Source organism: Oceanobacillus sp. FSL W8-0428, assembly GCF_038004405.1.
Taxonomy (GTDB): Bacteria; Bacillota; Bacilli; order Bacillales; family Amphibacillaceae; genus Oceanobacillus; species Oceanobacillus sojae.
The window spans coordinates 749,728-807,398 of record NZ_JBBORB010000001.1; the positions used below are offsets into that span (position 1 = coordinate 749,728).

The 57,671-nt window shown below is 37.8% G+C and carries 47 protein-coding genes and 2 pseudogenes (2 of these 49 only partly in view); 16 read left to right on the forward strand and 33 right to left on the reverse strand.

Translation table 11 applies throughout. The features are described from left to right. Both MKY30_RS03270 and MKY30_RS03275 read left to right on the forward strand, forming a co-directional pair. On the forward strand, nt 1-742 hold the 3' portion of the coding sequence (locus MKY30_RS03270) for an SGNH/GDSL hydrolase family protein (RefSeq protein ID WP_341082826.1). 161 nt of this gene lie to the left of the window's left edge; only the last 742 of its 903 coding nucleotides appear in the window; the start codon falls outside the window, past its left edge; it ends in the stop codon at nt 740-742. A gap of 17 nt (nt 743-759) precedes the next feature. Next, on the forward strand, nt 760-1,419 hold the full coding sequence (locus MKY30_RS03275; RefSeq protein ID WP_147212328.1) for a YpmS family protein: 660 nt from the start codon (nt 760-762) through the stop codon (nt 1,417-1,419). Between the two features lie 144 nt (nt 1,420-1,563). Here the strand turns inward: MKY30_RS03275 and MKY30_RS03280 are convergent, their stop codons facing one another. Both MKY30_RS03280 and MKY30_RS03285 read right to left on the reverse strand, forming a co-directional pair. Further along, nucleotides 1,564-2,142, reverse strand: a complete 579-nt coding sequence (locus tag MKY30_RS03280; RefSeq protein ID WP_186813722.1) for a hypothetical protein — start codon at nt 2,140-2,142, stop codon at nt 1,564-1,566. A 197-nt stretch (nt 2,143-2,339) separates the two neighbouring features. Next, entirely contained in the window at nt 2,340-2,822 is a 483-nt protein-coding gene (locus MKY30_RS03285) for a hypothetical protein (RefSeq protein WP_147212329.1), read from the reverse strand. A 272-nt stretch (nt 2,823-3,094) separates the two neighbouring features. Between MKY30_RS03285 and MKY30_RS03290 the strand changes: the two genes are divergently transcribed. Continuing rightward, on the forward strand, nt 3,095-4,720 hold the full coding sequence (locus MKY30_RS03290) for an ABC-F family ATP-binding cassette domain-containing protein (protein ID WP_147212330.1): 1,626 nt from the start codon (nt 3,095-3,097) through the stop codon (nt 4,718-4,720). 153 nt (nt 4,721-4,873) lie between these two features. Then, nucleotides 4,874-5,948 (forward strand): annotated as a pseudogene (locus MKY30_RS03295) (helix-turn-helix transcriptional regulator). Nucleotides 5,949-5,953: 5 nt separating this feature from the next. Here MKY30_RS03295 and MKY30_RS03300 read toward each other — a convergent pair. The 7 genes from MKY30_RS03300 to MKY30_RS03330 all read right to left on the reverse strand — a co-directional run bounded on the left by MKY30_RS03300 (nt 5,954) and on the right by MKY30_RS03330 (nt 13,748). Then, on the reverse strand, nt 5,954-6,475 hold the full coding sequence (locus MKY30_RS03300) for a hypothetical protein (RefSeq protein ID WP_339283362.1): 522 nt from the start codon (nt 6,473-6,475) through the stop codon (nt 5,954-5,956). 191 nt (nt 6,476-6,666) lie between these two features. Beyond that, a complete protein-coding gene (locus tag MKY30_RS03305; RefSeq protein ID WP_156985185.1) occupies nt 6,667-8,211 on the reverse strand; it encodes a hydantoinase/oxoprolinase N-terminal domain-containing protein in 1,545 nt (514 codons plus the stop codon). After that, nucleotides 8,208-9,299 carry a DUF917 domain-containing protein gene (locus MKY30_RS03310; protein ID WP_147212333.1) on the reverse strand — a complete coding sequence of 364 codons (1,092 nt, stop codon included), beginning with the start codon at nt 9,297-9,299 and terminating at the stop codon, nt 8,208-8,210. Before MKY30_RS03310 ends, MKY30_RS03305 begins: the two co-directional genes overlap by 4 nt. Before the next feature lie 8 nt (nt 9,300-9,307). Beyond that, on the reverse strand, nt 9,308-10,585 hold the full coding sequence (locus tag MKY30_RS03315; RefSeq protein WP_341082831.1) for a cytosine permease: 1,278 nt from the start codon (nt 10,583-10,585) through the stop codon (nt 9,308-9,310). Beyond that, the gene (locus MKY30_RS03320; protein WP_339283369.1) at nt 10,586-11,167 is read right to left on the reverse strand and encodes a TetR/AcrR family transcriptional regulator; all 582 of its coding nucleotides are present in this window, start codon (nt 11,165-11,167) and stop codon (nt 10,586-10,588) included. A 331-nt stretch (nt 11,168-11,498) separates the two neighbouring features. Next, on the reverse strand, nt 11,499-12,449 hold the full coding sequence (locus tag MKY30_RS03325; RefSeq protein ID WP_147212336.1) for an NAD-dependent epimerase/dehydratase family protein: 951 nt from the start codon (nt 12,447-12,449) through the stop codon (nt 11,499-11,501). 108 nt (nt 12,450-12,557) lie between these two features. After that, a complete protein-coding gene (locus tag MKY30_RS03330) occupies nt 12,558-13,748 on the reverse strand; it encodes a glycine C-acetyltransferase (protein ID WP_339283372.1) in 1,191 nt (396 codons plus the stop codon). 198 nt (nt 13,749-13,946) lie between these two features. Here MKY30_RS03330 and MKY30_RS03335 point away from each other — a divergent pair, with 198 nt between their 5' ends. Continuing rightward, nucleotides 13,947-14,084 (forward strand): hypothetical protein, encoded by a 138-nt coding sequence (locus tag MKY30_RS03335; protein ID WP_186813724.1) that lies wholly within the window; start codon nt 13,947-13,949, stop codon nt 14,082-14,084. 223 nt (nt 14,085-14,307) lie between these two features. Here MKY30_RS03335 and MKY30_RS03340 read toward each other — a convergent pair whose 3' ends face one another. Both MKY30_RS03340 and MKY30_RS03345 read right to left on the reverse strand, forming a co-directional pair. Next, entirely contained in the window at nt 14,308-15,141 is an 834-nt protein-coding gene (locus MKY30_RS03340) for a 3D domain-containing protein (RefSeq protein ID WP_339283374.1), read from the reverse strand. 256 nt (nt 15,142-15,397) lie between these two features. Continuing rightward, nucleotides 15,398-16,279 (reverse strand): DUF1002 domain-containing protein, encoded by an 882-nt coding sequence (locus MKY30_RS03345; protein WP_341082833.1) that lies wholly within the window; start codon nt 16,277-16,279, stop codon nt 15,398-15,400. 1,246 nt (nt 16,280-17,525) lie between these two features. Here MKY30_RS03345 and MKY30_RS03350 point away from each other — a divergent pair. Together MKY30_RS03350 and MKY30_RS03355 are read left to right on the forward strand one after the other, a co-directional pair. Further along, a complete protein-coding gene (locus tag MKY30_RS03350; protein WP_341085587.1) occupies nt 17,526-18,734 on the forward strand; it encodes an MFS transporter in 1,209 nt (402 codons plus the stop codon). A 76-nt stretch (nt 18,735-18,810) separates the two neighbouring features. Further along, a complete protein-coding gene (locus tag MKY30_RS03355; RefSeq protein ID WP_077602350.1) occupies nt 18,811-19,056 on the forward strand; it encodes a YuzB family protein in 246 nt (81 codons plus the stop codon). Nucleotides 19,057-19,099: 43 nt separating this feature from the next. Here MKY30_RS03355 and MKY30_RS03360 read toward each other — a convergent pair. The 8 genes and pseudogenes from MKY30_RS03360 to MKY30_RS03395 form a co-directional block, all read right to left on the reverse strand. After that, a pseudogene (locus tag MKY30_RS03360) lies at nt 19,100-20,256 on the reverse strand (iron-containing alcohol dehydrogenase). A gap of 11 nt (nt 20,257-20,267) precedes the next feature. After that, a complete protein-coding gene (locus MKY30_RS03365; protein ID WP_147212730.1) occupies nt 20,268-20,645 on the reverse strand; it encodes a RidA family protein in 378 nt (125 codons plus the stop codon). Nucleotides 20,646-20,820: 175 nt separating this feature from the next. Next, on the reverse strand, nt 20,821-21,477 hold the full coding sequence (locus MKY30_RS03370; protein WP_341082834.1) for a lysozyme family protein: 657 nt from the start codon (nt 21,475-21,477) through the stop codon (nt 20,821-20,823). After that, entirely contained in the window at nt 21,477-21,899 is a 423-nt protein-coding gene (locus MKY30_RS03375; protein WP_341082835.1) for a hypothetical protein, read from the reverse strand. The genes MKY30_RS03370 and MKY30_RS03375 overlap by 1 nt, the downstream gene beginning before the upstream one ends. 17 nt (nt 21,900-21,916) lie before the next feature. Further along, complete coding sequence (locus tag MKY30_RS03380) at nt 21,917-23,257, reverse strand: MATE family efflux transporter (protein WP_156985189.1); 1,341 nt, start codon at nt 23,255-23,257, stop codon at nt 21,917-21,919. A 122-nt stretch (nt 23,258-23,379) separates the two neighbouring features. Further along, nucleotides 23,380-25,374: a TRAP transporter permease gene (locus MKY30_RS03385; protein ID WP_341082836.1), complete on the reverse strand. Its 1,995-nt coding sequence runs from the start codon at nt 25,372-25,374 to the stop codon at nt 23,380-23,382. Next, nucleotides 25,367-25,909, reverse strand: coding sequence for a DUF1850 domain-containing protein (locus MKY30_RS03390; protein WP_156985191.1), 543 nt, complete (start codon nt 25,907-25,909; stop codon nt 25,367-25,369). The genes MKY30_RS03385 and MKY30_RS03390 overlap by 8 nt, the downstream gene beginning before the upstream one ends. Nucleotides 25,910-26,043: 134 nt before the next feature. Beyond that, entirely contained in the window at nt 26,044-27,042 is a 999-nt protein-coding gene (locus tag MKY30_RS03395; protein ID WP_156985192.1) for a TAXI family TRAP transporter solute-binding subunit, read from the reverse strand. 362 nt (nt 27,043-27,404) lie between these two features. On the opposite strand from MKY30_RS03395, the gene MKY30_RS03400 reads away from it, so the two are divergent. Together MKY30_RS03400 and MKY30_RS03405 are read left to right on the forward strand one after the other, a co-directional pair. Then, the gene (locus tag MKY30_RS03400; RefSeq protein WP_147212723.1) at nt 27,405-28,193 is read left to right on the forward strand and encodes a serine hydrolase; all 789 of its coding nucleotides are present in this window, start codon (nt 27,405-27,407) and stop codon (nt 28,191-28,193) included. 61 nt (nt 28,194-28,254) lie between these two features. After that, nucleotides 28,255-29,517, forward strand: coding sequence for a hypothetical protein (locus MKY30_RS03405; RefSeq protein WP_339283381.1), 1,263 nt, complete (start codon nt 28,255-28,257; stop codon nt 29,515-29,517). Nucleotides 29,518-29,586: 69 nt separating this feature from the next. Here the strand turns inward: MKY30_RS03405 and MKY30_RS03410 are convergent, their stop codons facing one another. The 3 genes from MKY30_RS03410 to MKY30_RS03420 all read right to left on the reverse strand — a co-directional run bounded on the left by MKY30_RS03410 (nt 29,587) and on the right by MKY30_RS03420 (nt 34,764). Beyond that, nucleotides 29,587-32,736, reverse strand: a complete 3,150-nt coding sequence (locus tag MKY30_RS03410; RefSeq protein ID WP_339283382.1) for a DEAD/DEAH box helicase — start codon at nt 32,734-32,736, stop codon at nt 29,587-29,589. A gap of 5 nt (nt 32,737-32,741) precedes the next feature. Beyond that, nucleotides 32,742-33,932: an MFS transporter gene (locus MKY30_RS03415; protein WP_147212720.1), complete on the reverse strand. Its 1,191-nt coding sequence runs from the start codon at nt 33,930-33,932 to the stop codon at nt 32,742-32,744. Nucleotides 33,933-34,263: 331 nt separating this feature from the next. Then, nucleotides 34,264-34,764 (reverse strand): DoxX family protein, encoded by a 501-nt coding sequence (locus tag MKY30_RS03420; protein WP_339283385.1) that lies wholly within the window; start codon nt 34,762-34,764, stop codon nt 34,264-34,266. Nucleotides 34,765-35,043: 279 nt separating this feature from the next. Here MKY30_RS03420 and MKY30_RS03425 point away from each other — a divergent pair, with 279 nt between their 5' ends. From MKY30_RS03425 to MKY30_RS03455, 7 genes are all read left to right on the forward strand, one after another. Then, nucleotides 35,044-35,361, forward strand: a complete 318-nt coding sequence (locus MKY30_RS03425; RefSeq protein WP_339283386.1) for a PadR family transcriptional regulator — start codon at nt 35,044-35,046, stop codon at nt 35,359-35,361. Next, nucleotides 35,358-36,092: a DUF2812 domain-containing protein gene (locus MKY30_RS03430; protein WP_339283387.1), complete on the forward strand. Its 735-nt coding sequence runs from the start codon at nt 35,358-35,360 to the stop codon at nt 36,090-36,092. The genes MKY30_RS03425 and MKY30_RS03430 overlap by 4 nt, the downstream gene beginning before the upstream one ends. Nucleotides 36,093-36,398: 306 nt before the next feature. Beyond that, entirely contained in the window at nt 36,399-37,325 is a 927-nt protein-coding gene (locus MKY30_RS03435) for an ABC transporter ATP-binding protein (protein WP_147212716.1), read from the forward strand. A gap of 1 nt (nt 37,326) precedes the next feature. Continuing rightward, a complete protein-coding gene (locus tag MKY30_RS03440) occupies nt 37,327-38,571 on the forward strand; it encodes an ABC transporter permease (protein ID WP_341082837.1) in 1,245 nt (414 codons plus the stop codon). 265 nt (nt 38,572-38,836) lie between these two features. Further along, nucleotides 38,837-39,379, forward strand: coding sequence for a flavodoxin family protein (locus MKY30_RS03445; RefSeq protein WP_147212714.1), 543 nt, complete (start codon nt 38,837-38,839; stop codon nt 39,377-39,379). Between the two features lie 249 nt (nt 39,380-39,628). Further along, on the forward strand, nt 39,629-40,768 hold the full coding sequence (locus MKY30_RS03450; protein ID WP_339283392.1) for an N-acetylmuramoyl-L-alanine amidase: 1,140 nt from the start codon (nt 39,629-39,631) through the stop codon (nt 40,766-40,768). A 162-nt stretch (nt 40,769-40,930) separates the two neighbouring features. Beyond that, nucleotides 40,931-42,193, forward strand: a complete 1,263-nt coding sequence (locus MKY30_RS03455) for a hypothetical protein (protein ID WP_339283393.1) — start codon at nt 40,931-40,933, stop codon at nt 42,191-42,193. A 151-nt stretch (nt 42,194-42,344) separates the two neighbouring features. Here MKY30_RS03455 and MKY30_RS03460 read toward each other — a convergent pair whose 3' ends face one another. The 11 genes from MKY30_RS03460 to MKY30_RS03510 all read right to left on the reverse strand — a co-directional run. Then, entirely contained in the window at nt 42,345-43,787 is a 1,443-nt protein-coding gene (locus MKY30_RS03460) for a family 1 glycosylhydrolase (protein WP_156985197.1), read from the reverse strand. Nucleotides 43,788-43,869: 82 nt separating this feature from the next. After that, nucleotides 43,870-44,766 (reverse strand): ROK family protein, encoded by an 897-nt coding sequence (locus MKY30_RS03465; RefSeq protein ID WP_147212710.1) that lies wholly within the window; start codon nt 44,764-44,766, stop codon nt 43,870-43,872. Nucleotides 44,767-44,890: 124 nt separating this feature from the next. Next, nucleotides 44,891-48,082, reverse strand: coding sequence for a hypothetical protein (locus MKY30_RS03470; protein WP_339283396.1), 3,192 nt, complete (start codon nt 48,080-48,082; stop codon nt 44,891-44,893). A gap of 53 nt (nt 48,083-48,135) precedes the next feature. Then, nucleotides 48,136-49,137: a LacI family DNA-binding transcriptional regulator gene (locus tag MKY30_RS03475; RefSeq protein ID WP_339283398.1), complete on the reverse strand. Its 1,002-nt coding sequence runs from the start codon at nt 49,135-49,137 to the stop codon at nt 48,136-48,138. 40 nt (nt 49,138-49,177) lie between these two features. Beyond that, a complete protein-coding gene (locus MKY30_RS03480) occupies nt 49,178-50,020 on the reverse strand; it encodes a carbohydrate ABC transporter permease (protein WP_077602376.1) in 843 nt (280 codons plus the stop codon). Next, entirely contained in the window at nt 50,017-50,964 is a 948-nt protein-coding gene (locus tag MKY30_RS03485; RefSeq protein WP_077602377.1) for a carbohydrate ABC transporter permease, read from the reverse strand. The genes MKY30_RS03480 and MKY30_RS03485 overlap by 4 nt, the downstream gene beginning before the upstream one ends. An 83-nt stretch (nt 50,965-51,047) precedes the next feature. Then, on the reverse strand, nt 51,048-52,334 hold the full coding sequence (locus tag MKY30_RS03490) for an ABC transporter substrate-binding protein (protein WP_339283401.1): 1,287 nt from the start codon (nt 52,332-52,334) through the stop codon (nt 51,048-51,050). A 389-nt stretch (nt 52,335-52,723) separates the two neighbouring features. After that, on the reverse strand, nt 52,724-53,314 hold the full coding sequence (locus MKY30_RS03495) for a YesL family protein (protein WP_339283402.1): 591 nt from the start codon (nt 53,312-53,314) through the stop codon (nt 52,724-52,726). 974 nt (nt 53,315-54,288) lie between these two features. Next, the gene (locus MKY30_RS03500; RefSeq protein ID WP_147211809.1) at nt 54,289-55,332 is read right to left on the reverse strand and encodes a ribonucleotide-diphosphate reductase subunit beta; all 1,044 of its coding nucleotides are present in this window, start codon (nt 55,330-55,332) and stop codon (nt 54,289-54,291) included. After that, on the reverse strand, nt 55,313-55,759 hold the full coding sequence (locus MKY30_RS03505; protein WP_147211808.1) for a flavodoxin: 447 nt from the start codon (nt 55,757-55,759) through the stop codon (nt 55,313-55,315). Before MKY30_RS03505 ends, MKY30_RS03500 begins: the two co-directional genes overlap by 20 nt. Continuing rightward, nucleotides 55,744-57,671, reverse strand: the 3' portion of a protein-coding gene (locus MKY30_RS03510; protein WP_341082838.1) for a ribonucleoside-diphosphate reductase subunit alpha. It continues 301 nt past the right edge of the window; 1,928 of the gene's 2,229 nt are visible here — the last part of the coding sequence; the start codon falls outside the window, past its right edge; the stop codon is at nt 55,744-55,746. The genes MKY30_RS03505 and MKY30_RS03510 overlap by 16 nt, the downstream gene beginning before the upstream one ends.

The following is a 57,671-nucleotide window of genomic DNA, read 5'->3' on the forward strand; positions in this document are numbered from 1 at the left end:
CGAAGAAGATACAGAAGACGACAGCGAGGAAGTTATGGGAAACGCAGACGAACAAGAAAATGAGGAAATAGCTGTCGATGAGCCTTTTGAAAATACATTCGGATTTGCTTCTGAGGAAAATGTGGATATCGTTGCTCTTGGTGATTCACTGACTCAGGGTGTAGGAGACGATACAAATCAGGGGGGCTATGTCGGGATATTAGACAGAACACTTCAGGCACTTGATACAAATGTCCATTTTGATAACTTTGGAAAACGTGGAAACCGCTCCGATCAGCTGCTCACCCGTCTGGAGGATGAGCCTGAATTAACGGATGCTTTAGAAGAAGCAGATATTATTATCATTACCATCGGTGCTAATGATATTATGCAAGTGTTAAAGGAAAATATTATGGACTTGGAGATCAGCTACTTTAACGAGGAACAGGCTTTCTACGAAGATCGTCTCAGCGAAATATTTGATAAGCTTCGTTCCATTAATGCGGATGCCTCTATTTATCTATTAGGTATTTTTAATCCTTTTACAAATTATTTTGAGGACATTCCAGAATTGGACCAGATTGTCGCTGATTGGAATACTATAGGAAGAGAGACAGTCAATCAATACGAAGGCAGCACCTTTGTACCAATTGATGATTTATTTGAAGACGAGACTGCAAATTTATTTTCAGACGATAATTTCCACCCTAATTATGATGGATATTATCTAATGGCTGAACGTATTCTGGAATATTTTAATTAAGTTGGGATGAAAACATAATGAGAGTAAAGAATAGACAAATAAAAATAAATAATAAATGGAAAGCCGGTTTTCTCGGTCTTCTTATCTTTAATGCAGCTATCTTACTCCTTTTGCTGGCGCTTATTTTTTGGCCAGTTTCTAAAAATGAGTTCCCGCAAAATTCTGTAATAGACGAGCAGGAAAGCTCTGAGTTTTACATTCAGACAACAAAGCAAAACTTAAATAATTTAATCAATGCTTATATTGAGAAATTACTTGAGGGGACGGATCACCATTACCGTATTTTTCTTGAGGATGATGTGCATCTGATGGGTGAATTGCCTGTCTTCTCTTCCACAGTTCCTCTTTCTGTCCGTTTTGAACCGATTGAGCAGACAAACGGTGATCTGGTTTTACAACTGAAGTCTATCTCTGTTGGACTTTTAGAACTGCCAAACAAAAAAATTATGGAATACATGGATAAATTTTTACCAATGCCTGAATGGGTAACGATAGACCCGGACAGCCAGGAAATTTATGTAGCTGTTACAGATATGAATTTACAGGGCAATTTCGATGTAGCTGTACAGCATATGGATCTAGAAGCAAATAATATTACCATGAAGCTGGTCGTCCCTTATGAAACACTAGGCATTCAGGATTTCTCGAGAGAAGCAATGCAAAATCTATTTGAATAGAGTAAAGAACAAAGCACGGAGCCTCAACTTAAGATGCTCCGTGCTTTGTAAAATAATATTTTAGCAGATTCAGTACTTCCTTATTACGGGAAAAGTAAAGGAAGTACAAATGCCCGGGTTCTTTAAGATTTTTTATCTCAACACCTATAAATTAGAAATATAAGATAATGATGGCTGCTCTGTTGAAGATAAAGAATCCTTATCTTGATAATGTAACAATGTTCCTTCATAAACAAGCTTCAAATCTGGAGCAGTTCGAATATCCTCCGGAGTTGTAAAGTAAGGGTCTTTTGTTAATGAAAGGCTCGTTACACCCTGTAAAATAGTTGCCACAAACTGTGAACAGAAAAAGGCTGTCTGACGTGTAATTTTTATTTTCATCATGACTCCAAATAACCCAATAAAATTATAACGATATTTATCTTTGTCAATCTCTATATTTTGAATAAAGGATTTAATATATTCATATTCATTTTCGGTCACTTTAAGCTCATAAATTTCACACATAGAGCTATTTAAGTATGGTGAAAAAATATCCTCTTTCACAAAGCCACCGATAAATGGATTATCAGGCTGTTTTCTCCCAAAGCTATAAACTTCTGTTAATTCTCTATCTAAAGCAATAGAAACATGGTTTAAAGGCTCCTGGGTATACAGATGAATCAATCGTGATAGATAGCTTCCTGTATCGGTAAACAGCAAATAAACCGTCTTGCTTTTCATCTACTTGTTCCCCCTCTTCGGACATACCCCTTTTTATTAATATATACAAAAGTATTTTAATATACAATAGCTGGTGCAAAAATTGATAAAAGTATACCTTATATGGTACACATTTCCTCTTAATAGATTTATTTCTATTTAAAAAAGGATATGAATAATGGTGATTCTTCTTATTCTGCTATACATTTATTTACGTATTAAATGACAAAAAGTTTCAATGGATTATCTAATTTGTCAATATTTTCATAGTTCATCTGCTTCATCAGATTTCTTTTCATTATTTTGAGCTGGCTGTCCATTTCATGATATATCTTTTTCATTGATTCCAGCTGATTAGATGCTTCCTCTGCTGTGATTTGCATTTTCTTCATGCGCTTTTTACAAGTCTTGTACGCTATTTGTGCAAAATGATATACCTCTTTTTCTGAATCCTGTTCAGCAGCCTTCATTTGCATAAATTGAACCTCTGCATTTTTCTGTGCATTTATATACTCCTGCCGGTATATTTTTTCCAGCTTATATTGCATATGCATTAACTTTCTCGTTTCTTCTTTTTCCTGTTCACTTTTTCTGATGTAATAAACTGCCGCAGCAAAACGCTTCCTTAGCTCGTTCTTATTTATCAGTATATGAAAATTATCTGAAATAGCACCCGTGTGTTGCAAAATTTTTGCACCCATTTGTACTCCTCCTCTTCTTAAGCTGTGGTGAAGAATATAAATAATGAAGCCCAACTTTCTTCCTCTTTAATTTTTAAGTTATTTTTATTTTAGCGGTTATCTTATCCATCCGTAATAACCCAGCGTCATATTTTCAACTAAGCCTTCAGGTCTATATCTTTATAGAGCTGGAAATTGAGATACTTTCATAGATATAGCGGTCTTATCTTGCATTGTTTCCGTAAATAACGTAAGCTTATTTTGATAATGATTTAATGGAGGCAATTAATAAAATGTTAACAGTAACTAATGTTAGTTTACGATATGGCGACAAGAAGCTTTTTGAAGATGTAAATTTAAAATTCACGCCTGGAAATTGCTACGGTGTTATTGGGGCAAATGGAGCCGGAAAATCAACTTTCCTGAAAATTCTTTCTGGTGAAATTGAACCGCAATCTGGGAATGTATCTCTGACACCGGGGCAGCGTCTGACTGTTTTAAAGCAAGATCACTATGCTTATGAAGAGCATCCCGTGCTGGAAACTGTATTAATGGGTCATGAGCGTTTATACAAAGTCAAACAGGAAAAAGATGCTATTTATATGAAAGCAGATTTCAGCGAAGAGGACGGCATCCGTGCCGCTGAGCTGGAAGGTGAATTTGCAGAAATGAACGGATGGGAAGCAGAATCTGATGCGGCCGTGCTTCTTAAAGGTCTTGGTGTAGAAGAATCTGTTCATGATTTAAAAATGGCTGAAATCCCTGAGGAACAAAAGGTAAAAGTACTACTTGCACAAGCCTTATTCGGGAATCCCGATATTCTTCTTCTCGATGAGCCTACAAATGGATTGGATATTCAAGCAATCCAATGGCTGGAAGAATTTCTTATTCAATTCGAAAATACTGTTATCGTAGTATCCCACGACCGTCACTTTTTAAATAAAGTATGTACGCAAATTGCGGATGTCGATTTCGGAAAAATTCAGCTCTATGTCGGGAACTATGATTTCTGGTATGAATCAAGCCAGCTTGCTTCCCGTATGGCACAAGAGTCTAATAAGAAAAAAGAAGAAAAAATCAACGAGCTGAAAGAATTTATCGCACGTTTCAGCGCGAATGCTTCGAAGTCCAAGCAGGCTACCTCCCGTAAAAAAATGCTGGATAATATTACATTGGACGATATTAAACCATCCTCCAGAAAATATCCATACATTGCCTTTACACCAGAGCGTGAAATTGGAAATGATTTATTACAGGTGAAGGACCTGTCTAAAACAATTAACGGGGTAAAAGTATTAGATAAAGTGAATTTTATTTTAAATCCAAATGATAAAGTGGCATTGGTCGGAAGAGATGACATTGCCAACACAACTTTGCTGCAAATTATTTCTGGTGAATTGGAGCCGGATGAAGGTTCCTATAAATGGGGTATTACAACATCCCAGTCTTATTTTCCAAAAGATAATTCTGAGTTCTTTGATGGATCTGATCTAACGCTGGTAGATTGGCTCCGCCAGTATTCTCCTGAGGATGAAACAGAAACATTCCTGCGTGGTTTCTTAGGAAGAATGCTATTTTCCGGAGAAGAAGCGAAGAAAAAAGCAAATGTACTCTCCGGGGGAGAAAAGGTCCGCTGTATGCTGTCTAAAATGATGCTTTCCAAATCAAATGTACTTATTTTAGATGAGCCTACGAACCACCTTGATCTTGAATCTATTCAAGCCTTAAATAATGGTCTTGTTAAATTCAAAGGATCCATTGTCTTTACATCACATGATCATGAATTTATCAACAGTATCGCTAACCGTATTATGGAAATTACTCCGAATGGTATTATCGATAAGGAAATGTCTTATGATGAATACGTTCAGGATAAAAAGCTGCAAAAGCAAGTGAAGGAAATGTATACAACTGCATAATGTTATGAAGGAAACAGAGACTTCGATAAATGAGATTGATTTATCGGGGTCTTTTTTTCTTAAAATTGGAGCAATCATTTCTAAGCATAAACACAAGAAATATCAAATAATAAAAATAAAAACCTCTTATACTTTAATCCAGGAGGGAGATAAATGAATGAAGATATCCAGCTTATGGTTGATTGGCTAGAATACCGTCTGCAGTCAGCTTTTTCATTAGATGAACTGGCTGACTATATAGGTTATTCCCCTTATTATTGTTCTTTTAAGTTCCATCAGACCACTGGAATCAGCATTAGACGCTATACACTTCTTAGAAGGTTATATTTATCTACGGAAGATTTGAAAACTAACAGAAGGATTATTGATATTGCTTTTGACTATTACTACTCTTCCCAAGAGGCATAAAGCCGGGCGTTTAAAGCTGTTTTCGGTATTACCCCGAGACAATATCAGCTCCATAAGCATCCTGTTCAATCATTTATTAAACTCACTACTGATAAAGATGGGGGATGGTACAGAATGAATATTTCCAGAAAATTAGAGATTGAAAAGTTACAAAATGAGAATCGTGAACTCTTTGATCATAATGTGCTTCATATCTTAAACTTCCAAATACTGTACGAGGAATTTAAAGAAAATAAATTAATGGGAGAAGCTGATTATGCTTTATTCAATGAGGCGATGTGTGTACATCCTGTTACAGAGAAGGTTTTTGATAAACACTTTATTCATACACGTGCTGCCAGACATGGAGAATCTACTGAAAACTATATACAAAAAGTGATTCATCCATTGGATTATCTTTTTAATAAAGAACATAAATATATCGTTTTATGGTTTGGTGAAGATATGTTTTGTCAAATGAATCTCCTTACCCTGCTTGCTTTTCTTAAACAGACCGAATACCAGGGAAATGTATTTTTAAATAGCTTCAGAGAGGATGAATTCAAAGTTCAGCAAACAAAGCTTGAATTAAGTGAATATACCTCTGCCTACAAAAGATGTATTTATTCATCACAGAAAGACCTCTGTAAAGCAGTTTCCAGTCATGTACCAGGCAATTAATCTTTATCTGGATATGTCAGATGAAGATAATGAAGTAGTAAAATATATTTCTAAACACACTGACCTGCCGACATCTGAATTACTCCAAAGGCTATTTATCCGCTTCCCAACAATCGGATATGGAGATACGCAATATCTGGAGCTGATTAACAAAATATAACGATATTATTCTAAAGACTCAGCAATATTAATTAACGACTCTTTGTCGTATTTACCGTTAGCTCTTAAATATAATATATATTCTAATTTCTCCTGCTTATAAACAAGTTCAATTATAGGGGAAGAAATCTCTGATTTTATTTTTTCTATATAAACATCTTCTCCGCTTTTTAATTTGTAGTTGCTTTCTACATCCCGCGGTGATTCCGGATTAACGATAAATTGAAAATTATCTTTTTTATATTTTCCTTTATAGTGGATATCTAAATTATTTTGTTCATCAATTTTGGCAAATTTATTTTTCACTTCAAAGGGCATTTCTTTAGGCAGCATTATCTTTGTATCAAATTTTTCTTCAAATATGTTTATAATTTTATTTATATCTTTTGAATATCCCATTGTCTTATAAACTTCTTCTTCAGTCATTGGTTTTTTAGATGTAAAGTCATCTTCTTCAGCCAAAGTATTAATCGCAAAACAACTGAAAGAAATAATTGTAACGGCAATGATTAATACTATCTTTTTCATTGTGCACCTCCCTTTTTTATATTGGACTAACTATTATATTTTATACAGGATGAATACTGTACCGATTTATTAGAATTTGACCTCTATTTTAAGATTATCTAAAAAGACCATAAGAACCCCATCTTAATAAATGGATTTCTTATGGTCCTGAAATCTTCTGAATCAATTAATCTCCCGGATTTGACGGTGTCTTATATTTTAAGAGGACCTGCTACCTTTACTTTAACAAGCAATGCTTGTCCCGGTAAATAAGCTAACGGGAAGTCTTCTAATTGAATAATTTGAATCTGATCCGGATCTGCACCTGCTGCAACAGCATTTTTCACTGCTTCCGCTTTCGCATTCTCCATAATGGTTTCATAGCTTTCATTCTCCAGTAAATAAATTCGTTCCACTGTACCGCTGATATCACCAAGAGCTGCTCCAATTGCGTTCGCTACACCGGCATGAGCAGGACGGATTACTTTACTGGCTCCTTTGAGAGCTTCCGGCATAAGTGCTGCTCCTCCGCCGACTAAAACTACAGTTGCATCTTCACTATTGGTTTTCATCCGGTCAATCGCTTCTTCTACAACATGTGTCATTATTTCATAAATATCTTCAATAGGGAGGTCTTTGAATGAATCAATATTTGCCTCTCCAAAACGGACCTGGCCCTTGGCAATTGCAATATCGGTTGCAGTTAATGTCTCTCCGCCAAACGATTTTGCTTCTTCCATGAGACGATAGCCTACACTATCCGGACCAACTTTCCAGCCTTCATCTTTTTGATGTATTCTCGTTCCTCCGCCAAACCCAACAGAATAAATATCAGGCATCCGATAATTAGTGCGTACTCCTCCTACTTCAACGGCCAGGGAAGTTTGACGTGGAAAACTGTTAGCCAGAACACCGATATCCGTTGTCGTCCCGCCAATATCAACAACAATCGCATTTGGTTCATTGGTTAAATGAGCTGCGCCCCGAATAGAATTGGTAGGGCCACAGGCAATGGTATAAATCGGGTATTTCTGTGCATATTCATTCGTCATCAGTGTTCCGTCATTTTGTCCAAGAAAGATTTTTGCCTGAATTCCCTCTTGCCCCAGGGCTTGCTGGAAGCCTTCTGATACGTGGCGAATAGTACTCATTAACGCTGCGTTCAAAATCGTTGCGTTTTCCCGTTCAATTAAACCGACAGAGCCAATTTCACTTGAAATGGAAATTGGAATTTCAGGCATTGCTTTGCTTAAATATTCAGCAACATATTTTTCTTGTTTATTTTGAACTGGAGAAAATACACTTGTAATAGCGATGGAATCTACTTCTCCTTTTAGTTTCTCCACCACATTCTGTAATTCATTTTCTTCTAAAGCAGCAATTGGTTCCCCATTATATTCATAGCCACCATGAATTAAAAACATCACCGGGTCCAGCTGATCAACTAGATCCTGCGGCCAATCTAATAATGGTGTAACTGCTGACCCTGACGGCAGGCAAATGCGGATAATACCGACACGATTCAATCCTTTTCTTTCAACAATAGCATTGGTACAATGTGTTGTCCCGAGTGTTGCCACATCTATTTTTTCAGCATCTAATTTTGATTCTTCCATCAGTTTATTTAAGGTTTGTTTAATACCGGAGAATATATCTTTTGTAGTAGTCGATTTAGTGCTTGCTAAAATTTCATTATCTGCACTAAGAATTACACCATCTGTATTTGTTCCACCTACATCGATTCCTAATCTGATCATTGGTCAGCCTCCTTTACCAGCGTTTCAAGCGGGACGTAATCATAGTCATACTTGAAGTATTTTGGTCCTGCTGTTTCAATGCCAATAGCTGTTCTCCATTTCTCATGAGCAGGAAAAGCAACAACTACAACGCGGGCGCCATATTTTAAACCTTCTGTGGTAATCGGCATTCCTGTTTCCTCATCCAGTACTGCGATTAAATCTGGTGTAATAGCTACAGGTTTCCCGTTTACCTCTGCCAGCAGATGTTCATTTTGGAAAAATAATTGGCAGGTACTTTCCTTATTCTCATCCGATCCTTCAAAAGTTGCCCTTCCACGTGTAAATCCACCTTGAATCTTCCGTTCAATTTGGATTGCTTTTCCTTTAAATAATTTATGTCCGTTCAGTTTCTCCAGCATTTGTACGATTGGATGAACTTTTGCTGTCCGTTCATTTGTCAATAGTGCACCAATCTGTTGTGCTAAGGTTAAGGTATCTGGAATAACACTCTCTTTGGCCTGTTTGCCACTGATTCCATAGTCACATACAATGGATGATCCTCCCATTACAATGGTAATCTGCCTTGATATTTTTTCACTCCAGATACCATCTGCTGGTTTAATAGAAACAACATTTGATTTTTCATCTCCCAGTGTAACCAGCTCCGGCTTTAACCCGTCTAAATGGAAGGTTACCATTTGTGCTTCTGGGAAAGCCCTTCCCATTGCATCCCCATCTAAAATAGGAATTCCTTTCATCGCCGCGACGGCAACGGGAATCAAGGAATTAACCCCGCCTATCTCAATAGGCATCACGACGTCGACTTTTTTGCCCACCGCCTCTTCATATGCTTCCAGTGGAGCTTTCAGCTGATCGAAGGAAGGAATTTTCTCGACTAACACACTTGGAGAACCCATTCCAGAAACAGGAAGAACAAAATGATCTTCCTCCAGCTCTTCTACTGTAATCATTTTTACTGGCCCATATTGTTTTATGGAAGATAAAGCCAGCATTTTTCCGATATAAGGATCTCCTCCGCCGCCAGTTCCTAACACAGCAGCTCCTGTTGCAATATGCTGAATATCTTCTTCATTTAACCATTTCATGCAATTTATCATCCTTTCTGTTCGTTAGCTTTCATAATTACAATAAATATAAGTTGGGCAATAAAGGCAACAATAAAGCTGTCCAGTGCCGGTATTGTCGTAAAATTGAACAGTTCCAGTCCTGTTGGTCCAGGAGAGGTCATCCAATTCACCGCAGCTCCTAAAAACCATGCAAGCAATGGCAGCAGCTTGAAATTTCTATCCTGTCCTACAGCTATTGTGAAGTATTTTTGCTTCCCGAAATAATAGGATGCTGTATAAACCCCTGCGATTGGCGTGATAAACATCGACATAATCGTTAAGAAGTTAATAAAATTATCATAAATTCCAAGTACTGCCAACAATGTTCCTAAAATTCCTGCGATTAATGTCAGCAGCCCTTTATTCACTTTGGTGAAAATGACCGCAAAGCTTAACCCTGATGAATAAGCATTGCTAGTATTGGTTGTCCATTGTGCCAAAATTAATACAAGTATTCCCGGAACTCCTAAGCCGACCATAATCATAATTGTTGTCAGGCTGTCTTCATCCATAATTCTTGATAGAATCATGGAAACAATAATCATAAAACTGTTCCCTACAAAGAAACCGATAAAAGAAGCTAAAATAGCATCCTTCTTTGTCTTTGCCCATCGTGAAATGTCCGGGGAAATAACCGCTCCAGTAATAAATACACTGATAGCTAACGAAATCGCCATCCCCATTGTAAAAATGTTCTCAACCGGGGCGCTTAATGCTTCTGTTCCATACTTATTAACTGCCAGTCCAATCGTTAGGAAAATGAGAATTAACAATAATGGCACTGCCCATGCACTCAGCTTTTCAATTGCTTTATATCCGTAAATAGCTGTCGAAGTCATTAATATTCCTCCAAGTGCAGCCAATAACGGTAAGGGCACATTTATATGAAATGAATGTTGAAATATCGCTGACGCATTCTCAGCAAAAAATCCTGTTTGTACGCCAAACCAGCCTAATAAAGCAACTGCCATAAAAAAGGATACAAACTTTGCACCGGAAACTCCGAAGGTAAATCTGGAAATCATCGAGGTAGAGAACCCGGTTGCAGTTCCTACATAAGCACAAAAAGCTGCCAGAACTCCGAGTATCCCCGAACCAATTAAAACAGAAATCAGCGCATCCCCAAATGCCATTCCGCTTCCTAATTCAACACCGAAAATAACGGCGGATAAATCAATTCCTACTGCTATCCACACTAACGAAATCGTAAACCAATGTTTTCTCTCTTCTTGTGGTACGGGCTCTCTCGCGAAATCGTTGTTCATTTATTTAACTTCCTCTCTCAATAAACATTCAATGATATTTATTGCATATTCAATTTGTCTTTCCAGTTCTTCTTTTTCATAAAGATTTATTTCCCAGAATATCCCATCCATTATAATGAGAAATTGTTTGGTTATCTTTATTATTTTTTCCTCGGATATATTTGGGTATTCTTTTTGCATTTGTTCTGTCAATATCTGCTCCATCCAGCTGTCAAAACGCTGCATATGATGGTGCAAGAATGGTTTAATCTCTGCAGGAGGTGAGTTAACTAATGAAATATAAGCATTTGTTTCGTTCTGTCTCTCACTATGATAAGCAACAGTTTTCCGAATAATAGTCTTATAAATATTTAGTATTGGCTGCTCAATAACTTCTCCCGCAATATTCCGAATATAATTAAAATGCGATTCCAGTATCCATTTGAATGCAGCTAAGAAAAGCTCTTCTTTATTTTTATAAAAAAAATAAATGGACGCCGGCTTGATATTTACTTCATCTGCAATCTTCTTCATAGTCGCGCCATGATAATTGTAGAGCGAATATTGATTAATAGCAGCTTTTAAAATCTTTTCTTTAGTCAAAAAACTCACCACCTAATGATTGTTAGGTTAGATTATAAATGATTAAATATACATTTTCAAGTATATTTTTTTGGGAGTTACATGTAGTTTTTCAGAATACAGCGCTTACTAAACTTGTTTATAACTCTTTTTAGTATATATTCTTTTATTACAGAATGTATAATTATACTCACACCCTTATATTTTTGCATTGTGAATCACTAGATAAAAATGGAAAAATCAGTTCGGAATTCTGTTCATTATAAAAACACCTCCCAAATGTTGAGAGGTGCTGTAAAATATTTATATATAAGTCCGGTTTTCCTTAAAAAGCTCGAATGATTTTATCCTTTCAAGCACTATCTTTCTTTAATTTTTCACGAATCTTCTCCAGCATATCTACCGTCATATTATCAATATCATATGCCGCTTCAAATCCCCATTCTTCTTTAGCAGCATCTGCATTAATAGAATCCGGCCAGCTCTCTGCAATTCCCTGCCTGACTGGATCGACCTGATAACCCATTTCAAAATTCGGAATCTGCTTGCGGATTGACGATGCAAAGTGTTCCGGTGCTGCAGATACCGCTGTAATGTTGAATGCATTGCGATGCTTTAACCGATCAGGATTTGCTTCCATCAGCTGAATAATTGCATTTAAAGCATCCGGCATATACATCATATCCATATGCGTGCCTTGTGCAATATAGGAAGTATAAGCACCTTTCCGAATTGCTTCATAATAAACTTCTACTGCATAATCTGTGGTACCGCCTCCAGGAGCGGTTACATAAGAAATCAAACCGGGAAAACGGACTCCTCTGGTATCTACTCCGAATCTGGAAAAATAATAATCACATAGAAGCTCTCCTGCTACCTTATTCACCCCATACATCGTTGTTGGCCGCTGTAAGGTATCCTGAGGTGTATTATCCTTGGGCGTACTTGGCCCAAATGCTCCAATAGAGCTTGGTGTAAAGAATTTTAAATCTAATTGCTTAGCCGCTTCTAAAGCATTTACCAATCCGCCCATATTAATTTCCCAGGCTACTTTTGGAAAAGCCTCTGCCTTCGCTGATAGGAGTGCCGCTAAATGGATGATCGTATCTACATTATATTTTTTAGAAATCTCATATATTTCTTTTTCCTTGGTTACATCAATTTCTTCAAATATTCCTGACGGATTTTCAGGTCTCCGGATATCAGAAGCAATGATATTGTCTTCACCGTATGTACTGCGAAGCTTCTCCGTTAATTCTGACCCGATTTGTCCTAATGCACCGGTCACTAAAATTTTTTTCATCTCGGAAAACTCCTCTTACTTTTTTTAGTACATGTTCAAAAAGTATTCAAATTAAAAGCAGCAGATTAATATCCTGCCAAATCATTGATGACTTTTTGAACATCTTCTTTAAATAAGTTTCATTTCTTTACCGATTTTTTCATAGATACCAATTGCATGATCCAGCATCTCTTTCGTATGTGCTGCTGTCGGCATATTACGGACACGCCCAGTACCTCTTGGAACTGTCGGGAATACAATTGCTTTCGCGTATACTCCTTCTTCATACAACCTCTTACTAAATGTCTGCGCCTGCTTCTCATCACCAATAATACAAGGTGTAATTGGAGTCTCACTCTCTCCAATATCAAAGCCCAGTTCTTTTAATCCTTTTTTCAAGTAATTCCCGTTCTCCCAAAGCTTCTCGTTCAATTCTGTGCTTTCCATTAGAATTTCAATCGCTCTCGTGCTCGCTGTCGCATCTGCCGGAGATACGGCTGTAGAGAACAGGAATGGACGGGAGCGGACTTTCAGCCAATCAATCAGCGCCTGTTTTCCTGCAACATAACCGCCGATAACACCGATCGCCTTAGACAAAGTCCCCATTTGAAAATCAACTTTATCCTGTAGTCCAAAATGTTTTACGGTACCAGCACCGGATCCTGTTACTCCAGAGCCATGTGCATCATCCACATAGGTAATCAAGTCAAATTCTTCGGCAATCTCTACAATCTCAGGCAGCTTAGCAATATCCCCGTCCATTGAGAAAACACCATCTGTGATTACCATCACTTTATTGTATGTTCCTGACTCTGTCGCTTCTCTCGCTTTAGCACGCAGGTCATCCATATCGGAATGCTCAAATCGGATAATTTTTGCTTTAGATAAACGGCAGCCATCAATAATAGAAGCATGGTTTAAAGAATCTGAAAGAATAGCATCGTTTTTATCCATGACTGCTGAAATTGCCGCCATATTACAGTTAAAACCGGATTGATAAGCGATGGCTGCTTCTGTACCTTTAAATGCAGCAATTCTTTTTTCCAATTCAATATGCAAATCCAGTGTTCCATTAATCGTACGGACTGCTCCAGCTCCAACACCGTGTGAATCAATTGCCCGTTTTGCCACATTCTTCAATTCCGGATGCGTTGCCAGACCTAAATAGTTATTGGAAGAAAGATTGATTAACTTTTTCCCTTTAATCAGAATTTCAGGACCATTTGCACCTTCCACTGTATCAATTTCGTTATACAGACCGTTTTCCTTTAAATCAGCAATATTTGTGTCCAAAAACTGGTCTAAATTCCGGCTTGTCATACACATCACCCTCCTCTAAATCATCTTAAATGTAATCCCTTACAAGTATAACATAATAGTATTCCAATCCAACCATTTACAGAATTAACGAACATGTATAAAAATTAATGTTTTTCCTGCTAGCCAAGATGTGTACTTTAGCCTATACTAAGATAGTTGATTATTATTCAAGCTTATGATGGAGGGTTGAAAAGAAACATGCGAAAGGTTCTACTTACTTTGTTCATTTTTGTCATTGCCGCAGTCGGCGCTTTTGGTTATTCAAATGCTCACAGCGATAATAATGAAGAAATCGAACAAAATCCGGCTTCCACTTCTACAGAAATCCACAACTAAGGAACAATCAGGCAATTATTGAATATAGATAAAAGCGTATGTGTTTAAGAGGATGTTTAAAAAGCAATCTGCATAACAAATAGCTGAAATAACTGATATCACAAGGTGTCCTGCTTCTTAATATAAAAAGTATGATACCTTTTTTTATTAGTTATTAAAAAAATAGCTTAAGAGTCTATGAGACTCTTAAGCTATTTTTTATGCTATCTATTTTAAGGGGATTTTATTCAACGATTGTTACGTTAACTTGCTGTCTTCCAAAGCTCAATGCTTCTTCTTTTGTTGGTACGTGAAGATCAATTTTGTTTCCTTGGATTGCACCGCCGGTATCAGCAGCTGTTGCATAACCATAACCTTCTACGTATACTTTACTTCCCAGTGGAATAACGCTTGGATCTACAGCAATAACTTTTGCATTTGGATCTGCATTTAAATCTACTCCTGTTGCAGTAACTCCAGAACATCCATTACATCCTGCAGTGTATGCAGTTGCTTCTACAGAAATAGTTTGTCCCTGTGGAGACTCATTTGAAGATTGTTCTTCTGATTCAGAAGCTGATTCTTCATTTGAAGTTTGCTCAACAGCAGATTCTTCTTGTGCAGGTTCGCTTTCTTCTTCAGCTGACGCACTCTCTTCTGCAACTTCTTCTGTAGCTGGTTCTGCAGCTTCAGCAGTTGCTCCATTAATTGATAACTCAGCACCAATAACAATGATGTCTGACGAAAGTTTATTCCATTCTTTTATATCTTTCACGGATACACCGAATTTTTTAGAGATGTCTGAAAGTGTATCACCTTTTTCAACTGTGTATAATGAAGATTCTTCACCATCTTCATCTGGTTGACTTATATAGATAACATCTTCTGGATGAATAACCGTTGTTGTAAGACTATTTATATCAAGTAAGTTTTGTACGCTAGTATCATATTGATCGGCAATCTTCCATAAGCTTTCTCCTGATTCGACCTTATGTTCATTTTCTTCAGCGGAAACTGTTGTTGCAGCTGCACTAGTAATAATAATTCCAGCAGATAACGCTGCTACGAGTTTTCTCATCTGATAACCTCCTTTGTTTTTTCACAATCACTATCCTACCACAGGATTCAAGAGAATACAGTTACAGGACGGTTAAGTGTGAATTACAATGATTACATAATGCTCGTTTACTATTACATTTGTAACAATTCTGTTATAGAAGCGGACAGTACTACTTGTTTTGTGACAAAACCACGTCAAACGGAGGCTTCTGTAATAATAAAAAAGAGCTCTCTTTTTATAGAGAACTCTCCTTCAAACGCTTGCCAGTATTTAATTAGCTGCTAAAGAAGTTTGAAATAGCACGGAAAATATCACTAAAGAACTTCGCTACCTTCTCCCAAAATCCTTGGTCTAAACCTAAATCTTCTGCTCTTTCGACAAGGTTGTTTGTAATATCCTCTAATTGTTCCTTCATTGATCCAAAGTCAATGTCTAAATCTCTCATTCTATTTACTAAATCAATAAGCATCTGCCGATCAGCGTCATTAAGCTTAATATCCAAATTGTTCAACTGCTCATTAACGATTTGCTCTACTTCTTCTTTTGTAACTGGATCCTGTTCAGCAATCATTTTCTTAATTTCTGTTAAAAGTGTACTTACATCTTCATCACTTACACCATCATTGTCAGCTAAATCCGTTGCCACTTCTAACTCATCATTCGCCAGCTCCATCCGATCTTTATCTAATTCTACTCCTTCTACATCATAAGCTTTATAAATTCCTGTCAATGCAGAGTGGCCAGATACCCTTACAGGCGATACAACATCCACCGTTACATTTTCTGCTCCGGCTGTCAGCAAAGCATTCATATACATTTCTTTTGTTACCTCTGTTATATTATCTGGTGTTAAGATATTTACTTCCAGTCCACTGCCATCTGACTCCAAAGTAATTCTTGCAGAAGAGTACATATTTGAATCTGGGTTTCCATTTATAAAATCAGCATAATCCTGGCCTGTAACGTCATGTTCTTCATAAGTGGCATTGTCTGAGATATCCAATATTTCTCTTACCTGTGCACGCTGGCTGTCGTTAAGCTTTTCTCCATAGATAATTGTAGTATTAGAAGTTGCTGAAACTGGCAATAAAATGCTAAAAAATAAGATAAAGCTTAGCGCACCATATTTCAACACCGATACTAACCTTTTATTCATTTTGTTTACTCCTTTTCTTCGTAAGGGCTTCCCGCTCTTACTTTTGATATTTGTTGCAGAGCAACTATCATCATTTATTATACCCTGTAGAAAAAATGATTACATGTTTTTAAACAATTAATTTACTCCATAGGTTAAATGTAAATGTGGAAAATAAAATTACTGCTTTCTCATTTCTCTTTTTATCATTAACAGTACCCTTTCTGTTTTCTCGTAAAACAGTTCTTTTTTTATTTTTAAACTCAACTTTCGCACCTAAAATAATAACTTGCTTATCATTGAGACATGTGTTGATCGTTCCTTACACCTATCTCTTGACAAAGCATAAACTCTAGCTAGAAATAGGGTAACGTGTAAGGCCACCGCTGGAAGGGGGTTCTATACTGTTTAATACAACTGAGCAAATAGAATTTAAATCAGTAAAGAATATCTTTTTTGTGGTACATATAAAATGTCCAGTCATGATTACTTTCTGTTCATAAAAGCTATTCCTGATATTTACTATCCCATGCTGTTTTATCATTTAAATTGCCTAGTCAAGTCAACCATTTGAAACACTGAAATGATCTTTTCATCAAGCAAAAATCGATTATTTCATCCAACTCCATCAGAATATGAATTCTTTCATTCGCTGTAGAAGCATGACTGAGCGCAGACCAACCACGTAGACTCCTATGGGAACAGGGCGAGCTGAAGATCCACTTGAAAAGCGGGTTTCTTTTCAAGTTAGCTGAAGCCGTCCCCATGGAAAGCGGAGTGGTTGGTCGGAGCGGCGCTATACACAATCTTCATTCAATCAAAAAGTAACAAAATGCATGCAGGATAATGAAAAACATGATTATCCTGGCATGGTAAGGTATAGATGTTTATTATCAGGTACGAAAGTTGAGTTATAATTAAATTAATGTTTTTGAGCAGATAACTTTTCATTTAGTTCGTGTTTGTGTATATTTGGAGTAGCGAAATAAATAAAGATACGATTACGGGATTTTCGTATCCCCCGTTTTATAAAGACGGGAATTCTACAAATGGTAATAACGCAACGAATTCACAAAACTTAAACGGACGACTGCAGATTGTTTCAGGGAAGGTATGGGTCATTGGCACTTATGCCTTTTTCATATGTACTCGTGCGCTTATACCATTCTGAATAAATATATATGAATCTGCAGTTAATGCAAAAAGCTAGAAAGAAGGTTTGAACGTTATTAATACACATCCAGGAGTAAAACGGAACTTGGTGATTATGTGGCTTGCTAATTTCTTTATTAGCGGAAGCATGACAATGGTTGTACCTTTTATTTCCTTGTACATTCAGTCAATGGGTAACTTTTCAGCTTCCTATGTACAAACATGGTCAGGGTTAACCTTTGCCGTTACTTTCATCAGTGCATTTATCTTTGCACCGATTTGGGGAAGAGTCGGCGACCGCTTTGGAAGAAAACGCCTGATGGTTATGTCGGCGTTGGGAATTGGAATTTCGGTATTTTTAATGGGATTTGCAACAACAGTATGGCAATTATTTATTTTACGTTTTTTAATGGGAATTGTAACTGGGTTTATTCCTATGTCTCAGGCATTTATTGCAACCCAAACGCCAAAAGAAGTCGCAGGAAGAGTGTTAGGAACCCTGCAGACAGGAACGATTACAGGCTCTTTGATGGGGCCGTTGCTTGGCGGAGCACTTGCTGATGCGTTTGGGTATTCCAGCACCTTTAAATGGGTGGCGGTAACTATCTTTATATCCGGATTGCTCGTCATATTCGGAGTTAAAGAAATGCAGGTTAAATTTTCAAAAGAAGAAGACACAAAGAATTACTCAAGAAAAGAAGTCCTGCAGTATATTCTTAAAAAACCAATCTTATTGATTGTTTTATTGATGTCTGCTCTTGTGCAGATAGCGCACTTTAGCGTCCAGCCAATCCTGTCACTATTTGTTGAAGAAATTCATGGTCCAGTCAATCTGGCATTCTTTGCAGGTATTGCTTTCTCAGCAACAGGAGTTGGAAATCTAATGATGACCAGACGCTGGGGAATGATTGGAGATAACCATGGTTATACAAAAGTATTGATTATAATGCTATTTGCATCCGGGTTGGTTTATCTGCCAGGCATGTTTATAACAGATATTTGGCAATTGGTCGTTTTACGGTTCTTACTTGGTCTATTCCTAGGCGGTATTATTCCAATCCGCGTAGCCTATATTCGCAAGGAAGCACCTCTGTCTACGCAAGGAGAAGTGCTTGGCTACGATACAAGTTTACGCTTTTTCGGTAATATTATCGGGCCGATGCTTGGCGGCACAATTGCAGCTACATGGGGATTTTCTTCTGTCTTTTTAACAACAGGACTGCTGCTTATTCTGTGTGGTTTTATTATGCTTATAGCCTGGTTACGTTATGAGCATGAGCCAAATACAAAACGATCCCATTCACATTCTTTCTCCTCCAGGTAAAAATATTGATTTGTTTCTATAATTATGCTAAAACTAACAAAGCAAGGTTAATTATTATAGAAAGAAAGTGATAGCAATGGGTATCGTTGTCATCGAAATATGTGACGGAAATGCCATCACTACTATAGATATTGAATCCATCTTAGAGAAAGAATTCCCTGAGGTCGCGGTTCTAATGAACGAATGCTTGTCATTCTGTGGCCTATGTGCTGTACGTCCATATGCCTTAGTAAATAATAAACGTGTATTTGGAAAGACACCGGAAGAATGTCTTGATAAAATACGTTTGCAAATTAAAGAAGAGCTTGCAGTTTATGAATAACTGCAAGCTCTTTTTGTATATTTCGACAATATTTCCCGGGAAATCACAGACTTGCTTCGAAAATTTCCAGTGAGTCTTTTTTTGTTAAAGACCGATAGTTACCAAATGTCGAATTCGCTGTAACGGTTTTCTCTGCCATTTCTTCCACCGTTGATTTATCTATATTATAGTCTGCCAATCTGGACGGCGCACCAAGCTCATTCCAGAATTCGCGCAAGCAGTCAATCCCTTCCAAGGCAACTACTTTATCTGATTTCCCTCTTGTATCCACGTCAAAGACACGGACTGCCAATTGTTTAAATCTATCAACATTACTCTCGTCTAACACATGCTTCATCCAATTAGGAAACAGAATAGCCAGACCACCGCCATGCGGAATATCATGAACAGCCGATACAGCATGTTCTAAATTATGCGTAGCCCAATCACCGCGATAGCCTAAATTCAACATATTATTTAAAGCGAGCGTTCCGCCAAGCATCGCTGTAGACCTGTAAGCATAATTTTCAGGGTCTGCTAACAGCTTTGGCGCCACGTCAATTAATGTTAACAAAATACCTTCGCACCATCTGTCTTGAATTGGTGTATTTTCTTCATGATGAAAATAATGCTCTAAAACATGTGACATCATGTCCACTAAGCCATAAATTGTTTGGTCATGCGGCACAGAGAAGGTATGCACAGGATCTAAAATAGAAAACTTCGGATAAGTATAGGGAGAGCCCCACCCATGCTTTTCATTGGTTTCCCAATTTGTAATAACTGAACCTGAATTCATCTCGGAGCCCGTAGCTGCTAAAGTTAGTATTGTTCGCCAGCAGGCTTTTCTTTTTTCGTCACAACATCCCACATATCTGCATCTGTGACAGCACCGACAGCAATTGCTTTCGTACAGTCAATCGTACTGCCTCCGCCTACAGCTAAAATAAACTCAATCTTCTGCTCACGACAGATACGGACGCCCTCACGTACAGTAGAAACTCTAGGATTGGGTTCTACCCCGGACAGTTCAAAAACCTCCGCATTGATTTTTTCCAATTCTTCCAATACACGGTCATAGATGCCGTTCTTTTTAATACTTCCGCCGCCATATACAATCAGGATACGGCTTCCATAAGGCTGAATTTCACCAGACAGCTTCTCTATCTGACCTTTTCCAAAGATGAGTTTTGTTGGATTGTGATAGATAAAATTCTCCATATAATCTCTCCTTATGCTTTACGGTATGCAACAATATCCATTTCTACGAGAACATCCTTCGGCAAACGGCTTACTTCTACACAAGCACGGGCCGGGTATGGCTCCTCCAGTGCAGCACCATAGATTTCATTTACGGTTGCGAAATCTTCCATTGAATTTAAGAAAATAGTAAATTTCACAGCATTGGCAAAGCTTAAATCTGCCTCTTTTAAAATAGCCTGTAAATTTGCTAATACCTGTTTTGTCTGAGCTTCAATTCCTTCTACTACTTCACCTGTTGCCGGATCAATCGGAATTTGTCCTGAAATATAAAGAAAATCTCCTGCCTCAATTGCTTGAGAATACGGTCCAATTGCTGCTGGTGCGTTGTTTGTCTGAATAGCTTTCATAAAAAATCATCCTCCACTCTCTTTTTTAATACATGTTGTTGTCATAATCATCAGTTAATTACTCAAAAACTCGAATCGGCAAAATAACCTTTTTCATACATAAAAAAGATATGACAACATCTTTGTATGTAGAAATACCTCTTTGATAAAGAGAATTTCATATACTGTCATCATATCAGTTTTCCGATTCCATTTCTATTGCTTCCTTATATGACATTACAGAAGAAACATAATAAATATCACCATAGCACGCATCTAATTCTTCCGCTTCTTCTCTCCGGCAAGAATAAATGGAACTCTCTCTTCCTGCCTCTTCATACATGTTTTGCGAATAGGCAATTGCCGCTTCCTCCGAATAGTTCTCCTCCATTTCTCGAACATACCTAATAAAACCAGGGCCAAAATTATAAGCTTGTACGGCCAGCTCTTCATCCCCCTCCGCCTGCTCATATATCCAGGCAAAAAAGGATACTCCCTGTTCAATAGAATGCTCCGGGTCATCAATACACCCTATTTCTCCACATAGACTTTCAGAGGATTGCATCGGATCCGTACCGCGTCCACCAGATTCCTGCATCATCATTGCCAGAATGGTATTGGTCTGCTCTTCAATTCCATGTTGTTTCGCATATTTCTCAACCAGTGGTTTATATTCCCAAATCTGCTGATTTAAAGCTGGTACAGGATCTGCCTTTTCAAACTCCCGCTCTGGCTTATCAGTGATTTGATAAACTATCAAGGAAAGTATTAATAAGGACAGACCAAATACAAGTCCAATTATCATCAGGTATTTTATTAAATCTACCAATTTACGCCATTTCTTTTGTTTCATTATCTTTTCTCCTTTAAAGCTTTCCCTAGCTTAAGCATCCCCCACACCGAGAATCCATATACCATGTGACCTGACAGCCAGATAATCCATGCCCATATATTATCTATTTCTGGTGTCCGGTCAGATAATATCGTCGTTGGAAAAATAATAAGCCCAATTACGCCGTTGCAAAGTAAATAAAGAGCCAGTCTCTGCTCCAATTTTTTCATTTTTAACAGGAGGTACAGTACCCATACTACAGATGTTGAAACAAGCAGATGCAAAGAAATTTCGATCCAATCAGGCAAATACATGCTCCCTAGAACAGGAAAATAATCGACATTCATCAGCAATGTGTAAACAGGGATAGCTGTCCATTGCTGGAATACATATAAAAATCCTCCCAGCACAAAGCCTGATAATATACCAGTCAGCCAAACCATTTAGTATCCCTCCCTGTTTAAGCATCTGCAAATAACTTCTTCTCTCTCCATTTCCCAAAACGATAGTACATAATAGCAGCGATACTGCTTAAGATAAAGCTTGCTCCTACACCGAATGCAATACCAATCTCACCAAACAGACTGGAGAACCAAGCCGTAAGCGGATAGCGCAAAATCCAGAAGGAAATAATATTTAATACCAAAACTGCGTACATTGCTCCCGCTGCTCGGACCACCCCATTTAATATGAAATTAATCCCTAAAAACGGATAGCATAATGCAACGATCTGGAGATATAATGTTCCAAACCGGACAGATGCTTCGTCCTGAATAAACAATCTCACACCATATTCAGCAAAAACGGCGACGATAATGCCGATCAGCAGCATAATAATAAAATTATAGATAACGCCGTATTTAGCAACATCCCTGACTCTGCCCCAATTCTGAGCACCGATATTTTGACCAGCCATACTCGAAATTGCGATGCTTAAAGCATGTGCAGGCAGCATCAACAAGCTGTCTAAACGCTGTGCCGCACTATACCCTGAGACAACCGCCTCTCCCTGCGCAGCTACAACCCCAATAATTGCCGCTGCTCCGGCAGAAATAACAGCCATTTGCAGGCTGGAAGGAATACCGATATGCAAAATTAATTTAATCTCTTTCCAGCTTGGCATACTCGGGATGGTAAATGGAGCTAGATCCTTCTTCACAATATAAAAGAAACCAAGCAAAAAAGAAAATCCCTGTGATACTACTGTAGCATATCCTGCACCAGTAATACCCCATCCAAACGTATCAATAAATAATGGGTCCAGTACCGCATTTAATATCACCGCTGCTGTCACAAAATAAAGCGGCGTTTTACTGTCTCCTATGGATCGCAGCACTGTGCTTATAAAGTTATAGCCGAATAATAATAGGATTCCAATAAAATTTATCCGCAAATAAATTGCTGCATCTGTCAGCATAGCCTCTGGTGTGCCCAGTAAATTCAGCAGTACCTCTGCAAAAATAAATCCTGAAACACCAAGTAATAAAGCAATACATGTCATAAGGACAACAAATGCGTTTAAATAACGCTTTAGACCTTCCTCATTCTGTTTTCCTTTTTGCTGAGACAGGATAGTTAACGCAGCATTATTTAAACCAATAATAAGCGAGAGCACAACGAATAGAATGCTCCCGGAAATAGCAACAGCACCTAAAGCATTCGCACCAAGCAGATTCCCAACCCACAGACTATCAATAAATTGATACGATATCTGCAGCAGGTTTGCCAAAAGAATTGGACCTGAAAAATAAAATAGACTTTTTCCAATACTGCCTTTTGTAAAATCATATTTCTTAGCCATTTAACTGCACTCCTGATTCACTCTTACCTTACGCCTTTTATTATAAAGGGAAATTGATAAAAAAAGAAAGAAACGCCCATTATTATATAGCATAATAAGCGCTTCTTCTGAAAAAAATTTAACTAGCTGGCTTGCACTCTGTTGTTCCTGTCCATTTTATCCCTCGACATGTACTGAATCACAAACATAACAACAAATATAATAAAGCCTATCGTATCAGAATACCCTTCTGGATAGATTAATAAAAGTCCGGCAATGATTGCTATAATCCGTTCATACCATTTCACATTGCGATACCAATAACCGATCATTCCTGCGCCAATTGCAATCATTCCCAGCATGGCGGTAATTAATGACATAATTACTTCAAAAACAGTCGTATCAATCATTAGCAATGTCGGATTCAACACAAACATATATGGAATAATAAATGCTGCAATTGCGAGTCTAGTTGCATTTGCTCCTGTACGAATTGGCTCTCCCCCAGATATACCGCTTGCTGCAAAAGCGGCCAAGGCAACAGGAGGCGTAATATCAGCTACAATACCAAAGTAGAATACAAACATATGTGCAGCTAATATTGGAATAGCAACCTCCAGCTGACCATTCAGTGCCACAATAGCCGGTAAGGCAATCGTAGATGTAATAATATAGTTAGCTGTTGTAGGAGACCCCATTCCAAGAATAATCGATGTAACCATGGTAAATACGAGTGTCAGCATTAACTGAATCTCTGGTGAACTCGCAATTGAACCAGCAATAGAAACCAAACTGTTACCAAGCGTCAAGCCAAGCCCTGTTTTAGTAACTACACCTACAATGATCCCGGCACATGCAGTTGCTGCTGCTACACCAAGTGCAGTTCGGGCACCCTGCTCCAACGCCACAAGAAATTTTGTCGGTGTAATCCTTGTATCCTTTCGAAACAGGCTGACAAGAACGATTGATAAAATACCATAAACAGCCGCACGTTCGACACTCATACCTGTAAATAAGAAATAAACGATTGCTAAAATTGGTATTAATAAATGTATTTTTTTCAAAACGGCACGTTTACTCGGTATTTCCTCATCCGGCAATCCAACCAAGCCTGTTCGTTTTGCCTCAAAATGTGTCATAATCCAAATACCTGCAAAATAAAGTATCGCCGGAATAATAGCTGCTTTAGCAATATTCCAGTAGCTTTCCCCGGCAAACTCGATCATTAAAAAGGCGGCAGCCCCCATAATTGGCGGCATGATTTGTCCACCTGTTGAGGCTGCTGCCTCAACAGCACCGGCAAAGTTCTTCCGATAACCGAGCTTTTTCATCATAGGAATCGTATATGATCCAGTTGTTACTGTATTCGCAACTGAGCTTCCTGAAATTGTTCCATTTAAAGCACTGGAGAAGATAGCTACCTTTGCGGGCCCGCCGACTCTTTTTCCTGCAATAGATATGGCCAAATCATTAAAATAATTTCCAATACCTGTCTGTACTAAGAAAGCTCCAAATAAAAGGAACAAGAATATAATAGTCGAGGATACCTGTAAAGGTGTACCCAGTATTCCTTCTGTTGTAAAGAACATCGATTGAATCAATTGTTCAAGCGACAGTCCTCTGTGCGCAAAAGCCCCCGGCATATAGGGACCAAACAGTGCATAACAGAGGAACAGCAGCGCAATAATGATAATTGGAAGTCCAACTGCCCGTCTGGCTGCTTCAAGTACAAGTAAAATAGCTAAGCCGCCAATAATCATTTGCATAAGTGAAATCCCGCCAAATTGCTGCACAAGTGTATCATAAAATACCGGCCAATAGCTGCAGACAGCAATTGCTAGAACCATTAATACATAGTCATACCATGGAACTGTATCTTTCTTTGCTCCGCGGACAGCCGGAAACAATAAGAAAATAAGTACAAGCGCAAAGCCTAAATGAACAGTCCGCTGGATGTAGGCTGTAAACTGCCCGAAAATACCGGTGTACAACTGAAATATCGAAAATGCAATTAGCAGGAGAAAGACAACACTGGCAATAATTCCTTTTAAATTTCTTGTTTTTGATTCTGTATCATATTTTTCCAATAATTCCTGCTGCTCTTTTTCTGAGAGATTTTCATTATTTTTCTCACTCATGAATCCTCTCTCCTTCCCAATAATCTAATAACGTAATCCAATCTACTTTTACTTTATACCAGTCACCAGGTTCAAAGTAATCGTTAAAAGGAACTTCACAGCATGCCTCGTCATTACTGTTCTTCTCCCCCCAGGCTAAGCGGTGATTGGACACAACCTTCCCATTACGGATATTTAACGATTCAAACTGGTGCTTCATATTTCTGATATGATATTTTCCATCCTCATAGATAAATTCTTCATTCTCTCCGGCATTACTGGGCATTCCGATACCAAATTCTTCGTATATAATTTCGTATTGCTCAATTTGTAAATCATCTGTTACTTTATATTTTTCAACCACATCCGTTAAGTGAATCGAATGCGTAAAGGTAATTGAGAAAGAATCATTTTCATGTAAAGGTAAAAAAGCCGTCAATTCTCCGGATTCCCCATCATGAAAAATCAAAGCTGTCTGAATCGGATAATTCACGCCAATACTAATTCCAATAATGATAATGATTACAAGCAAAACAAGTCTTTTTTTCCTTTGCATACCAGCATCACCTAATTAACATCCAAATAAAAAATGCGGCCTTTTCTATAACAAGCCTTCTATGAATTATAATTTTTTTCTAAAAAAACCGGCAGCCTTTCCCTATCCATCAGGGTGGTGCCGGCTTATTCAGGTTAATTATCCAATTCAATTCCCTCTTCATCAAAATATTTCTGTGCACCTGGATGTAAATCAATGCCAATTCCATCTAAAGCGTTATCCAGCGTGATAAAGGAAGATTTTTCATGTGCCATTCCTTCTGCATTTTCATAAAGAGCCTTTGTTATATCATAAACAAGGTCTTCGGACAAGGAATCGCTGACTGCCAGCATCGCCAGGACCGCTACTGTTTCTACATCTTCTTCCAGTCCATAAGTTCCTGCTTCAACAGTGTCTGGAGCGTAATAAGGATACGCATCCACCAGTTCATCAATTTTATCTTGAGTAAATGGTACAATAGCAACATCTACGGTTGCGGATAATCCTTCTACAGCACCTGTCGGCGTCCCAGCTGTAATAAATGCCGCATCAATATTACCATCTTGAATACCGCCTGTAGATTCACCGAAATCCAGATTTTGTGCATCAATATCATCCATTGTTAAACCATGGACTTCTAAAATCTGCTCAGCATTAATATATGTTCCTGAACCTGGTGCGCCTACTGATACTGTTCGTCCTTCGAGATCTTCTACAGACTCGATTCCAGAATCACCAGTCGTTACAATCTGCACTGTTTCAGGGTATAGAGAACCCAGTGCTAATACATGCTCTACAGGCTCATCAAAAGCATTAATTCCTTCCACAGCATGTGCTACAACGTCAGTTTGTACAAAAGCAATATCTACATCACCATTTTCAATCGATATCACGTTTTCTGCGGAAGCATTGGAAGAAATAGCGTTTGCTGATACATCTGTATTTTTAGATATAATGTTCGCCATTTCTCCTCCCAGTGGATAGTAAGTTCCGCTTGTACCACCAGTAGCAAGCTGAAGCATGTCAGGATCAGTGCTGCTGTCTCCGCCATCACCATCTCCCTCGCTGCTATCGTTATTATCCCCGCCACAGGCTGCTAAAAATAAAAATAATGCAAAGATAAGTGCGAGCGGGCTTAACCATTTCTTTTTCATCAAAAGTCCCCCCTTTTTATTAGAAAACTTGGTTGTCACTAAACCTTTAATTGACAACCTTAGTTGCGCTTATGCAGTAAGAAAGTTTAAACTTTCTTACCTGCCAAAAAGGTATAGCTCCTGCAATAAGTTTACAATATTATTAACATAAACGTCAAATTATTCTTAAAATAGAAATCGATTACATTTTAAGTATAATTAATTTTCGGTATTTTAAACTCTATTTTTATTTTATGTTACAACCCCTAAGAAAATACTCTATATTCTATTATCATTACAATGCTTATCGCAAGTAATTCTTGACTATTTTTTGAATATTCCATACGATTATGATAGTCCACTTTAAAACGAGGTGATGAAGCTTGTCATTAAAACTGTTAAAACATGCAATCTATTCTATAAAGCCATTACCACCAGTAAAAATTTGTTACCTTATTAAATCTGAAGGAAATCAGATCGCTTTCAATGAAATGAAGCAGCTCCGTGCGGCCAGCATTATTAAATTGTTTATCCTTGCCGCTGCCTATTATGAAGAAGAGAGAGGGAATATTGAACTGTCAAAGCAGGTGAACCTTCCCGATTCAGATATGGCAGGCGGTGCCGGTGTCATTTCTTATTTATCAGATAAACAAACTTATACGTACCAGCAGCTGCTTGAACTGATGATTATTGTTTCTGATAATACAGCAACAAATGCACTCATTGATTTCATCGGTCTGGATTATATCCAAGCCTTTATTAAAAAGATTCATTGTAATAATACGAAATTAGAGAGAAAGCTGATGGATGAAAAGGCCATACAGCTTGGATTAGAAAATGTAACAACCTGCTATGATGTCATGCTTCTTCTCGACTTATTTACAGAACCTAATCACATTATGCCAAAGCACCGCCAGCAGCAGATTTTAACTATCTTAGAAAATCAGCAGTTTAACAGTAAACTAACTGCTTTTTCTTCCTATGATTCAGACATCAAGACTTTTCATAAAACAGGGGAACTTACTGGAGCTGAGCATGATGCCGCTATATTCCAAACAGCAGATAAGCTTCTTAAAGCTGTCGTGCTTACCGAGGGCTGGGCAAATAATGGAGAAGGGCAGCAATTCCATCAAGCTTCAGGAGCACATATATACCATTATTTAAAGGGGTGAACGGAAAAACATATTTCCTTTCCCCATTAAGAATACAGGGGTCTATACAAGGGGGAAATAAATGAATATAAAATTAGGAATTCTGGGAGAAAAAAACATCGTTCAAAGGGTACAGGAAATCACAAAACAGTTCGCGTCCATGGAGGTTCTTCCTTTTATATTCTCTGATCCATGTGATGCTGCGGCCCAGGCAGAGAGAGCTGTTATGTGTGATGCATTGCTCTTTACAGATTATTGTTCTTATCATGAAGCTGTAAAACAAAAGCATAAGCAAATGATGTTTTATATTGATTATGATGAGTATAGTATCCTATCGTCTATCTTATATACAGGAAAACTTTCTCCTAAAAAATGCTTGTCTATTGATTATCCAGATCATATAAAGCTGGTTGATTCCGCTCATGACACCATGCTGACAGAATATGAGCTATTTTCAATCGATTACCATAAGCAGGATGTCGAAAACATACAAAAATTAATTGATTTTCATAAGGAGTTATTTTCTCAGCAAAAAACAGATTTGATTCTAACCTCCAGAAAAGATGTCTATATCGGACTCTTGCAGGAAGGCTTCCCAGTTCATTTTATTCAAATTGCTGAAAAGTGTATTATCCAGGCATTAGAAAAAACAGTGCAGATATTGGAAATAGAGAGTTATTCTACAAATCTCGTCATGACAGGTATTTTATCCTTGAAAGAAAGCCTTCCTATTCATCTGCATCATCAAATACATACAGAAATCAGAAAATATTTGAGTGAATTCTGCAAAAAATATGATGCTATGCTTCTGCCAACGAAGGATAGCCACTATTTTATCATTGGTACTAGTAAGCTGATTAAAGTTATTAAGGAAAATTATCGCGCCTTTCCGCTTATGGATGATGTAGAAAAAATTGCCGGAAGCCCGATTGCGCTGGCATTCGGGCTCGGTCTGAACCCTCTTTCTTCTCAAAAACATGCTTATCTGGCCTTAGAAGCTTGTCAAAGAGACAAAGGCAGTATCAGTTATCTGATTAATGAATGCCAGGAAAAGATCGGACCAATCGGCCAACGCAGGAATATTGACACAAATAAATTATTTTATGCACTTGTCCATCAAGCCCGTTTAAACAATGAATTATCTTATCTTTTTATCCAATTTATCGTAGAACGGAATAATGAGCCTTTCTCATCAAATGATATTGCAGATTTTTACCAGGTCACCAAGCGCAGTGCCGAGCGGACTGTCAAAAAACTGCTTTCCGGCGAGATTATTAAGATATCCGGCAAAGAAAGCCCGTATACAAAAGGCAGGCCAAGGAAGCTGTTTATTTTAAAGCAATAAAATGAAAAAGAAAAAAGACGGTTGTAGGCCGTCTTTTTTCTAAACTTAAAGCAAAGCTCCTTCTAAGATCTACAAGCTTAAAAGCTCTTTAATATCTTCCTCGCTTAATGAAGAAAGCATTGTCTCCCCAGGGTGAATAACCTGATCAATTAATTCTCTCTTTTTCTGCTGAAGCTCATATATTTTTTCTTCAATTGTACCTTCTGTTACTAGGCGGATGACCTGCACAACATTTTTTTGACCAAAACGATGTGCTCTCCCTGCCGCCTGATCTTCTACTGCCGGATTCCACCATAAATCATATAAAACGACGGTATCTGCGCCAGTAAGATTTAAGCCGGTGCCTCCAGCTTTCAGAGAAATAAGGAATATACTTTTGTCTCCCTGATTAAACCGTTCACTCATTTCAACACGATTTTTGGAAGGTGTTTCACCATGCAGATAAAAATATTCATAACCAGACGTCTCTAATCGCTCGCGAATAATTTCTAACATGCTGGTGAATTGGGAGAAAATCAGTAATCTCTTCCCGTTATTAATTGCCGTTTCGACAGTTTCCATCAGCTGTTCAAGCTTGCCTGATTTTCCTTCATAATTCTCCACAAATGTAGATGGATGACAGCAGATCTGTCGCAATCTGGTCAAGCCTGCCAAGATTTTCATTCTATTCTGCTGGAATACATGTTCTTTCATAGACGTAGCGGCTTCCTGCTGCAGCTTTCTCAAATAGCCAACATACAGGTCCTTTTGATCACTTGTTAATTCAGAAATATGAACGGATTCAATTTTATCCGGAAGCTCTTTTAACACATCCCGTTTCAAGCGCCTTAAAATAAATGGTTTTGTAATGGCCGATACCTTCCCTGCATCAAGCTGTTTAAATGTTTTCTGATCCGGCATCAGCCCAGGCAGGACTACTTGAAAAATAGACCACAGCTCTTCAATAGAATTTTCAATAGGGGTGCCGCTTAGCGCAAATCTCCGTGTTGCACTCAGCGTACGGATGGCTTTAGATGTTTTCGTCTGATAGTTCTTAATATACTGCGCCTCATCTAATAATAATGTTTGAAATGTGATTTCCTGATAATACGCAATGTCCTGACGCAAAGTCGCATAAGAAGTAATCCAGACATCCTTCCCCATCGAGTCGTTCATACGCTCATGTCTCTCTGCTGGCTGACCCGTCAAAATCACAGAAGTTAAATGCGGTGCAAATTTCTCCAGCTCATTTTTCCAGTTATAAACAACGGAGGATGGAACTACAATCAAATGCGGACCAACAGGTGTTCCTTCTGATTCAGAGGTAATATACGCTATTGCCTGCAGTGTTTTCCCAAGTCCCATATCATCTGCCAAAATTCCGCCAAGCTGATACTGGCTTAGTGATTTAAACCATTGATAACCGACCTTCTGATACGTACGTAAGGATGCCTGTAATTTTTCAGGAAGTTCATACACTTGTTCTTCCGGTGACTTCAAATGGCTTAATAATTCTCTGAAATTCGAGTCATACTGTTTTTTTGTATCAAGCAGCTCATCCAGCTGGGCACCACGATATACAGGCATCTGTACTTGCCCATCCTGAACAGCATTCTTATCCATTCCCAATCCATCAAAAAACCTTTGAATAGAAGTAAATTCCTCCGTATCCAGATTCATCATCTGACCGGAATCCAACCGGAAATAACGTTTCTTCTCAATCACAGCCTGGAGTACACGATTAATTTCGTTATCATCTACACCTTCAATGGAGAAACCAATTTCCAATAAATTATTTTGCCCTTCCATATGAACACTTGTGCTTGGCTGGGGATCATAATCAAAGAATAGCATTTTAAACTCACTGGATAAAAATAATTCCACATCCTTATCCAAGGACGGTAAAATCTTATATAAGAAATAATATAAATCTTCTTCATCCACAGACATATAAAGCTCTCTGCCATTATATCTGAAGTTTGCTTCTTCAATATGCTGCATAATTTGGCGTTCTTTATCAACATCTCGAATCAGCATCACATCAGAATCTTTTTTCCCCTGAAATGGATCAATCACATAGGCTCCATAATGGTATTCCAGGCGCCCGACGACCATATCTTCTTTTAATTCCAAATAGCATCTTGCTTTTAGCGGCTCTTTAACCACTTCATCAGCAATGCGTTCATCTAATTGAACTTCGCCGACAGTTTCCAGTGCCGGCATAATCTCAGAGAGGAATGTGTCCGTCTGTTCCACTGGGACATCAAAATAGATATTTTCTAAACGAAACATTTCTAATTCCTTCAAAACTGGGACTTGTTCCCTTTCAGGAAAGTAGAAAATACCATCTAAAAACAGCAAATCATAGTTCGGGAAAAACGTCATTGCACTGCCATTCTGCAGATTGAGCGAAATATGCTGATCATTTTTCATGACGTCAAATTGAAAAGGAAGCTCTCCCTCCACAATTTGCAGCTCTTTATATTCTTCTCGTTCTGTTTTAACACTGGTTTCACGTTCCATTAATTGATACAATAATTTTTTTGCAAGTACTGGCGGAATAAGTAGGTATCTTTCACTGCTTCTTCCCGAATAGTTATATGAATCATATAGTTCCGCGCTTTTGCACACTTGATACAACAGCTCAAAAATTTCCTGATCTGCTTCATTTACGACATGCTTATCTGCCTGAAATGTAAATTTCTTGGAGAAATAATTATCTCTTTTTCTAAAATAATTTTCTAAGAACTCTGCTATATTCTTCACAACATAGCGATGCTTCTCACCAATCTTCATTTCAATCTGCAAATGCTTCAGATAAGACCAGCTTAAGATGTACTCTACATTCACAGGCTGTTGGTAAGAAGAGTTTTCAGTTATATTTCTCGTACCCCGGATAGCTTCCATAAAACGATTCAGGCGATAATGATTTACTTTAGGCTGCACATCATTTTTTTCATAGCTTTGAACCGCTAATAATGTTGCCACAATGTGTTTGCAGTACCCATATACCTCAAACGCCGGACAATCGCAATGCATATCAATGGAACCCTGCTGCAAATCATTTGTATTCACTTCTACTAAGTAATCCTCTGTTCCTTGTACTGTTGCTGACCAGGTTAAATTATTATAATCATACATTAGGTCATGTACTTTATTATTTTTAAAATAAACTAGGCCGCGACGATAAAAATTATCAGGAAACGCATTTTTGATATTCATATCCTTTATTTGTTTCAAATCTGTTAACCCACCTTTACGTTGTCAGATGATTTTCCAAGGACAGTAAATACATAAATCAGTATAGAAATAACGATAGAGGCTGCTGCTGTTAAATAGATAGATGTATAGTTAAGTATTGCTGCAATTTGCCCGAATAAGATTGCTCCTATCCCTACTCCCAGATCAAAACAGGAAAAGAAAGTAGCATTTGCCATTCCTTTTCGGTCAGCAGGCGCCCGATTAACTGCCCAGGCTTGCAATGCCGGTTGAACAGCTCCAAATCCGAGACCAAACAAAGCGGCTGCTGTTAACAAAACTGTCGTATTTGGCAACCATGCCAGGAGAAGCATGGATATTAATATAAGCGATACCGCAGGAAGGAAAATCAATTTATGACCTTTTCTATCATATAGTCTGCCCGAAAACAGCCGGGAAATCATGATAAATACAGCGAAAATAAAGAAATAAAGCTGAATGCCCTCCACACCTCTTTGTATCGCATGCAGAGGCAGGAATGTAGCTATTCCTCCAAAAGCAAATGTAATAAAAAATAATAATATCGATGGCTGTAATGCACTTTTTTCCAATACATCAAAACGCGCTACTCTTGTTTGATGTGCCGGATCTACTTTTTTATAACGTATGCGCATCGCAAAAAGAAATGCAAACACACCACATAATGCACATAATAAGAAAAGCTGCTGGTAAGAAATAAGGACAACTAAGGTTAAACCCAGACTTGGGCCAAAAGACAAAGCAATGTTTCCAGATAAACCAAAATAGCCCATCCCTTCTCCTCTTCTTTTGGGCGGAATCAAATCTGTTGCAACCGTTCCTCCGGCTGTAGTCGAGAATCCCCAGCCGACACCTTGAATAATTCGAATAATAATTAAAAATAACATACTCGCCGTAAATGCAAATGCCCCCACAGAGAGGACAAAAATAGCTAACCCGATTAAGTAAACATACCCTCTCCCCTTACTTTCTAAAGCATGACCGGCATAAGGTCGTATCAGCAAAGCGGAAAAAGTAAAAATCCCCACAATCATTCCCACCATTTGATCGCTGCCGCCGAGGTCTTTCACAAATAGTGGTATCGTAGGAATAGTCATTTGAAAACCTAGGAAAATAAAAAAGTTCGCAATCCAGATATATAGAAAATCCCGCGAAAATATCTTATCGTTCTGCGAGACTGTTTGCGCTTGAGCTGACATAATAAACATCCTTCTTTCATTTTGTCATTCCTAAGCTATTATACAGGAGTTTCCTGACAAATAACATGAAAAGAATTCAGAACGAATTTTAAATATAACAAAGAATACTTTTTAAACACATTCTTATTTAGACGATATTCAAAAAATAAAAAGTGAACAGGGCAATAGATCTGCTGAATTTTATTTAATCCAGCAGAGACACTTTAAAAGAGAATATTACTGTCAAAAGGCGATGATAATGTCATAGAGCTCATTAAATAGAAATAGTACAGGAGAGCGGAATATCCTGCTCTCCTGTACTATTTCATTTGCATAATATTATCTGCTGTTGCTAGGCAACCATTGATTCTTTTGGTTTTTCTTTTCTTACACGCTGCTTCCAAGTTTCTTTAAGGTAAGGCATTACCCAACGGTCCAGACCATATCTGCCAGCATTTGCACCAGCGATAGCAATGAAGATTCCCAAAATAGCCATTTGCGGATTTGTAGATAATGTTCCGCTTAGCAGGAAAGAGAAGTTCATAACAACACCCATAAGTGCTGCAAGATTTGTGAAAATACCTAAGATTAGTCCAAGTCCGATAAATACTTCTCCCCACATAACAGCGATTGAAAATAGTCCAGAGCCTGGAATTGCTACATTTTCAAGGAACGTGGCCCACCAGCCTGGTACATCCGGATTGCCTAGAGCACCTTGCAAATAACCACCTGCGTCAAATTCTCCACCTGCTATCTTACCCCAGCCAGATGTTAACCATGTATATCCAAGATAAAGTCGAATAACTACCCAAAGCCCTGCAATATATTTGTTTGTTCTCAGAAAATTCATCATGTCAATCTCTCCCTTTATTTAATATATTATTTGTTCAATATTTCACATTTAATTATTTAGGATATCCTTTATTACACTTTTATAATAACATGTGATTTATAATTCGTAAATAGTTTTTGTGAATTTATTCACATAGTTTGAACGAAATGTGAAGGTAATTTATGGATATTTATAGTTGTATCAAATTGTGATATAACTATAGACTTCTATATCACTTTATGATATATTTCCATTGTATCGTTTTATGATATATCTTAAAGTGATACTGGAGGTGATTGGTTGAAAAAGTCGGAGCAATTAACAGATTCCATGTTTTATATTATGGCTGCTTTAACGAAACCGAGGCATGGCTACGCTATTATGAGCCTTATTGAAGAAACAACAGGTGGCGTCATTACAATAGGTCCTGCTTCCATGTACACCATTATTAAAAAGCTGTTAACACAGGAATGGATTTATTTGCATGATGGATCAGATTCAAGACGTAAAACATACCTGCTTACCGAAAATGGCAGAAAAGTATTGGCTGAGGATTTAAAACTTAGAAAACAAATGATTCAATTAGCAGAAACAGGACTGAAGGAGGCTGAAGAATGAGACAGACAAAATATATGATGTCAGGCGGGCTGGCTTTTTCTGAGGAGAAGGATATGGAAAAATTGCGCCGATTATCTTTGAAGGGCTGGCATGTCTGTGACTTTAAATTTATGGGATATATTCTGGAAAAAGGAGAAAGCTCGGATTATATCTACTGTATTGATTATCGTTCATTAGAAGATGGAGAGGAAGAAGAATACTTTGACCTTTTTTCATCGTCTGGATGGTCGCATGTTGCTTCGGAAGGAGATATGCACTTATTTCGAGCGAATCCAGGTACAAAACCGATTTACAGTGACCTTGATACAATAGCAGAAAAATATATAAGCTCCAGTAATACCATGATAAAATTTGCGATTCCGTTATTTTTTATAACTGTACTGTTATGGGTAGGAGCATTGATGAGCTCCGGTGTCTTACAATCTATTCTTTTTACAGCAGCTGTTATTTTCAGTGTGATTTTCATTCTTATAGCCTGGACTTCTATTTCAGAGTACTCGAATAAATGGAAGACAGAAGGTAAACATCGATTGGCCTCTCTAGGGAAAATGACACTGCCCCTGCTCTTATTGATCGCTGTTATTATTATGTTCTTTGTTATTGAGACAGATTATGCTATTCAAATCTTAACATCTATGATTATTGGAGGGATTGCACTCCCAACTATTATTCGGGGTATCATATCGCTTCATCATATAATCAGCAGAAAAACAAATGAAAATAAACGTTAAACAATTCTTGCCCTTACCATACTGCCTTTTACAAAAGATAAATTACCAGGACCAATCAAACTTTTTGAAACCATATGAATAGTAGTTTCGTATAATAAAACAAGAAGAAATTTCGTTTTTAACCGGACTTTTACATCTTTAATCATTTTTTATCAGGAAATAAATATTAGTCACTTATTATTCTGTTTTATCCAAATTTTTTGGTTTATTTACGAAAAATATCCGCAGCCTCATTCTAAGAACTAAAGAGCGAACACTTTGAACGAAGTCTTATTTTATCTAGTAATAAGAAAGGAGTTATCGATTATGAATACCTTATTAACAGTTGCAAACCTTAAAAAATCTTTTAAAGATAAAGAAGCTCTAAAAGGAATCTCTTTTGAAGTATACCGCGGAGAAATCATGGCTATACTGGGCCCGAATGGCGCCGGAAAATCCACTACTATCCGCAATATTATGGGAATTATGTACCCTGACAGCGGAGAGATTCATTTCCATCAACAATCAGGGAAAGGGATTCCCAAATCAAAAATTGGTTATCTGCCTGAAGAAAGGGGTCTCTATAAGGATGTAAAGGTCATGGATATCCTCTTATACCTCGCAGATTTAAAAGATTATCCATTAGATAAAGCGAAAGAACGCATCTTCATGTATTTGAAGAAATTCGATTTGGAAGGAAAGGAAAATACTTCTGTAGAAGAGCTTTCCAAAGGGATGAGCCAAAAGGTCCAATTCATCGGTTCTATTCTTCACGAACCGGAGTTGCTTATTCTTGACGAGCCTTTTTCTGGCTTAGACCCTGTCAGTCAAGAGGTTTTTAAAGAGGAAATCGCTTCTCTTGCAGCAAATGGAACGGCAATTTTACTTTCATCCCATCAAATGAACCTGGTAGAGCAGATGTGTGACCGTCTCTTTATGATACAGCACGGAGAAAAAGTAATTTATGGAACATTAGATGATGTGAAAAAGCAATATGCTAATTTCAAGTGCGTCTTACATGGAGAGAACCCGCCCGCTCTGTTAGAAAAAATTCCTGAAGTCGACCGCATTGAATACAGCGGTAACCGCTCGATTCTTCATCTGCCAAAAGGGATAATCCCACATCAATGGTTAAAACAATTACCCAATGAATTAGATGTACAGGAACTACATATTAACCGGATTTCTCTCCATGAAATTTTTATTGATATTGCCACTGATAAGCATCTTGTTTCTCAGGAAGGAGGTTCATAGAATGCAAAATTCCTTAAAAGTAGCAAAATGGGAGCTAAAAAGAAATCTAAAAAGTAAAACATTTGTGATTGGATTATTTATTACACCAGCTATATTTATCTTATTTTTCTTTTTAGGTTCTTTATTCTCAGATTCTGATGATACGGACACTGCTGAAAATATGACCTTATATATTAATGAAGATATTGGATTTTTTGATGAAATAGAATCAGTAAATAAAGAGCAGGATTTTGGATGGGACTTGCAGACTACAGATACACCCCAATCTGAAATAACAGAGGTTGATGAACCTTATACAGCTTATTTATTTATTAATGAACATTCCTTGGAGGAAAATCGGATTGCTACATACACCAGTGAAGAAGCTGATCCATTATTTCCTGGGCAATTACAGGCATTAACAGTTCCTTTACAGGTAATCAAGGCAGAAGCATCCGGTCTCAGCCAACAGGAGATAAATCAGCTGATGGAGCCTATCTCCTTTGTAGAAGGTACAAACCAAGGAGAGGGAGGATCCCCTTCCAGTATTGAAGAAAATTCCCTGTTTGATTTAGATAATCCCTGGGAAACAATGATACCCGGTGTTTTTGCTGGTATTATTATGCTTTCTATTACATTTACAGGAATGGCTATTTTTCAGAGTGCATCTCAGGAGAAAAAAGATAAGATTGCAGAAATTATTTTATCTTCTTTAACCCCTTCAGAGCTGATGCAAGGGAAAATTATTGGATACTTTATGTTAGGTCTTATTCAGGTGGCAGTCTTTATTGGTATTTTACTTCCATTTGCTATTTGGCAGACAGATATTCCAATTTTAGAGAATTTGTTTGTACCAAGAACTATTTTCTTTGTGTTGATTGCTCTCTTAAGTTATCTGATGTTTGCATCTATTTTTGTTGGTGTTGGCGCAACCATGTCTGATGTTTCCAGCGCAGGTAACCTGCAGGGCCTTGTCATGATGCTGCCATTCTTACAATTTGTTGTTATCGGGCCAGTTATCAGTAATCCAGATGGGATTGTCGCTACTGTGAGCACCTATATTCCGTTTACTGCCCCTTTAACATTACTCATCCGGCTGACCTTGTTAGACAGCTGGCCATGGATAGAGGTTATCATTTCTGTTGCAGTCATTATTTTAAGCATTTATGTTTTTATGAAACTGGCAGGAAAGATTTTCAAAGTCGGAATTCTTTTATATGGCAAGAACGCAACTCCAAAAGAAATTTGGAAATGGATTCGTATGTAGTAAAAAGTTGAAAGTGCTTATGCAGGCTGTTCTTTAGCTGAATGAGCATAATTGAATGGCAATTCTATAAAAACAGAGACTGGAGCAGTGAAAGCTCCAGTCTCTGTTTTTCATGTTCATGCATACACTGACAGAAGCATACATATCCTGTATCATATTGCTTTTTAATTAAGAACAGGGTTTAGACAGACTAATATTGATTAGTGTAAGCTGCTATCTTTATTTCCTCTAAATGCGTTTCTTTCAATATAAAAGGAGGATGTTTATGAGCATTATCGTTTTCCATGGATCTACACGCAAGAACAGCAATACAGAACTTCTTACTTATGAGGCAGTACCTAAGAATCAGGGTACACATGTCTATTTACGCGATTACACAATCCATCCAATTATCGACCAAAGGCATGACATAAGCGGATTCACACCTGTGAACGACCATCATACTAAGCTTATTGATCAGCTGTTAGAGCATGATACGGTCGTTTTTGCGACACCTATTTACTGGTACAGCATGTCAGTGCTTATGAAGCTGTTTATTGATCGCTGGTCACAAATCTTAAGAGATTCTGATTACTCTGATTTCAAAGAGAAGTTATCACAAAAAAATGTATATGTGATTATCGTCGGCGGTGATAATCCATTTATTAAAGGGCTGCCGCTTATCCAGCAATTTCAATATATATGTGACTTCTATAAAATGCATTTTGCCGGCTACATTATTGGAAAAGCCAGTAAACCTGGTGATATATTAAATGATACAAGAGCTTTTAAAGCTGCCTCCACACTAATTCCTTTTGCAGATAATTAATTTACCAACAGGAATTTCTGCTAATAGCTTCAAAATTCAAAGCAATTTCAGAAATCAGGAATGGGGTATGGATACCCTGTTAAGAATTGTATTTATTTTCTAAAAGTAACTATTTAATCCTAAAAGAACATATAAATGCTAGTCTTATTGAATTATTTTTTGCTTTTCATGTTTAAACTCCTCTGTATTTAGGCTATTCTATTAATATCCAACCATGAACTTAATCTTAATCATCCAGAGGAGGATTTAATGGAAAAGAAAACGAAAAAGCTTTATCTATTATTAACAGCAATTTTTTTTATTATTAGTTTTTCTTTGCCGGCTTTAAGCTTGGCAGATAATAATAGTTATGAGGTCAGCTCTCCTGTCTTAAATATTCGGAGTGAGCCTTCTAATAATGCTTCCGTTGTCGGACAGCTTTCCAAAGGAGATCAAATTAACGTTTTTGATGAACAACATGGTTGGGTGCAAACCTATTATGGCGGTGAACCAGTGTGGATTGCCAAACATCATCTTATTCCAACCGGTAATTCCAATCAGGAGGAAGCGTCATCTGAAGAAGCTTCTCCAAGCGCATCCGGGACAGTTACTGTTTCTGCAGAAAGTATCTATGTCCGTTCTGGTCCAAGTACATCAGACGGAATCATCTCCTATGCATATAAGGGAGAATCATATGACGTTATCTCGACTTCAGGGGATTGGATTGAAATTTCTTTATCTCAAGGAGGGACAGGATGGATTGCAGCTTGGCTGACAACTGATGGAAATGGCAGTACGGAAGAAGCAGACACCAGTACCGATTCTGCTCCAACCGTGAAAGCAGCTCAGACACAATCCAGCAGTTCCGGTTCACTATCTGGATATAACATTGTAATAGACCCTGGTCACGGCGGCAAGGATCCGGGAGCTATCGGATTAAATAATGTCTATGAAAAAGATATTGTAAGTTCAACAGCTGATTATGTTATCCAGCAGCTGGAAGAAGCCGGAGCAAATGTCACTGTGACTAGAAGCGGCGATTATTTTGTTTCGTTGGATGAAAGAGTACAAATCAGTAACAGCTCTAATACTGATGCTTTCGTCAGCTTACATTATGATACTTTTTCTGCTGTTCCAGTGAGCGGTGTAACTACTTATTACAACTCAGATTCGGATGCTGCATTGGCAAGATCGCTTGACAGCACATTAGCTTCTACTGTTTCTCTGCCTTCAAGAGGCACACAGCAGGCCGGATATAAAGTGCTTCGGGAAACAAATGCTCCTTCTGTACTGATTGAACTTGGATTTATTACAAATCCAAATGATTTAACTGTTGTACAGACGTCGGACTATCAATCTAGTGTGGCCCGCGCAATTACCAACGGACTGATTAACCACTTAAATAATTAATACTATATTTCTCAGTTGTGATAAAACGGCTTCGATAATGCTTCGAGGCCGTTTTTCGTTACGAAGCTTAAACATATATGATTAAGCTGGTAGATTCCTTTAGAAACGCTATATAGCATGTTATACTTTAATCATTCTATTAGTCAAAAGTGAGGTATAGATATGCATTCTGCTATCGAAGAAATAATTGAAAAAACTCGTGAACAATTTCAAATGAATGATTTTTACTTAGAAAGCTATGATTTACTGAAATATAATGATAACCAAATTGTTTTAAGTATGAGCTGGCTTCCAAATGGACTCAGTAAAGAGGAGGAAGATTCAAATCCTGCAGGAACTGTGGAAATATCTGTGGATATCGATACAAAACAGGTAACAGAAATTGTTTTTGTGGATGAAAAAAATTTATTGCCCGAGGAACTATTTCCACAAGTGGATAACATAGAAGATATTATTGAATGGATTGAAGAACAGACACAATTAGAATATGGCAGACAATTCAAGCTTATGAAAGAAACAAAAGAAAATATTGAATTTCACGCAGCTGTGGATAATATAAAGCTTTTCCCCGGCGGCTCCTTAGATATTCACTTTAATAAAGAAGGAAGGTTATCCAGCTTTTTTGTACGCGGTTTGTTTGCAGATGAATCACAAATTCATTGGGAGCCTTTTAATTTAATTGATGAGACAGTTAAGCCTTTAGTGAAGCAGCACTGCAAAGTTATTGAGGTCCCGGATGAAGCTACTGCTGCCTGGAAGCCTTATTATGTTATATCCAGTTTTCTTATCCCGAATCAAGCTCCCGGCTCTATTATTTATTTTAGTGAAATAGAAAATAACCTTTCTTACAAGCCGCTTGATATTATCTTAACCTGGATAGAGCCTTCCACAGAGAAGTTTGAAAAAAAAGATATAGATTTAAAAAATATATTTACAGAGGACGAAGTTTTTCAAAACCGAGAGAGTCAGGATAACGACAAACCCATTCCCGATGATGCTATCGATCAAATGGTAATAGAGATAACGAATTTGCTCCGGATGGAGTTTCCAGACGAAAGCGGTCAATGGCGCTTAACCTCTGTAAAACGTGAGCAGGGCTATCTATTGGCAAGATTAGACCCCGCAGAAGAAACGCCAAGGGTCCTTTATCCATCCTTAATGCTGTGGATTAATCCAGTTACATTAAAGGTTGATAATTATATGGATCCGACACCCTTACTGGATGCTTTTGACTTCTTTGAAAAAGCTGAAGCAGTAAGAGTAAACAAAGAGACTGCCGCCGAACGCTTATACGAGCACATTGATTTAGAACCTGTATATGTTCGCGATCAGCAAACGAATATGTACCATCTATGCGGAAAGGTCACTAGTGATTTTTATGGTCTAGATGCTGTTTCAGGAGAGTTATCCACATTCGATGAATGAACTTGTGTATAAACCATAACTTTACCGGCATATATAAGAATATGACCTGTAAAACGTATACAAGCATATATATTAAGCATTTGTTTTTTTACTCCTATAAATTATAAAAGGCAGCGCTTATGTGTGCTGCCTTTTATAATTAAAATATTTATTATCTAAGATTTTCTCCGTTACTCTCTATAACAGCTTTATACCAATAAAAGCTTTTTTTCTTCATTCGCCGGAGATCATATTCCCCTTCTTCATGCTGGTTAACATAAACAAAACCATAACGTTTCTTGTATCCATTCAACCAGCTTAAAAGATCCGTAAATGACCATACACAATAGCCCATTACTTCTACCCCGTCTGTTATAGCCTTCTGTATAGATTTCACATGCGATTCAATGTACTCTATACGATAATCATCATTTATGGAGCCGTCTTCATCTACTTCATCGTATTCCCCAAGACCATTTTCACTTATTAGCACGGGAAGTTTATAGCGATTTGTAATTCTTCTCAAACCGATACGTAAACCCTCGGGGTCAATATTCCAATCCCAGTTCGTTCTGTTTAGATGCTCATTCATAACCGTTTTGTACAAACCCGGAATACCAGTATCCTCTGACGTCCCTTTTTCTCCGGAAGTATTAAAATGTCCTTCCGATGTAATACCATCTAAAGAATTTTTTTCAAAGGTTGTTGTCTGATAATAATTGACTCCCATAAAATCAGGCTTGCCTTCTTTTAACAGCTCAAAGTCCCTTTCCTCCACTTTTGGAGCTATCCCTTTACGTTCTAAATAATTCCATGCTGCTTGAGGATATGTGCCCCAGGTATATACATCCATCCACCAGTGACTTGTAAGCTCCTCGGCATTTTCAGCAGCAAGAACGTCCTCAGGCTTTGCTGTTGCAGCATACGCTGGTGAATAAGCAAAGCTCGGACCAATTTTCCCCTTTGGTACATAGCTGCGAAATGCTTTAATTGCAGCGGCATTCGCCAGACTGGCATGATGATTCACTTGATAAAATAACTTATCATCTTTGACTCCAGGAGGATGCATGGCAGTCTGATAACCTAATCTTGTAAAAACATTTTGTTCATTTAATGAAACCCAATATCTTACCCGGTCTCCAAATGCCTGATATAATGTAATACAATAGTTTGTAAAATCTTTTATGATTTGTCTTGATTCCCAACCGCCATACTCATCCTGCAATGCCTGCGGTAAATCCCAATGATAAATAGTCAAAATCGGCTCGATGCGATGCTTTATTAACTCATTGATTAAATCATTATAAAAATCAAGTCCTTTTTGATTTATTTCTCCTTTTCCATTTGGAAAAATACGAGCCCAGGATACAGAAAAACGATATGTTTTCATTCCCATTTCAGCCATCAGCTGAACATCCTCTTTATAACGATGGTAATGATCCACAGCTAGATCACCATTTGTTCCTTTATACGTTTTCCCTGGTATACGAACAAATTTATCCCAGTTTGAAATACCCTTTCCATCCTCATCCCATGCACCTTCTACTTGATATGCTGCCGAAGCAGCTCCCCATAGAAAATCCTTGGGGAAGGCCTTTAGATTCTCATATAACATGCCACATATCTCCTTCCACAACAGCTTAATATCAAAAAGTCTCAAACTCTAGTTTCCCGCGTTTATGCTTCTTCAAAATTTTTCACTTCACCATATCTCTCTGAGTGAGGAAATGCTTCAATGCACCTAGCATACCTGCATCGTTTTTATGCTTACATGTCTCAATTGGAACTTTTATAAATTCCCATTCCTTCTGCCGTTCCAAATGATTCTTTATTCTTTGGGCAAATCCTTCACGGGCGCTTACGCCTCCACCAATTAAAATTTTTTCCGGATTCAGTGTCCCTGCAATGTTAAAAATACCGAAGCTGATTCGTTCCATCCATTCTTCAACAAGCTGATTCGTTTCCGTATCACTTTCTGCTTCCTGAAATATGTCTATCCCTTCTATGACTTTATTTTCACCTAATCCTTTTTGCTTTTTATAGCTTTTAATTAAACTGGAAGTAGCCCCATTGTCGCTCCATGTTTCACTTCCAGGCTGACTTCCCGGTGTGAGCATATAGCCGATTTCTCCAGCTTTGAACTGATGACCATGAAATATCCTGTTATTTAAAAATATACCGCCGCCCACTCCTGTTCCAATTGTGATACAAATGAAATCCTGACAGTTTACTGCATTGCCGTTAAATTTTTCAGCCAACGCTACACAATTGCTGTCATTCTCCATCTCTATAATATAGGGAAGTCTCGCTTCTAATAGTGTCTTCAAATTTTTGCCGTTCAAAATAGTGATAGCACCGGCATCTTCTGTATAGCCCGTTTTTATATTTACAAATCCCGGCATACTGATGGCGACCCCTGCTATATCAAAACGATTCTGATAAGCTTGCACAGTCAGCATGATATCCGTTAAAAATTGATCCAGATTGGACTTCCTTGTAGAGTACGCTCCCTTTTCTATAAAAGTCCCATCTTCAAGTAAAACAGCGTGTTTGACTTTTGTGCCCCCTATATCAAAAGCAATATACTTATTCATGAATATCTCTTCCTTCCTAGAAAAGTTAGTATTTACTTTGTCAATTTGACTGAATCCGCTTTAAAAATTTAAAGCATTTATTGATTGCTTAAGAAAGAGGAATGTTAAAATTATGAATGAAATATTATTTATATTTTCGTTTAAGCTCCACCATTATTTTTAAAACGAATTGATTTCGAATATCATGTGCTAACGAACCTGTAATTTCGGATCCGGACACGATATATTCTCTGCCATCCTTATAAACAATGACATAACGAACGGGCACAACACCAGCTTCTCCAAAGCTATCCTGACGAGTTTCATTACGATAGATTACTTCTATACAGCTGAAAAGTGTGAATGAAAGAGTGCCATCCTCTTTAAAGAGCCAGCCTGGCAATACAGGCTGCAAACGAAAATGTAGTAAATCATTTTCCCAGTCATACGTAAAGGGTTGTTTACCTATAAACATTAAAACCCACATATTTAGAAGCTCCACTGTCGAACCGCTTAACCGGGCAGCAAACCCCTTGCCCTGGATAGAGGTATCAGGATTTACGCTGCTCGCTATAAAGGATGAATTCTCTAAAATGCTTCTGCCGTACTTTACAGGGTCCATAAATGGTACCAGAGCAGATCGGATATCATTATAAAATGCCTTAAATAATCCCTTGCTTAACAGTTCTAACAGATATTTATATTCCATATGCATAAATACGGATTCATTTTCTAACCAGCCCGGTGTAAAAAACTTAATTCTTCCAAGTTCAACCGGTTCCTCATTAATAGACATACTCGTTTTATACATTCCGAGCTTCGCATCAAAAATATCAGATTGACGTACAGCGTTGTAAATTCTTTCCGCTTCAGCTATGGAATCACTTAATTTCAGCTTTTTAACGACCCCCTCTAAAAATGGAGTCACTGCATGCGGCTTACATTCACTTATTACCCCTGGATTTTCATCATCTTCTTCTGCTTCAAAATAAAAGTATGTTGGTATAAGATTTTGTTGTTTATACTTTTCCACGCTTTTCAATGCATCTTCTACCCGCTGATAATAGATTTCTAACAGCTTCATCGCAGCTGCCAATGACAATTCCAGATTATCTCCGTGAATACCCTTTTTTATTAAAGATCGGTAGGATTCTCTTAATAGACTTACATCATTCCAATATGACAATTGATCTTCCTTACTTTTTTGATTGGATTGACGAATTTGCGTTGCCAAACCATATATAAATTCCCGTGCCTCTTCCGGAAGAATGATCTTTTCTTCTGATGTAACAGAAATATTCTGTAATTGCTGCAGGAGCCTTTTTAATTCAAACAGCTCCGACGTACTCGCACCAAGCATGCCGGGTAAACCATTTAAGGCATCATTCCATCCTGGCTTTCCGGCTTCCATCTCGATGCCCAACCCAAACGGTGCAATCGTAGAGGTTTTGATGGCGGCAAGTAAAAACAGCTTCGAGAATAAGTTGGTTTCATAAATTTCCCCTTCTCCAAAATTACCTCGAACCCATTGTTCACTATTTTCTTCCTGCTTCCTTTGTTTTCTCTCATCAACTTGAACAGCATCGTATTGACGAAGTCTTCCTTCATTTTGTATATATTTTTTTGTTCTTGGATGTACATATGCCGGACTGTCATAAAAACGATAGGATGTATCAAAAAATACGCTTTGTACTCTATCTGGATACATTGCTAAGTAACTATCTAGAAGATCTAAGTTATATGTCCAATGATCTATCCAAAATCCCTCTCCATGCTCTGCTTCTAATGCTTCTTCACTAATTGCAAGAATTTCCGTTAAAAAATTTTCAAAAGAGATAATTAGGTGAACAGAATTATCTTGTACAAACTTCAAAACATCACCTGGCGCAAATGAATTACTTAACAGCTCGTATATTTTGTTATCCTGCACCTCCGACAGGCCATATTTACAGAAACTTATTTTTCTACTCTTCAGCTTATACCGCACTTCTTTAATAGAAAGTGGATTATACCCGTCAAGCTGAAGCAGGTTAACAAAATGCCTCAGATTATAATCTCTTAATTTCGGATTAAATATCACATCAAGGCGGCGGTTCTGATTAATATCACGATAATTCCCATTACCTTGCGAATAAAAAGTCGGACTGATGGAGAAAAAATTATAATCACGTTCTAAATCTCCGTGCTTCCGGGAATAAAGATAAAATGGATGATCCTTTTTTGCACTCTGAAAAATCATCGGAAAACCGCCGCGCAGGCCATTGTCCAAATGACTTTGCTTTACATAAGCATCAAATAATGGTTCCCCCGTTTTCGTTTCGACGACACTGGTAAGTTCATCGGTTATTGTTTTTGCTGTCTTTTTATATTCCGTTATTTTCTCATATCGAAAATTTTCACGTATAAATTTTTTTATCTTACTGCGATTTTCTCCATATCCAATCAGAGACACAATACGAAGCTTCTCCCCCGGTGCAAGCTTGTCAGCTAAGGCTGTAAATCCTCCCGATACTTTATTTACAGGAATTTGTTCCTTCTCTATAAGTGATGATATAGATTCCGAATGAAATGCATCAGGAGCTTGCAGCGTAAGATTCTTTCCAAAAACCAGCTCACGGTCATAGAGAGGTTTCACTATGTTTTCTTTCCCATTTAAAACAGCTAAACTGCTATAGAAATTCCCATCATATATTTGTGAAACGTTCGCATTATCTGCTATACTCCCACGTAAATGATAAAAATTAAACTGGTTATCGATTGTTTCCACATCAAACCAGCTTTTCAACGTATTACCTATCTCTTTATAGGAAGCATTCGGTAACCCCCCGGGTAAAATCGTTGCCAGACCGTCTATGATTTCAATATCTTTCTCTTCTTCATCATTATTCTCTAAAGACACTTCTCTGACAAGACCCGCTAATGGAGCTTTAGGAAGGGTGAAATATTCAACCGTTAAGATCAATCCGTACTTTTCATTATAATATTTAAGTATTAAATGATTTTCATTTATTTTTAACTGTTCACGCACAGTTTTATTATCACTAGTAAAGGAAAACGGTTCAAAAACAATCTGTTCTTCTTTCTTCCGCAATTTAATGAAGGTTCGGAATCCTTGAAGCGGAACCATTTGATAAGCTTTATCTGCCGGGAAAAATTCTGTCATAGCAGCATCCTTATCCCGTATACCAAATCCAGCCATTGCCTGCCCTCGATTAACATAAAATGCCCAGAGCGGTATTCCGTCTTTCCCCGCAATACCTGGCAAAAAGCTAGAAAAAGGAGATAGGCTTTGAAAATCCTCTATAATAAATTCATTGTTATCTGTTAATTGATACATTAGCACACCGCCTTATTCAAGCAATCATACGTTATATGCGTTTCTGATAGCGTTTAAGATTCCCTTATAATTAACTCAGAATCAATTAAAATAGGCGCTATCTGTTTTTCATTTGATATCAGATCATGTAAAATATTTGCGGCCAGCTTTCCAAGCCTTCCTTTATACTGTTTGACAGTGGATAATTTCGGACTGCTGTAGCGGCAGGCATTTATATCATCACAGCCGATTATTCTAATATCCCGTGGTACCTGCAGACCCTTTTCTTCGATTGCTCTCAAAGCACCAAATGCCATCAAATCAGATATAGCGAAAACAGCTTTAGGGTACGGTTTTTTATCCAAAATCTTTCTCATAGCCAAATAACCGCTTTCCTCATAATAATCTCCATACTGCATCCAATCACGTTTTATTTCCATGCCCAACTGCTCCATTGCATTTTCAAAGCCTATTTTTCTATCTCTGGCTACTGCCGACTCACGTAACCCTCCAATATATCCAACATCCCTTATACCATCCAGATACAATTGATGAACAACATTGGTGGAAAGCTGAATATTATCCGTCATAACATAGCTGACACCAGGTCCGCTTAATTCAATATCAATCCCGACACAGGGTATCCCGCTTTGGACTAATTCCTGCGTACTTTCTTCAATTTCATCCCCGGCAATAATCACGCAGCCCTCAACATGATAATACCTGCACCTGGCCAAATAGCTCCCATTATCATGTCCAAAACTTTCGTCGGAAAACATGATAATATCATATCCCATCATTCCAATAGTCTTCTTAAAAGCACTAACCACTTCACTGAAAAACGGATGGTTAAAATCGACATTAATTTTACCTGCATAGATTAAAGCAATCAGCTTAGACTTTTTCGTTGAAAGTGTTCTTGCCGTATAAGTAGGCTGATATTTATTCTCTTTAATTGCATCCATTACCCTTTTTTTGGTTTCTTCGCTGACGCCGCTATAATTATTCATTACTTTTGAGACTGTTGATGGCGAAACACCAGCTATCTCAGCTATATTTCTGATTGTAAGTTTCATGGAATCTCCTCAATATTCATAAAGTTTATCTCTGGTTATTTTAAGATTTTACAGCTCCCTCTGTGATACTCGCTATAAATAATTTGTTAAATAAGAGGAAGATGATAACCAATGGAATCGTCGCCCAAAATACACCTGACATTAACATACCATAATCGACTTTAAATGTGTTATTGAGTGAGGCTAATGCAACCTGTATCGTGTACATCTCCGGATCACGCAGAACTGTAAACTGCCATAGGAATTCTCCCCATACGGAGGTAAATACAATAATTCCTAATGTTGCAAAAGCCGGAAGAATGATTGGGAGCACTATTTTCCAGTAAATCTTAAAATTAGAGGCACCATCTAATTTTGCTGCTTCAATCAATTCATCTGAAATCGATCCGCTGATATACTGTCTCATTAAAAATATCCCTAATGGATTAAGAAAGGACAAAATCATAACCCCTTGTAAAGTATCCAGCAACCCTGCTTTTGCGATTAAGAAATACTGAGGAATCAATCCCAGCTGAGGCGGGATAATCATTGTCAACAGAATCGCAATGAAAAGGATATTCTTACCGGGGAATTTAAATTTTGCAAACGCGAAACCGGCTAAAGAGCTAATCAGCAGCACCACTATCGTAACAACTACACAAAGTATCAGTGAATTCCACATTGCTCCAAAAAAATCAATTTGCTGTAATACCTTCTGGAAATTCTCAACCAGCATATTTCCAGGCGTAAGCGTAGGAGGTATAGAATTATAAGCTGCACTTGGACGTGTCGCCATTACAAACATCCAGTAGAACGGGAAAAGAGATAAAAGAGATGCCAACGTCAGGAAGCCATACATTAAGATCTTGCTGAATGAGAATTTCTTGGAACCTACTTCTTTCATTTACCGGCACCTCTTTTCTTTTTTCTCCCTATACCTGAAGTCAGATATAAATTAATTGCCGCCAGAACTGCAATAAAGATTACTAAGATAACTGCTGTTGCAGATGCTGTTCCAAATGACTGGAGTCTGAAAGCATCACGATATAAGTACATAACAATGGTCATTGCTTCGCTTCTAGTAAAAGCACTCTGTCCAAGAAATACAGTTGGCTCGGAAAACAGCTGTAAAGCTCCAACAGTAGAGAAAAAAACAGTTAATAGAATAAAAGGTTTTAGAAGCGGCATGGTAATATATCTTAATTGTTGAAATTTACTTGCCCCGTCTATCGTTGCAGCTTCATATAAATCACGGGGAATACTTTGTAATCCTGCCAGATAAATAATCGTATTGTATCCGATCCATCTCCAGAAAACCATTAAAGAAATTGCAATTTTAGTACCCCATTCTGAAGTAGCCCAATTTATAGGATCAAGCCCAAACAACCCTAATATATAATTTGCCATGGATGAATCCTGATTACTGAATAAAACACTAAATACCAGTGCAACTGCCACCATAGATGTAATATAGGGCATAAAAATTGTTACCCTGTAAAATTGTTTAAACCGCAAAAATACCTGATTTAATAAAAACGCTAAAATAATCCCCACAATTAACTGCGGGGCAGTTCCCAATAAGCCCATAATGATTGTATTATAGACAGATTTCCAAAAAAGAGAGTCTGTCAAAACAATTTTAAAGTTATCCAGCCCTACAAATTCCATAGGCGAAAGCCCATTCCATTGCTGAAAGGCTAAATATAGACTAAACAAGATTGGAAACAAACCCACACAAAAGAAAATAATAAAAAACGGTGACACATATAGATACCCCGAAATCATATCTTTTTTCTCTTCCGACAGATACCTTTTCTTCGTTTTTTGTTTCTTTTTTAAGGAGACCATGCGTTCACCCCGTTTCTAGTAAGCACATGGATACGGCGAGACGCCGCCATATCCATGTTAAATGTTCTTTTTGAGCGTCTTTTTTAACGACTGACTAAGTCCTCAGCGCGCTGTACTGCTGCATCCCATTCTTCCTCTGGATCAGCACCTTCCTGTACATTGGTTAAAGCTGTTAAAATTTCATTATTCACAGAAACATATTTCTCCCCTTTATAAACAGCATCCGTAATATCATTCGCTGCTTCACCAAATACCACTGAGGTTACTTGGCCGCCGAAAAATTCATCTTCATTCGTTTTAAAATCATCCATTTCATATACTGCCGGCGCTGAAGGGAACAGCCCATGGCTCTTGAAGGATTCTAATTGATTTTCAGGAGACGTTAGCCACTTTATAAAATCATAAGCTTCCTCTGCATGTTCTGTTTCTGCCGGAATTGCAAGAAATGATCCGCCCCAGTTTGCAGAAAACTCTGTTGGCAACGTTGCAACCCGGAATAATCCTGAAGCATCAGGCGCATTTCCTTCCATCCAGCCTTTTAACCAGCCTGGTCCTAACTCAGCAGCAAAATCCCCATTATTCACTGCATTTGCCCATTCAGGAGTCCACATTTCAAAATTCCCTACAAGTCCTGCTTCATTTAACTCTACTGCATAATCATATGCCTGTTTAACGGGGCTTCCTTCTTGATTAACAATTAACTCCCCTTCTGGATTCAGATGTGTTTCTGGTGCTGCATCCAGATAAGCCCGATAGGCCATTTCCATACTATCCAGAAACGGCTTATCCGTTTCTTCTTTTACCTGTATAGCTGCTTCCTTCAAAGCTTCTGGAGAATCAATCAAATTCGCCACTTCCTCAGGGTCAGTTGGCAATCCTGCATCTTCAAATACATCTGTACGATAATATAAAGCTTTTGGCCCTATATCAGTTGGCAATCCAAACATAAAATCTCCATCTATATTTTGTCCTGTATTCCAGGACCAATCCTGATACTGACCCTGCACTTCTTCCGCACCCTGATCAAATAAGTTAACAAATCGATCCTGAGCCTGTTTAAAACGGTCTAACTGATCAACTTCTACCATAGCGATATCTGGAGCCCCAGTTCCAGCTGATATAGCTGTAAATAGAGCATCATGATGATCTGCATTCTCTGAGGTTTTGAACTTAATTTTCACATTGGGATTTTCTTTTTCATATTCTTTTAATAATTCATCATAGCCTGTTGCTCCAAATGTCCAAAAATTTAATGTAACCGTTCCATCCGAGTCCTTGCCATCTGAACCCGATGCATCGTTATTGCTATTACAAGCAGTAAGTATAGATACTAGACCTAAAATGATTAATAAAGAGAGCGCTCGTTTCATTTTTCTACCTCCACATTTATTATTTATTATCTTCATGACCAGCCCTTGCATCTGCATAGTAAATATAAAATATAGCCCCCCCCTTTGCGTGTTTCATATACTTTGTGAATATAAAATATAAATATTACGGAAACCGGTTTCTAAATTATATATAGAAAGCGGTTTCATATGATGATTATATTCTCTAATCAGCAAAAATACAACTACTTTTTTATAATTGTTTCAAATTATACAGAAACCGGTTTCCAAAACAAACATCGCTTCTTATATATCCGGAGATGAATTATGACAAGTTTTTTCTCCAATTATGTCGTTCTTTACGGATTTATAGGGCATTCTTTATTTAGAACCCAATAAGTCACGAAGGCGTCCAGTTCCACTTCCATTGCCTAATTAAGCTCATGGAATACTTTAATGCTAATTGCTGTCTGCGTAAAAGCAACAGGGATAATCCCGAAAATCAGTACCAAGCCTGGTAATTTGAAAATAATAACAAAGATAATTACAGCAGATACCAGCTGAAAGATGATGCCTTTCAGAGACGAAAAACCGGCTTTTAAAACGACTAAAGATAATTCATAGATTGATAATTTATAGTGAACTATAGCTGGAAATAGATAAGCCCAGACAATCAGCAAAATAATTGCCATGAATATAACAGCAGCATACATTATTATCTGGATTTGTTCCGGATAGTAAGCGGTATAAATAAAGTTCATAATGACAATAAATGTAATGCTTGAAAAAAACCAGCCCAATATATTCGCTGTTTTAAAGTTTTCTTTATAATATTGCTTAAAAATATAAGAAAGTGACTCCACTTCTCTTTTCAACAGCCAGTGTCTGACCACTGCAAAAACCGCTGCTATGGAGGGGAAGATTCCCAGAACAATAAAACCTTTGAATATATGGATAATCCATAATATTTGCAGGCTGAATATTTCAAAGATCCAATCTGTAAGCTTAACTGTTTTTGACATAGCATCCTCTCCTCCTTTTTAATTCAACCATATTATTTTATGTAAACGGTTTCCAAAATTGATTATAATTATAAAAATTTATTTCGTCAATATTATTTACTTAACTTTCGCACCTAAGAATAAACATATAAACCTTGCTGTTCCAGGATGTACATGGTCTCAATTATCATGCTTGCTTTTAGTTAACTCATCTTTTTATTTTTTGAACAGGTTATTGTGTATAACTTCCGCTCCGGCCAACCACTCCGCTTTCCATGGGGACGGCTTCAGCTAACTTGAAAAGAAACCCGCTTTTCAAGTGGATCTTCAGCTCGCCCTGTTCCCACAGGAGTCTACGTGGTTGGCCTGCGCTCTAATAGGATTCTACAGCGCATGGAAGAAATAATATCCTGATGAAGTTAGCTGAAATCATCGTTTTTTAGCCTAAATAAACAATCATGCTGATGTTTTAAACGGTTTTTAGCAGTTCAAATCATGACAACATGAATAAATCATATCGAGAATAGCTTTCATGCACCAAAAATAAGGATTACTGAGCATCTTTACCATAAAACATGAAAAATTTGTTCCGTCAGATCCGCCTTTTATTTGTTCAGTTATTTTAGTATAGAATACCCTGTTAGCGGAGGCGGACCGTTTTGACTCCTGAGGGATTAAGCACCATCTGAAGATCCACTTTTGCCAAGTGATCTTCTTGGCAAAAGTTAGCTGAAGAGCGTGCCCCTAGGAAAGCAAAACGGTCCGCCGTAGCGATCGCTGTACACTTTACCTTCTATATTTGTCAACAGATATATGGAGGAAATGATCAACCCCCTGTTCCTATGGATAAGAAGTTACTTTTTAAGGTGTGAAAGTTGAGTTATTTAAAATAACGCATAAGGAATTGAGCCTTAGACAATATGCTTGGTAAAGGCTGCATCTGGAATTATCAAATTTAATTTGTGCATAAAAAAAAGCGCAAAATGCGCTTTTTTTTAAAGGTCATCAAAACCATTTAAATCACTTGTTTTTGTATATTGACGTGATTTCTGTTCAAAGAAATCTGTCTTCGTTCCATCGACATTATCTACATAAGCACGAATCCATTTCATTGGATTCTCCACATGTTCTGGATAAAGTTCTTCTAATCCCATCATACGCAGCATTTTATTTGCCCGGTATTTGATATAGCCGTCAAGCTCATCCATATCGATTCCTTCAATACCTGCAAGTACATAATGCGACCACTCTAATTCCAGTTCAACAGAGCTTTGGAAATGATCATAAATCCACTGGATGAATTCTTTATTATTGTACTCTGGATTTTCAGCCAGTGTAGCCCGGAACAGCTCTGTAATAAAACGGCCATGCTCCAGCTCATCACGGTTAATATAGCTGATCATCGTGGATGTCCCTACCATTTTATTTTGTCTGGCTAAATGGTAAAAGAACGCAAACCCTGAATAGAAAAACATTCCTTCTAATAGAGAAGTATATACTAATGTCTTAAGGATATTTTCCAAAGTCGGATTTTCGACAAATGCATTATACTGTTCTGTAAGCAGTTCATTCCGCTTCATCAATAATTCATCTGTTCTGCCTAATTGAAACGATTCATTCTGCTCGTTCCAGGAAACAACAGAAGATAGCACATAAGAATAACTTTCATTATGCACAGCCTCCTGCTGGGCAATAACCGCCATAATAGATTGGACAGAAGGATCTGTTGCATACAGTGAGATTAACAATGCTGTCCTTGTTTGCGGCGCATCCAATGTGGATAACAGTCCAATTATCTTCAAATAAGCATCCTGCTCCTCGTTACTTAGTGAAGAGAATTGTTTTACATCACTGGACATGTTTATTTCATCCGCCTGCCAGTAGTTTCCGACAAGTCTTTTATACATTTTATGCCAATGTGGATAAGCAATATCATTCCAGTTCAAAATCCCACTTGATTTGCCTCCGAATAAGCCCGTTGATTTATTTGGAAAACGCGGTTCAAGCGTTTTAGCCCGTTCAAGCATAACTTTTTGCATTATCTAGCACTCCTTCCAGCCACTGTTCGATCTTATTCTCCTGCGAACCGCGCGGTGACTGTTCAACTTTAAGAACCGGAAAACTGCTTTCATAAAAACGAGCTAATTTATCTGCAGCCCTGCAGAATAAATCATCCCCGCCAAATTGTGTATCTCCAGTTCCGAAAATAACCATATTTCCAGGTTTATACCCTACTTCCAAAACAAAGTCCTTTACTTCATCTGGTGTGGACCCTCTATCCCAAGTGAAGGTCCCTAAAAATACAAGATCATAATAAGCGGGGTCTTTGAGGACATCGATACCGATACGATGCCACTCAACAGTTACCCCTTCTTTATTTAAAAACTCCCCAATATACGAAGCGACCTCTTCTGTATTACCGCTGTAGCTTAAATACGCGATGAGTATCCTCAACTTTGACACCACTCACACTCTTCGACATCATTGGATGTTGAACGAACATAGTAAGTTGTTTTAAGTCCTTCCTTCCATGCCTGTAAGTGTAAATCCAGTAATACAGACGCACGAATCGTATTTGGAACATAAAAATTAAATGATAAGCTCTGGTCAATATGACGCTGGCGTTTTGCGTTCTGGCTGACAGAATAACGTTGGTCGACAATATACGCAGAACGGCGGTATATATTATACGTGTTATGATCCAATGCCGGAGCAGTTACAGGTATTTTAAAGTCTTTCTTCTCTTCATGATAAAATACTTGGAAAATCGGATCAATACTTGCTGTAGACCCGGCAATCATTGCTGTTGTAGAGTTTGGTGCAACAGCCATCAGGTAACCGTTACGGATACCATTCTCTTTGACTTCTTCTTTTAACGAAGTCCATTTAGAGTCCGTGTAGCCTTTTTGGTCGAAATAAGCTCCTGTACTCCATTTACTGCCTTCATAAACCGGATAAGACCCTTTTTCCTTACTTAACTCCATACTGCTTTTAATCGTTAAATAAGCAATATTCTCATAAAGCTCATCAGCATACTGAACTGCTTCTTCTGTTTCCCAGCTGATTCCCTTTAATGCTAAAAGATGATGCCATCCAAATGTTCCGAGACCAATCGCCCGGTATTTTTGATTGGTAATTGTTGCTTGCAAAATTGGCAATGTATTAATGTCAATAACATTATCCAGCATTCTCACCTGAATAGAAATTAAACGCTCCAACACGTCATCGGAAACAGCTCTTCCCAGGTTAATAGAGCTCAGGTTACAAACCACATAGTCCCCAGATTGATATTTTCTTACAATTGTATTTTCATTTTCTAAAAACTCTTCTACAAAAGATGTCGGTGATTGATTTTGTGTGATTTCTGTACATAAGTTGGAACAATAAATAAGACCTTCATGTGAATTGGCATTTTGACGGTTTACTTCGTCACGGTAGAACATGAATGGTGTTCCTGATTCTAATTGAGAGCGCATCAGACGCTTCATTATTTCAATAGCCGGTACTTTTTCTTTTGATAAATCTTCATTGGCAACACATTCTTCATACTTCTTACGCCATGTGCCGTCACCTTTTTCTTCATCATAAAAGTCCTCTAAAGAAAAGCCCATTACCTGACGTACTTCATGTGGGTCAAATAGATACCAGTCACCACGCTGGTCAACCTTTTCCATAAAGTAATCCGGCAAGCATACTCCGGTAAAGATATCATGAGCACGCATTCGGTCATCCCCATTATTCAGCTTTAAATCCAGGAATGATTCTATATCTCGATGCCATACATCTAAATAGATTGCTATTGCACCTTTACGTGTGCCAAGCTGATCAACGCTGACTGCTGTATTATTCAATTGTTTAATCCATGGCACAACACCGCTGGACATCCCTTTAAATCCTTTAATAGAACTGCCTCTTGCACGGATTTTCCCCATGTAAACGCCGATTCCTCCACCGTTTTTGGAAAGCTTGGCAATATCAGTATTACTATCATAGATTGCCTGCAGGCTGTCATCCACCGTGTCAATAAAGCAGCTGGAGAGCTGACCATGCGTTTTTCCGGCATTCGTTAATGTAGGCGTAGCTACAGTCATATATAAATTACTCAAAGCCCAATATGCTTCTTGAATGTATTCAATCCGTTTATTTTTCGGCTCATCCTGCATTAAATGCATAGCAATAACTAACCAGCGTTCCTGAGGAAGCTCAAATACACGCTTCTGATGATCTGTTGCTAAATAGCGTGTTGCAACTGTATAAATACCTAAATAGTTAAATAACATATCTCTGTCCGACACAATAAGGCTGCCAATTTGATCTATTTCTTCTTTTGAATATTTTTCTAAAAATGAGGCTGTATAGATACCTTCATCTGTCAACA

Excerpts from the sequence above, each read along its gene's own strand:
- MKY30_RS03350 (WP_341085587.1), top strand. The coding sequence starts at position 17,526 with ATGTGGCTTGCTAATTTCTTTATTAGCGGAAGCATGACAATGGTTGTA.
- MKY30_RS03415 (WP_147212720.1), bottom strand. The coding sequence starts at position 33,932 with ATGTCAGCTCAAGCGCAAACAGTCTCGCAGAACGATAAGATATTTTCG.
- MKY30_RS03365 (WP_147212730.1), bottom strand. The coding sequence starts at position 20,645 with ATGAAAGCTATTCAGACAAACAACGCACCAGCAGCAATTGGACCGTAT.
- MKY30_RS03435 (WP_147212716.1), top strand. The coding sequence starts at position 36,399 with ATGAATACCTTATTAACAGTTGCAAACCTTAAAAAATCTTTTAAAGAT.
- MKY30_RS03385 (WP_341082836.1), bottom strand. The coding sequence starts at position 25,374 with ATGAGTGAGAAAAATAATGAAAATCTCTCAGAAAAAGAGCAGCAGGAA.
- MKY30_RS03405 (WP_339283381.1), top strand. The coding sequence starts at position 28,255 with ATGAATATAAAATTAGGAATTCTGGGAGAAAAAAACATCGTTCAAAGG.
- MKY30_RS03340 (WP_339283374.1), bottom strand. The coding sequence starts at position 15,141 with ATGAGAAAACTCGTAGCAGCGTTATCTGCTGGAATTATTATTACTAGT.
- MKY30_RS03480 (WP_077602376.1), bottom strand. The coding sequence starts at position 50,020 with ATGAAAGAAGTAGGTTCCAAGAAATTCTCATTCAGCAAGATCTTAATG.
- MKY30_RS03290 (WP_147212330.1), top strand. The coding sequence starts at position 3,095 with ATGTTAACAGTAACTAATGTTAGTTTACGATATGGCGACAAGAAGCTT.
- MKY30_RS03370 (WP_341082834.1), bottom strand. The coding sequence starts at position 21,477 with ATGAAACAAAAGAAATGGCGTAAATTGGTAGATTTAATAAAATACCTG.
- MKY30_RS03395 (WP_156985192.1), bottom strand. The coding sequence starts at position 27,042 with ATGAAAAAGAAATGGTTAAGCCCGCTCGCACTTATCTTTGCATTATTT.
- MKY30_RS03305 (WP_156985185.1), bottom strand. The coding sequence starts at position 8,211 with ATGATCAGATTAGGAATCGATGTAGGTGGAACAAATACAGATGGTGTA.
- MKY30_RS03485 (WP_077602377.1), bottom strand. The coding sequence starts at position 50,964 with ATGGTCTCCTTAAAAAAGAAACAAAAAACGAAGAAAAGGTATCTGTCG.
- MKY30_RS03490 (WP_339283401.1), bottom strand. The coding sequence starts at position 52,334 with ATGAAACGAGCGCTCTCTTTATTAATCATTTTAGGTCTAGTATCTATA.
- MKY30_RS03450 (WP_339283392.1), top strand. The coding sequence starts at position 39,629 with ATGGAAAAGAAAACGAAAAAGCTTTATCTATTATTAACAGCAATTTTT.
- MKY30_RS03420 (WP_339283385.1), bottom strand. The coding sequence starts at position 34,764 with ATGATGAATTTTCTGAGAACAAACAAATATATTGCAGGGCTTTGGGTA.
- MKY30_RS03285 (WP_147212329.1), bottom strand. The coding sequence starts at position 2,822 with ATGGGTGCAAAAATTTTGCAACACACGGGTGCTATTTCAGATAATTTT.
- MKY30_RS03275 (WP_147212328.1), top strand. The coding sequence starts at position 760 with ATGAGAGTAAAGAATAGACAAATAAAAATAAATAATAAATGGAAAGCC.
- MKY30_RS03475 (WP_339283398.1), bottom strand. The coding sequence starts at position 49,137 with ATGAAACTTACAATCAGAAATATAGCTGAGATAGCTGGTGTTTCGCCA.
- MKY30_RS03440 (WP_341082837.1), top strand. The coding sequence starts at position 37,327 with ATGCAAAATTCCTTAAAAGTAGCAAAATGGGAGCTAAAAAGAAATCTA.
- MKY30_RS03315 (WP_341082831.1), bottom strand. The coding sequence starts at position 10,585 with ATGAACAACGATTTCGCGAGAGAGCCCGTACCACAAGAAGAGAGAAAA.
- MKY30_RS03325 (WP_147212336.1), bottom strand. The coding sequence starts at position 12,449 with ATGAAAAAAATTTTAGTGACCGGTGCATTAGGACAAATCGGGTCAGAA.
- MKY30_RS03445 (WP_147212714.1), top strand. The coding sequence starts at position 38,837 with ATGAGCATTATCGTTTTCCATGGATCTACACGCAAGAACAGCAATACA.
- MKY30_RS03345 (WP_341082833.1), bottom strand. The coding sequence starts at position 16,279 with ATGAATAAAAGGTTAGTATCGGTGTTGAAATATGGTGCGCTAAGCTTT.
- MKY30_RS03310 (WP_147212333.1), bottom strand. The coding sequence starts at position 9,299 with ATGAAATGGTTAAATGAAGAAGATATTCAGCATATTGCAACAGGAGCT.
- MKY30_RS03280 (WP_186813722.1), bottom strand. The coding sequence starts at position 2,142 with ATGAAAAGCAAGACGGTTTATTTGCTGTTTACCGATACAGGAAGCTAT.
- MKY30_RS03380 (WP_156985189.1), bottom strand. The coding sequence starts at position 23,257 with ATGGCTAAGAAATATGATTTTACAAAAGGCAGTATTGGAAAAAGTCTA.
- MKY30_RS03375 (WP_341082835.1), bottom strand. The coding sequence starts at position 21,899 with ATGGTTTGGCTGACTGGTATATTATCAGGCTTTGTGCTGGGAGGATTT.
- MKY30_RS03390 (WP_156985191.1), bottom strand. The coding sequence starts at position 25,909 with ATGCAAAGGAAAAAAAGACTTGTTTTGCTTGTAATCATTATCATTATT.
- MKY30_RS03430 (WP_339283387.1), top strand. The coding sequence starts at position 35,358 with ATGAGACAGACAAAATATATGATGTCAGGCGGGCTGGCTTTTTCTGAG.
- MKY30_RS03330 (WP_339283372.1), bottom strand. The coding sequence starts at position 13,748 with ATGACAAGCCGGAATTTAGACCAGTTTTTGGACACAAATATTGCTGAT.
- MKY30_RS03500 (WP_147211809.1), bottom strand. The coding sequence starts at position 55,332 with ATGCAAAAAGTTATGCTTGAACGGGCTAAAACGCTTGAACCGCGTTTT.
- MKY30_RS03355 (WP_077602350.1), top strand. The coding sequence starts at position 18,811 with ATGGGTATCGTTGTCATCGAAATATGTGACGGAAATGCCATCACTACT.
- MKY30_RS03335 (WP_186813724.1), top strand. The coding sequence starts at position 13,947 with ATGCGAAAGGTTCTACTTACTTTGTTCATTTTTGTCATTGCCGCAGTC.
- MKY30_RS03460 (WP_156985197.1), bottom strand. The coding sequence starts at position 43,787 with ATGTTATATGAGAATCTAAAGGCCTTCCCCAAGGATTTTCTATGGGGA.
- MKY30_RS03300 (WP_339283362.1), bottom strand. The coding sequence starts at position 6,475 with ATGAAAAAGATAGTATTAATCATTGCCGTTACAATTATTTCTTTCAGT.
- MKY30_RS03455 (WP_339283393.1), top strand. The coding sequence starts at position 40,931 with ATGCATTCTGCTATCGAAGAAATAATTGAAAAAACTCGTGAACAATTT.
- MKY30_RS03465 (WP_147212710.1), bottom strand. The coding sequence starts at position 44,766 with ATGAATAAGTATATTGCTTTTGATATAGGGGGCACAAAAGTCAAACAC.
- MKY30_RS03495 (WP_339283402.1), bottom strand. The coding sequence starts at position 53,314 with ATGTCAAAAACAGTTAAGCTTACAGATTGGATCTTTGAAATATTCAGC.
- MKY30_RS03470 (WP_339283396.1), bottom strand. The coding sequence starts at position 48,082 with ATGTATCAATTAACAGATAACAATGAATTTATTATAGAGGATTTTCAA.